General features: G+C 56.3%; 58 protein-coding genes, 1 tRNA gene and 2 pseudogenes (1 of these 61 running past the window's edge). 39 read left to right on the top strand and 22 right to left on the bottom strand.

Annotation, left to right across the window (positions count from 1 at the left end):
• The 14 genes from rpsN to G6L28_RS08450 all read left to right on the top strand — a co-directional run.
• Positions 1-239, top strand: the 3' portion of a protein-coding gene (gene rpsN, locus G6L28_RS08515) for a 30S ribosomal protein S14 (protein ID WP_027677416.1). The gene continues 67 nt to the left of window position 1, outside the view; only the last 239 of its 306 coding nucleotides appear in the window; its start codon lies beyond the left edge, outside the window; it ends in the stop codon at positions 237-239.
• 12 nt (positions 240-251) lie between these two features.
• On the top strand, positions 252-650 hold the full coding sequence (rpsH, locus tag G6L28_RS08510) for a 30S ribosomal protein S8 (protein ID WP_174063355.1): 399 nt from the start codon (positions 252-254) through the stop codon (positions 648-650).
• A gap of 43 nt (positions 651-693) precedes the next feature.
• Positions 694-1,227 carry a 50S ribosomal protein L6 gene (gene rplF / locus G6L28_RS08505; RefSeq protein WP_027677414.1) on the top strand — a complete coding sequence of 178 codons (534 nt, stop codon included), beginning with the start codon at positions 694-696 and terminating at the stop codon, positions 1,225-1,227.
• A 12-nt stretch (positions 1,228-1,239) separates the two neighbouring features.
• A complete protein-coding gene (gene rplR / locus G6L28_RS08500) occupies positions 1,240-1,602 on the top strand; it encodes a 50S ribosomal protein L18 (protein WP_027677413.1) in 363 nt (120 codons plus the stop codon).
• A gap of 119 nt (positions 1,603-1,721) precedes the next feature.
• The gene (gene rpsE, locus G6L28_RS08495) at positions 1,722-2,291 is read left to right on the top strand and encodes a 30S ribosomal protein S5 (protein ID WP_174063354.1); all 570 of its coding nucleotides are present in this window, start codon (positions 1,722-1,724) and stop codon (positions 2,289-2,291) included.
• Between the two features lie 11 nt (positions 2,292-2,302).
• The gene (gene rpmD / locus G6L28_RS08490) at positions 2,303-2,509 is read left to right on the top strand and encodes a 50S ribosomal protein L30 (RefSeq protein ID WP_027677411.1); all 207 of its coding nucleotides are present in this window, start codon (positions 2,303-2,305) and stop codon (positions 2,507-2,509) included.
• Positions 2,510-2,519: 10 nt separating this feature from the next.
• Positions 2,520-2,999 (top strand): 50S ribosomal protein L15, encoded by a 480-nt coding sequence (rplO, locus tag G6L28_RS08485; protein WP_174063353.1) that lies wholly within the window; start codon positions 2,520-2,522, stop codon positions 2,997-2,999.
• Positions 3,000-3,341: 342 nt separating this feature from the next.
• Complete coding sequence (secY, locus tag G6L28_RS08480) at positions 3,342-4,682, top strand: preprotein translocase subunit SecY (RefSeq protein ID WP_174063352.1); 1,341 nt, start codon at positions 3,342-3,344, stop codon at positions 4,680-4,682.
• Positions 4,679-5,293, top strand: a complete 615-nt coding sequence (locus G6L28_RS08475; protein ID WP_174063351.1) for an adenylate kinase — start codon at positions 4,679-4,681, stop codon at positions 5,291-5,293. The genes secY and G6L28_RS08475 overlap by 4 nt, the downstream gene beginning before the upstream one ends.
• Positions 5,294-5,516: 223 nt before the next feature.
• Positions 5,517-5,885, top strand: a complete 369-nt coding sequence (gene rpsM / locus G6L28_RS08470; RefSeq protein ID WP_174063350.1) for a 30S ribosomal protein S13 — start codon at positions 5,517-5,519, stop codon at positions 5,883-5,885.
• A gap of 134 nt (positions 5,886-6,019) precedes the next feature.
• Positions 6,020-6,409 (top strand): 30S ribosomal protein S11, encoded by a 390-nt coding sequence (gene rpsK / locus G6L28_RS08465; RefSeq protein ID WP_027677406.1) that lies wholly within the window; start codon positions 6,020-6,022, stop codon positions 6,407-6,409.
• 186 nt (positions 6,410-6,595) lie between these two features.
• Positions 6,596-7,606: a DNA-directed RNA polymerase subunit alpha gene (locus G6L28_RS08460; protein WP_003495228.1), complete on the top strand. Its 1,011-nt coding sequence runs from the start codon at positions 6,596-6,598 to the stop codon at positions 7,604-7,606.
• 133 nt (positions 7,607-7,739) lie between these two features.
• Positions 7,740-8,165 carry a 50S ribosomal protein L17 gene (gene rplQ, locus G6L28_RS08455; RefSeq protein ID WP_174063349.1) on the top strand — a complete coding sequence of 142 codons (426 nt, stop codon included), beginning with the start codon at positions 7,740-7,742 and terminating at the stop codon, positions 8,163-8,165.
• Positions 8,166-8,434: 269 nt separating this feature from the next.
• Positions 8,435-9,352 (top strand): hypothetical protein, encoded by a 918-nt coding sequence (locus tag G6L28_RS08450; RefSeq protein WP_174063348.1) that lies wholly within the window; start codon positions 8,435-8,437, stop codon positions 9,350-9,352.
• 47 nt (positions 9,353-9,399) lie between these two features.
• Here G6L28_RS08450 and G6L28_RS08445 read toward each other — a convergent pair whose 3' ends face one another.
• Positions 9,400-10,269: a DUF817 family protein gene (locus tag G6L28_RS08445; protein ID WP_174063347.1), complete on the bottom strand. Its 870-nt coding sequence runs from the start codon at positions 10,267-10,269 to the stop codon at positions 9,400-9,402.
• 68 nt (positions 10,270-10,337) lie between these two features.
• On the opposite strand from G6L28_RS08445, the gene G6L28_RS08440 reads away from it, so the two are divergent.
• The gene (locus G6L28_RS08440; RefSeq protein WP_425292664.1) at positions 10,338-10,754 is read left to right on the top strand and encodes a DUF2809 domain-containing protein; all 417 of its coding nucleotides are present in this window, start codon (positions 10,338-10,340) and stop codon (positions 10,752-10,754) included.
• Here the strand turns inward: G6L28_RS08440 and msrQ are convergent.
• Both msrQ and msrP read right to left on the bottom strand, forming a co-directional pair.
• Positions 10,720-11,391 (bottom strand): protein-methionine-sulfoxide reductase heme-binding subunit MsrQ, encoded by a 672-nt coding sequence (gene msrQ / locus G6L28_RS08435; RefSeq protein ID WP_174063346.1) that lies wholly within the window; start codon positions 11,389-11,391, stop codon positions 10,720-10,722. The genes G6L28_RS08440 and msrQ overlap by 35 nt on opposite strands.
• A 2-nt stretch (positions 11,392-11,393) precedes the next feature.
• The gene (gene msrP, locus G6L28_RS08430) at positions 11,394-12,335 is read right to left on the bottom strand and encodes a protein-methionine-sulfoxide reductase catalytic subunit MsrP (RefSeq protein ID WP_174063345.1); all 942 of its coding nucleotides are present in this window, start codon (positions 12,333-12,335) and stop codon (positions 11,394-11,396) included.
• A gap of 301 nt (positions 12,336-12,636) precedes the next feature.
• On the opposite strand from msrP, the gene ilvD reads away from it, so the two are divergent.
• Both ilvD and G6L28_RS22845 read left to right on the top strand, forming a co-directional pair.
• Positions 12,637-14,472, top strand: a complete 1,836-nt coding sequence (gene ilvD / locus G6L28_RS08425; RefSeq protein WP_174063344.1) for a dihydroxy-acid dehydratase — start codon at positions 12,637-12,639, stop codon at positions 14,470-14,472.
• Positions 14,473-14,560: 88 nt separating this feature from the next.
• Positions 14,561-14,968, top strand: a pseudogene (locus G6L28_RS22845) (VOC family protein).
• Here the strand turns inward: G6L28_RS22845 and G6L28_RS08420 are convergent.
• Positions 14,925-15,437 (bottom strand): GNAT family N-acetyltransferase, encoded by a 513-nt coding sequence (locus G6L28_RS08420; protein ID WP_272955839.1) that lies wholly within the window; start codon positions 15,435-15,437, stop codon positions 14,925-14,927. The pseudogene G6L28_RS22845 and the gene G6L28_RS08420 overlap by 44 nt on opposite strands.
• A 102-nt stretch (positions 15,438-15,539) precedes the next feature.
• On the opposite strand from G6L28_RS08420, the gene G6L28_RS08415 reads away from it, so the two are divergent.
• The gene (locus tag G6L28_RS08415; RefSeq protein WP_174063342.1) at positions 15,540-16,217 is read left to right on the top strand and encodes an SDR family oxidoreductase; all 678 of its coding nucleotides are present in this window, start codon (positions 15,540-15,542) and stop codon (positions 16,215-16,217) included.
• Positions 16,218-16,373: 156 nt separating this feature from the next.
• Complete coding sequence (locus tag G6L28_RS08410) at positions 16,374-17,375, top strand: serine hydrolase domain-containing protein (RefSeq protein WP_174063341.1); 1,002 nt, start codon at positions 16,374-16,376, stop codon at positions 17,373-17,375.
• Here G6L28_RS08410 and G6L28_RS08405 read toward each other — a convergent pair.
• Complete coding sequence (locus G6L28_RS08405; protein ID WP_174063340.1) at positions 17,372-17,725, bottom strand: lysozyme inhibitor LprI family protein; 354 nt, start codon at positions 17,723-17,725, stop codon at positions 17,372-17,374. The genes G6L28_RS08410 and G6L28_RS08405 overlap by 4 nt on opposite strands.
• 169 nt (positions 17,726-17,894) lie before the next feature.
• Between G6L28_RS08405 and G6L28_RS08400 the strand changes: the two genes are divergently transcribed.
• A complete protein-coding gene (locus G6L28_RS08400; RefSeq protein WP_174063339.1) occupies positions 17,895-19,301 on the top strand; it encodes a DegQ family serine endoprotease in 1,407 nt (468 codons plus the stop codon).
• On the top strand, positions 19,298-20,614 hold the full coding sequence (locus tag G6L28_RS08395) for a replication-associated recombination protein A (RefSeq protein ID WP_174063338.1): 1,317 nt from the start codon (positions 19,298-19,300) through the stop codon (positions 20,612-20,614). The genes G6L28_RS08400 and G6L28_RS08395 overlap by 4 nt, the downstream gene beginning before the upstream one ends.
• Here G6L28_RS08395 and G6L28_RS08390 read toward each other — a convergent pair whose 3' ends face one another.
• Positions 20,615-20,932, bottom strand: coding sequence for a DUF1883 domain-containing protein (locus G6L28_RS08390; protein WP_174063337.1), 318 nt, complete (start codon positions 20,930-20,932; stop codon positions 20,615-20,617). It abuts the gene before it with no gap.
• Positions 20,933-21,250: 318 nt separating this feature from the next.
• Between G6L28_RS08390 and G6L28_RS08385 the strand changes: the two genes are divergently transcribed.
• Positions 21,251-23,068, top strand: coding sequence for a methyl-accepting chemotaxis protein (locus tag G6L28_RS08385; RefSeq protein WP_174063336.1), 1,818 nt, complete (start codon positions 21,251-21,253; stop codon positions 23,066-23,068).
• A 58-nt stretch (positions 23,069-23,126) separates the two neighbouring features.
• On the opposite strand, the gene G6L28_RS08380 is transcribed toward G6L28_RS08385, so the two are convergent.
• Both G6L28_RS08380 and cobT read right to left on the bottom strand, forming a co-directional pair.
• The gene (locus tag G6L28_RS08380) at positions 23,127-23,546 is read right to left on the bottom strand and encodes a diacylglycerol kinase (RefSeq protein ID WP_174063335.1); all 420 of its coding nucleotides are present in this window, start codon (positions 23,544-23,546) and stop codon (positions 23,127-23,129) included.
• A 9-nt stretch (positions 23,547-23,555) separates the two neighbouring features.
• A complete protein-coding gene (cobT, locus tag G6L28_RS08375) occupies positions 23,556-24,578 on the bottom strand; it encodes a nicotinate-nucleotide--dimethylbenzimidazole phosphoribosyltransferase (RefSeq protein WP_174063334.1) in 1,023 nt (340 codons plus the stop codon).
• A 169-nt stretch (positions 24,579-24,747) separates the two neighbouring features.
• Between cobT and G6L28_RS08370 the strand changes: the two genes are divergently transcribed.
• Genes G6L28_RS08370 through G6L28_RS08360 form a run of 3 tightly spaced genes read left to right on the top strand, consistent with a single transcriptional unit; the run spans position 24,748 to position 26,442 of the window.
• Positions 24,748-25,530: an adenosylcobinamide-GDP ribazoletransferase gene (locus G6L28_RS08370; protein WP_174063333.1), complete on the top strand. Its 783-nt coding sequence runs from the start codon at positions 24,748-24,750 to the stop codon at positions 25,528-25,530.
• Positions 25,531-25,549: 19 nt separating this feature from the next.
• Positions 25,550-25,738, top strand: coding sequence for a DUF1289 domain-containing protein (locus G6L28_RS08365; protein WP_174063332.1), 189 nt, complete (start codon positions 25,550-25,552; stop codon positions 25,736-25,738).
• The gene (locus G6L28_RS08360; protein ID WP_174063331.1) at positions 25,735-26,442 is read left to right on the top strand and encodes a retropepsin-like aspartic protease family protein; all 708 of its coding nucleotides are present in this window, start codon (positions 25,735-25,737) and stop codon (positions 26,440-26,442) included. Before G6L28_RS08365 ends, G6L28_RS08360 begins: the two co-directional genes overlap by 4 nt.
• A 15-nt stretch (positions 26,443-26,457) precedes the next feature.
• Here G6L28_RS08360 and G6L28_RS08355 read toward each other — a convergent pair whose 3' ends face one another.
• The gene (locus tag G6L28_RS08355; protein WP_234902506.1) at positions 26,458-27,039 is read right to left on the bottom strand and encodes a transglutaminase-like cysteine peptidase; all 582 of its coding nucleotides are present in this window, start codon (positions 27,037-27,039) and stop codon (positions 26,458-26,460) included.
• 590 nt (positions 27,040-27,629) lie between these two features.
• On the opposite strand from G6L28_RS08355, the gene G6L28_RS08350 reads away from it, so the two are divergent.
• A complete protein-coding gene (locus tag G6L28_RS08350) occupies positions 27,630-28,283 on the top strand; it encodes a hypothetical protein (protein ID WP_174063329.1) in 654 nt (217 codons plus the stop codon).
• A 63-nt stretch (positions 28,284-28,346) separates the two neighbouring features.
• Here G6L28_RS08350 and G6L28_RS08345 read toward each other — a convergent pair whose 3' ends face one another.
• The 4 genes from G6L28_RS08345 to G6L28_RS08330 form a co-directional block, all read right to left on the bottom strand.
• The gene (locus G6L28_RS08345) at positions 28,347-29,108 is read right to left on the bottom strand and encodes an ABC transporter permease (protein WP_174063328.1); all 762 of its coding nucleotides are present in this window, start codon (positions 29,106-29,108) and stop codon (positions 28,347-28,349) included.
• Positions 29,105-30,043 (bottom strand): ABC transporter ATP-binding protein, encoded by a 939-nt coding sequence (locus tag G6L28_RS08340; protein ID WP_174063327.1) that lies wholly within the window; start codon positions 30,041-30,043, stop codon positions 29,105-29,107. Before G6L28_RS08340 ends, G6L28_RS08345 begins: the two co-directional genes overlap by 4 nt.
• 109 nt (positions 30,044-30,152) lie before the next feature.
• Positions 30,153-31,343, bottom strand: coding sequence for an extensin family protein (locus tag G6L28_RS08335; protein ID WP_174063398.1), 1,191 nt, complete (start codon positions 31,341-31,343; stop codon positions 30,153-30,155).
• Positions 31,344-31,537: 194 nt separating this feature from the next.
• Positions 31,538-33,073, bottom strand: a complete 1,536-nt coding sequence (locus G6L28_RS08330; protein ID WP_174063326.1) for a sensor histidine kinase — start codon at positions 33,071-33,073, stop codon at positions 31,538-31,540.
• Positions 33,074-33,181: 108 nt separating this feature from the next.
• On the opposite strand from G6L28_RS08330, the gene G6L28_RS08325 reads away from it, so the two are divergent.
• The 3 genes from G6L28_RS08325 to G6L28_RS08315 all read left to right on the top strand — a co-directional run bounded on the left by G6L28_RS08325 (position 33,182) and on the right by G6L28_RS08315 (position 34,971).
• On the top strand, positions 33,182-33,760 hold the full coding sequence (locus G6L28_RS08325; RefSeq protein ID WP_174063325.1) for a thermonuclease family protein: 579 nt from the start codon (positions 33,182-33,184) through the stop codon (positions 33,758-33,760).
• An 8-nt stretch (positions 33,761-33,768) separates the two neighbouring features.
• Complete coding sequence (locus tag G6L28_RS08320; protein ID WP_174063324.1) at positions 33,769-34,416, top strand: uracil-DNA glycosylase family protein; 648 nt, start codon at positions 33,769-33,771, stop codon at positions 34,414-34,416.
• A gap of 66 nt (positions 34,417-34,482) precedes the next feature.
• Positions 34,483-34,971, top strand: a complete 489-nt coding sequence (locus G6L28_RS08315) for an Lrp/AsnC family transcriptional regulator (protein ID WP_003507846.1) — start codon at positions 34,483-34,485, stop codon at positions 34,969-34,971.
• Positions 34,972-35,070: 99 nt separating this feature from the next.
• On the opposite strand, the gene G6L28_RS08310 is transcribed toward G6L28_RS08315, so the two are convergent.
• Entirely contained in the window at positions 35,071-37,311 is a 2,241-nt protein-coding gene (locus G6L28_RS08310; protein ID WP_174063323.1) for an OmpA family protein, read from the bottom strand.
• A gap of 335 nt (positions 37,312-37,646) precedes the next feature.
• Here G6L28_RS08310 and G6L28_RS08305 point away from each other — a divergent pair, with 335 nt between their 5' ends.
• The 5 genes from G6L28_RS08305 to G6L28_RS08285 all read left to right on the top strand — a co-directional run bounded on the left by G6L28_RS08305 (position 37,647) and on the right by G6L28_RS08285 (position 41,499).
• Positions 37,647-38,420 (top strand): ABC transporter substrate-binding protein, encoded by a 774-nt coding sequence (locus G6L28_RS08305; RefSeq protein ID WP_174063322.1) that lies wholly within the window; start codon positions 37,647-37,649, stop codon positions 38,418-38,420.
• A gap of 118 nt (positions 38,421-38,538) precedes the next feature.
• On the top strand, positions 38,539-39,342 hold the full coding sequence (locus G6L28_RS08300; RefSeq protein ID WP_174063321.1) for an ABC transporter permease: 804 nt from the start codon (positions 38,539-38,541) through the stop codon (positions 39,340-39,342).
• The gene (locus G6L28_RS08295; protein ID WP_174063320.1) at positions 39,339-40,169 is read left to right on the top strand and encodes an ABC transporter permease; all 831 of its coding nucleotides are present in this window, start codon (positions 39,339-39,341) and stop codon (positions 40,167-40,169) included. Before G6L28_RS08300 ends, G6L28_RS08295 begins: the two co-directional genes overlap by 4 nt.
• Before the next feature lie 163 nt (positions 40,170-40,332).
• Complete coding sequence (locus tag G6L28_RS08290) at positions 40,333-40,599, top strand: usg protein (RefSeq protein ID WP_174063319.1); 267 nt, start codon at positions 40,333-40,335, stop codon at positions 40,597-40,599.
• Positions 40,600-40,677: 78 nt separating this feature from the next.
• Positions 40,678-41,499, top strand: coding sequence for a class I SAM-dependent DNA methyltransferase (locus G6L28_RS08285; protein ID WP_174063318.1), 822 nt, complete (start codon positions 40,678-40,680; stop codon positions 41,497-41,499).
• Positions 41,500-41,562: 63 nt separating this feature from the next.
• Here G6L28_RS08285 and G6L28_RS08280 read toward each other — a convergent pair whose 3' ends face one another.
• Genes G6L28_RS08280 through G6L28_RS08270 form a run of 3 tightly spaced genes read right to left on the bottom strand, consistent with a single transcriptional unit; the run spans position 41,563 to position 43,622 of the window.
• Complete coding sequence (locus G6L28_RS08280) at positions 41,563-41,712, bottom strand: hypothetical protein (protein WP_174063317.1); 150 nt, start codon at positions 41,710-41,712, stop codon at positions 41,563-41,565.
• 18 nt (positions 41,713-41,730) lie between these two features.
• The gene (locus tag G6L28_RS08275; protein WP_174063316.1) at positions 41,731-42,654 is read right to left on the bottom strand and encodes a pseudouridine-5'-phosphate glycosidase; all 924 of its coding nucleotides are present in this window, start codon (positions 42,652-42,654) and stop codon (positions 41,731-41,733) included.
• Between the two features lie 29 nt (positions 42,655-42,683).
• Entirely contained in the window at positions 42,684-43,622 is a 939-nt protein-coding gene (locus G6L28_RS08270) for a PfkB family carbohydrate kinase (protein WP_174063315.1), read from the bottom strand.
• Positions 43,623-43,866: 244 nt separating this feature from the next.
• Here G6L28_RS08270 and recA point away from each other — a divergent pair, with 244 nt between their 5' ends.
• Together recA and alaS are read left to right on the top strand one after the other, a co-directional pair.
• Positions 43,867-44,955 carry a recombinase RecA gene (recA, locus tag G6L28_RS08265; RefSeq protein ID WP_174063314.1) on the top strand — a complete coding sequence of 363 codons (1,089 nt, stop codon included), beginning with the start codon at positions 43,867-43,869 and terminating at the stop codon, positions 44,953-44,955.
• A 188-nt stretch (positions 44,956-45,143) separates the two neighbouring features.
• Positions 45,144-47,807 (top strand): alanine--tRNA ligase, encoded by a 2,664-nt coding sequence (gene alaS / locus G6L28_RS08260; protein ID WP_174063313.1) that lies wholly within the window; start codon positions 45,144-45,146, stop codon positions 47,805-47,807.
• Positions 47,808-48,454: 647 nt separating this feature from the next.
• On the opposite strand, the gene tig is transcribed toward alaS, so the two are convergent.
• Together tig and G6L28_RS08250 are read right to left on the bottom strand one after the other, a co-directional pair.
• On the bottom strand, positions 48,455-49,927 hold the full coding sequence (gene tig, locus G6L28_RS08255; RefSeq protein WP_174063312.1) for a trigger factor: 1,473 nt from the start codon (positions 49,925-49,927) through the stop codon (positions 48,455-48,457).
• Positions 49,928-50,108: 181 nt separating this feature from the next.
• A tRNA-Leu gene (locus G6L28_RS08250) sits at positions 50,109-50,193 on the bottom strand.
• A gap of 157 nt (positions 50,194-50,350) precedes the next feature.
• Here G6L28_RS08250 and G6L28_RS08245 point away from each other — a divergent pair.
• Positions 50,351-50,671 carry a hypothetical protein gene (locus G6L28_RS08245; RefSeq protein ID WP_174063311.1) on the top strand — a complete coding sequence of 107 codons (321 nt, stop codon included), beginning with the start codon at positions 50,351-50,353 and terminating at the stop codon, positions 50,669-50,671.
• Between the two features lie 39 nt (positions 50,672-50,710).
• Positions 50,711-50,857: a DUF1127 domain-containing protein gene (locus G6L28_RS08240; RefSeq protein WP_174063310.1), complete on the top strand. Its 147-nt coding sequence runs from the start codon at positions 50,711-50,713 to the stop codon at positions 50,855-50,857.
• Between the two features lie 427 nt (positions 50,858-51,284).
• Here G6L28_RS08240 and G6L28_RS08235 read toward each other — a convergent pair whose 3' ends face one another.
• Positions 51,285-51,428 carry a DUF1127 domain-containing protein gene (locus G6L28_RS08235; RefSeq protein WP_174063309.1) on the bottom strand — a complete coding sequence of 48 codons (144 nt, stop codon included), beginning with the start codon at positions 51,426-51,428 and terminating at the stop codon, positions 51,285-51,287.
• 521 nt (positions 51,429-51,949) lie between these two features.
• Positions 51,950-53,164, bottom strand: a complete 1,215-nt coding sequence (locus G6L28_RS08230) for an NADP-dependent isocitrate dehydrogenase (RefSeq protein ID WP_174063308.1) — start codon at positions 53,162-53,164, stop codon at positions 51,950-51,952.
• 213 nt (positions 53,165-53,377) lie between these two features.
• Here G6L28_RS08230 and G6L28_RS08225 point away from each other — a divergent pair, with 213 nt between their 5' ends.
• Complete coding sequence (locus G6L28_RS08225) at positions 53,378-53,908, top strand: hypothetical protein (RefSeq protein WP_174063307.1); 531 nt, start codon at positions 53,378-53,380, stop codon at positions 53,906-53,908.
• Positions 53,909-53,948: 40 nt separating this feature from the next.
• Here the strand turns inward: G6L28_RS08225 and G6L28_RS23190 are convergent.
• Positions 53,949-54,071 (bottom strand): annotated as a pseudogene (locus tag G6L28_RS23190) (IS110 family transposase); the annotation flags it as partial.

The raw sequence follows: 54,071 nt of genomic DNA, 5'->3' as shown, positions 1-54,071 counted from the left end.
AGCGTGCCGCCCTTAAGGCCATCGTCATGAACCAGTCTCTTCCGATCGATGAGCGGTTCCAGGCAACTCTGAAGCTCGCTTCGCTGCCGCGTGACGGCTCGAAGACGCGCATCCGCAACCGCTGCGAAGTAACGGGCCGTCCGCGCGCGTTCTATCGTAAGCTCAAGATGTCGCGTATCGCGCTTCGTGAGCTGGGCAATTCCGGCAAGGTGCCGGGCGTTGTCAAGTCGAGCTGGTAAGGAGACGGGCACATGACAATGACTGATCCTTTGGGTGATATGCTCACCCGCATCCGCAATGGTGCTTCCCGTCGCAAGTCTTCGGTTAACACTCCTGCTTCCAGCCTGCGCGCACGCGTTCTCGACGTGCTGCAGTCTGAAGGCTACATTCGCGGTTATTCCAAGGTCGATTTCGAAAACGGCAAGTCCGAGTTCACAATCGAACTGAAGTACTACGAAGGTGCGTCGGTGATCCGTGAGATCGGCCGCGTATCCAAGCCGGGCCGCCGGGTTTATGTCTCGGTCAAGTCCATTCCGCAGGTCGCGAACGGCCTCGGCATCACGATCCTTTCGACTCCGAAGGGCGTTATGGCCGATCACCAGGCTCGCGAACAGAACGTTGGTGGCGAGGTTCTTTGCTCGGTCTTCTAAGACCCGAGCAAGGATCTCCTTAACGGACAGACAGGATAGAAATATGTCTCGTATCGGTAAAAAGCCCGTTCAGGTTCCTGCAGGTGTGACGGCCACTGTCGACGGCCAGAAGATTACTGCCAAGGGTCCTAAGGGTGAACTGTTCTTCGTTGCTAATGACGAAGTTCAGGTGAAGCTGGAAGATAACGCGGTTTCCGTGACGCCTTCCAACGACACGAAGGAAGCTCGTTCCAAGTGGGGCATGTCCCGCACGATGGTCGAGAACATCTTCAAGGGTGTCAAGGACGGCTACGAACGCAAGCTCGAAATCAACGGCGTTGGTTATCGTGCTGCCATGCAGGGCAAGAACTTGCAGTTGGCACTCGGTTTCAGCCACGACGTGGTTTACCAGACTCCGGAAGGCATCACCATTGCCGTTCCGAAGCCTACGGAAATCATCGTTTCGGGTATCAACAAGCAGCAGGTCGGTCAGGTTGCCGCGGAAATCCGCGAATACCGTGGTCCCGAGCCCTACAAGGGCAAAGGCGTCAAGTACGCTGAAGAACGGATCGTCCGCAAAGAAGGCAAGAAGAAATAAGGAACTCGCGAAATGGCTAGCAGGAAAGAAGCACTTGCACGTCGCGCGAACCGTGTACGCCGCCAACTCAAGTCGGTTGCAAACGGTCGCCCGCGCCTGTCGGTTCATCGCTCGTCGAAGAACATCTACGCTCAGGTCATCGATGACGTTGCTGGTAAGACGCTTGCGTCTGCCTCCACGCTCGAAGCTGATCTGCGCTCGTCGCTGAAAACCGGCGCTGACGTAGCGGCTGCTGCCGTCATCGGCAAGCTGGTTGCAGAGCGCGCCGGCAAGGCTGGCGTCAAGGATGTCGTATTCGACCGCGGCGCATTCATCTATCACGGCCGCGTTAAGGCCCTGGCAGATGCCGCCCGTGAAGGCGGTCTGAACTTCTAATCTTTTTCCGCCCAGGCCTGCCTGGGCGGATTTTCACCGGTCCACAGGACTTCAGCAATGAAGCCGGTGGGCCTTCTCTCGTTTGCCGTTCTACCCGCAAAAGAAAAAGGACAAGGACAATGGCACAGGAAAAAAGAGGTTCTCGCGACGATCGCCAGAACCGTGAAGAGCGCGATAGCGAATTCGTCGACAAGCTGGTCGCGATTAACCGCGTTGCTAAGGTTGTTAAGGGTGGCCGTCGCTTCGGCTTCGCCGCTCTCGTCGTCGTTGGCGACCAGAAGGGCCGCGTTGGCTTCGGTCACGGCAAGGCTCGTGAAGTGCCTGAGGCTATCCGCAAGGCAACAGAAGCTGCCAAGCGCGACCTGATCTTCGTTCCGCTGCGCGATGGCCGCACGCTGCACCACGACGTCAACGGTCGTCACGGCGCTGGCAAGGTTCTGCTGCGCTCTGCAAAGGCTGGTACCGGTATCATCGCTGGTGGTCCGATGCGCGCTGTTTTCGAAACGCTCGGCGTTCATGACGTTGTTGCCAAGTCGACCGGTTCCTCGAACCCGTACAACATGGTTCGCGCTACGTTCGACGCTCTGAAGCATCAGGTTCATCCGAAGGACATCGCTGCACAGCGTGGTCTGAAGTATGCAACCCTTCAGTCTCGTCGCGTCGCTTCCGGCGCTGCTTCTGAAGAGTAAGGATCTGGATCATGGCCAAGAAGACTACTGAAGCCAAGCAGACTGTAACGGTCGAACAGATCGGCAGCCCAAATCGCCGCCCAGCTATTCAGCGCCAGACGCTGATCGGCCTGGGTCTCAACAAGATGCACCGTCAGCGTACACTGGAGGATACTCCATCTGTTCGCGGCATGATCCGTGCGGTCCAGCATCTCGTTCGCGTCGTAGACGAGAAGTGAGGAACCTATCATGAAACTCAATGAAATCAGAGACAACGAAGGCGCCACCAAGGACCGTATCCGCGTAGGTCGCGGTATTGGCTCCGGCAAAGGCAAGACCGGTGGTCGCGGCGTCAAGGGTCAGAAGGCTCGTTCCGGCGTTGCCATCAACGGCTTTGAAGGCGGTCAGATGCCAATCTACCGTCGCCTTCCAAAGCGCGGCTTCAACAACATCTTCGCTTCCGAATATGTGACCGTTTCTGTCGGCCGCGTTCAGGCTGCGATCGATGCTGGCAAGCTGGACGCAAAGGCAACGGTTGATGCCGCTGCTCTCAAGGCAGCTGGCGTCATCCGTCGTCCGAAGGACGGCGTTCGTATTCTGGCCGATGGCGAGCTGAAGGCAAAGGTTGCTTTCGAGGTCGCTGGTGCTTCTAAGCCTGCTCTCGAAAAAATCGAGAAGGCCGGTGGCTCCATCAAGCTTCTCGTTGTTGCACCGGAAGCTTCCGAGTAATATATAATGTCTTGAACGCCCGGGGTGTTTCACTCCGGGCGTTTCTCTTTACGCCACGTAAGTCTTTGAAAATCTAATCGATTTGACGGGTTTACGAAGCGACTCAATGCGATTTAGCATGTCTCGCGCTGAAAATGCCGCAGCTTGCAGCGCAGGAGAGAGCCTCACAGTCCTTGAACTCCCGCAGGGGAGGGGTTAGGACATACGAAAACAGGGTGAGGCATGATTGCGGCTATACAGTCGCTTTCCGTCCAAAGCCCGGTTTTTGAACCAGTATCTTATAGACCTTTGCCGGAAACGCCGGTTGCCGTGCTGTTGGACAAGGGTCATGCGGGGAATTTTATGGCTTCAGCAGCGGAACAACTGGCCTCAAACCTGAATTTTTCGACCTTCGCCAAGGCTGAAGATCTGAAGAAGCGTCTCTGGTTTACTCTTGCCGCACTTCTTGTTTATCGCCTCGGTACGCATATTCCGCTTCCAGGTCTTAATCCGGGAGCTTATGCGCAGGCATTTCAGGGGCAGGCCAACGGTATTCTTGGTCTCTTCAACATGTTTGCGGGTGGCGCGGTTGAGCGCATGGCGATTTTCGCGCTCGGCATCATGCCTTACATCTCCGCTTCGATCATCGTGCAGCTTATGACTTCAGTCGTGCCCTCGCTCGAAGCCTTGAAGAAGGAAGGCGAAGCAGGCCGCAAGATCATCAACCAGTACACGCGCTACGGCACGGTGCTGCTCGGCACGCTTCAGGCCTATGGCATTGCGGTTGGTCTTGAAAGCGGGGCAGGGCTCGTCGTCGACCCGGGCTGGTTCTTTAAGATTTCCACAGTCATTACGCTGCTTGGTGGCACGATGTTCCTCATGTGGCTCGGCGAACAGATCACGTCTCGCGGCATCGGTAACGGTATTTCGCTTATCATTTTCGCAGGCATCGCTGCTGGTTTGCCGCGCGCCCTTGCCGGTACTCTTGAACTCGGCCGCACCGGTGCGCTGTCAACGATGCTCATCCTGACTGTCGTCGTCGTTGCCATTGGCGTGATTGCGTTGATCGTATTTGTCGAGCGTGCTCAGCGTCGTCTGCTGATCCAGTATCCGAAGCGACAGGTGGGCAACCGCATGTTCCAGGGCGATACGTCGCATCTGCCATTGAAGCTGAATACGGCTGGCGTTATCCCGGCGATCTTCGCGTCGTCGCTGCTGCTGCTTCCTGCAACTGCGGCAGGCTTTACCAACAGCACCAATCTGCCGGCTTGGGCGACGTCCATCATTTCCTCGCTTCAGCACGGCCAGCCGCTCTTTATGCTGTTCTACGGCATGCTGATCGCATTCTTTGCCTTTTTCTATACGGCTATTGTCTTCAATCCGAAGGATACGGCCGATAACCTCAAGAAGCATGGCGGCTTTATTCCCGGCATTCGCCCTGGCGAGCGTACGGCTGAATACATCGACTACGTTCTGACCCGCATCACCCTTGTTGGCGCGATCTATCTCGTTTTCGTGTGTATCCTTCCTGAGACACTTATCGCGCGGACAGGCATCCCATTAGCCCTTGGTGGTACTTCGCTTTTGATCGTGGTCAGTGTAACGCTAGACACTGTTGCTCAAATCCAGGGCCACCTGATTGCGCAGCAGTATGAGGGGCTGATCAAGAAATCGAAATTGCGTGGAGGAAAGAGGGGACGATGAGACTGATATTTTTGGGGCCGCCAGGTGCAGGCAAGGGAACGCAGGCCAAGCGCTTGACAGACAAGTACGGCATTCCACAGCTTTCCACCGGCGATATGCTGCGTGCGGCTGTTGCCGCTGGAACGGAAATAGGCAAGCGCGCCAAGGCGGTGATGGATGCCGGTGGTCTCGTGTCCGATGATATCGTCAACCAGATCGTTTCCGAGCGCATCGAGCAGGCTGACTGTGCGAAGGGCTTCATCCTGGATGGATATCCGCGCACCGTACCGCAGGCCAAGGCGCTGGCCGAGAACTTGCAGCAGAAGGACATTCAGCTGGATGCAGTTATCGAGCTGAAGGTGGACGAGGATGCGCTGGTGCGCCGAATCGAGAACCGCGTTGCCGAAACCATTGCTGCTGGTGGCACCGTGCGTTCGGACGACAATCCGGAAGCCTTCCGCAAGCGTCTATCGGAGTACCGCGAAAAGACTGCGCCTCTATCGGAATATTACCAGCAGCAGGGCGAACTCGTTGTGCTGGATGGCATGGCGCATGTTGATGCAGTGACGGCTTCCATCATGGGCGTTCTGGAAAAAGACGCCGGCGTGGCTGCCTCTGCAGCCCGCGTATAAAGAATCTTGGCGGGGCCGGTTGCTTTTTCGAACTGATTCCGTTAAACACCGCGCCAACTCGCGACATCCCAAGCGACTGGCGCGGATTTTCCTCAGGGGAAGGAAGATCCGGGTTCGGTCGTTTTGACTTGTGACGAACAGGAATTTGAACTGGCGGCAGATCGTGTCGCTAAAATGGAAGCACCACTTGCCGGATGGCAACTGGAACGCAAGGAGAACAGACGTGGCACGTATCGCTGGCGTCAACATCCCGACGGCTAAGCGCGTTGTTATCGCTTTGACCTACATTCACGGGATCGGTCCGAAATTCGCGCAGGAAATCATGGACAAGGTCGGCCTTGCTGCCGACAAGCGCGTTCATCAGCTGACGGATGCTGAAATTCTTCAGATCCGCGAAACCATCGACCGCGACTACCGCGTCGAAGGTGATCTTCGTCGCGAAACCGCGATGAACATCAAGCGTCTGATGGATCTCGGCTGCTACCGCGGTCTGCGTCATCGTCGTGGCCTCCCGGTCCGCGGTCAGCGCACGCACACCAACGCTCGTACCCGCAAGGGTCCGGCGAAGGCTATCGCTGGTAAGAAGAAGTAATTTTCCGGTCTTCCGGAATGGAAGGGCTGGTGCAAGCCGCGCCAGCCTTTCTGAGTTTGGCGAAAAGCTTTTGAGCTGATCGCCGGTGTAGCCGCTGGTGTTACGGCGGTGAAGAGATCAATGAAAGGACTGTCATGGCCAAGGAAGCCACTCGCGTTAAACGTCGCGAACGTAAAAACATCACGTCTGGCGTTGCTCACGTCAACTCGACCTTCAACAACACGATGATCACCATCACCGACGCACAGGGCAACGCTATTGCCTGGTCGTCTGCCGGTGCAAAGGGCTTCAAGGGTTCGCGTAAGTCGACCCCGTTCGCTGCCCAGATCGCTGCTGAAGATTGCGCCAAGAAGGCTCAGGAACACGGCATGAAGTCGCTTGAGGTAGAGGTTTGCGGTCCAGGTTCTGGTCGTGAATCTGCACTTCGCGCTTTGCAGGCTGCTGGCTTCCTCATCACGTCCATTCGCGACGTGACGCCGATCCCGCACAACGGTTGCCGTCCGCGCAAGAAGCGTCGCGTTTAACGCGTTTCTGTCTGGAGTTCCGCCTTTCCTTCGGTCTGGCGGAATTTTCGTGTAATCGGCGTGTGGTTTGCTGGCGTGGCCGGTGGGCCAGCGCTTTCAAACCCTCCGATGAACCTTACGGTTCCTCTCGGTGATCATGCTCGGTCCGCCACGATTGGATGGTGGCGGCGAACGGAAGGTTTAAAGATGATTCAAAAGAATTGGCAGGAACTGATCAAGCCGAACAAGGTCGAGTTCACTTCCTCCAGCCGCACCAAGGCAACGCTTGTTGCTGAGCCGCTGGAGCGTGGTTTCGGTCTTACGCTCGGTAACGCGCTTCGTCGCGTGCTCCTGTCGTCTCTGCGTGGCGCGGCTGTAACCGCAGTGCAGATCGACGGCGTTCTGCATGAATTCTCCTCCATCCCCGGCGTTCGGGAAGATGTGACGGACATCGTGCTCAACATCAAGGAAATCGCCATCAAGATGGACGGCGATGATTCCAAGCGCATGGTCGTGCGCAAGCAGGGCCCTGGTGCCGTTACCGCTGGCGATATCCAGACGGTTGGCGACATCGAGATCCTGAACCCTGACCACGTTATCTGCACGCTCGACGATGGCGCTGAAATCCGCATGGAATTCACCGTCAACAACGGCAAGGGCTATGTGCCTGCGGAGCGTAACCGCGCGGAAGATGCCCCAATCGGCCTCATCCCTGTGGACAGCCTTTATTCTCCGGTCAAGAAAGTGTCCTACAAGGTGGAAAACACCCGTGAAGGCCAGGTTCTGGACTATGACAAGCTTATCATGACGATCGAGACCAACGGTTCGGTTTCCGGCGAAGACGCCGTTGCCTTTGCCGCTCGCATTCTGCAGGACCAGCTTGGTGTGTTCGTCAACTTCGACGAGCCGCAGAAGGAAGCAGAAGAAGAATCGGTTACGGAACTGGCGTTCAACCCGGCACTTCTCAAGAAGGTTGATGAACTCGAGCTGTCCGTTCGTTCGGCAAACTGCCTGAAGAACGACAACATCGTTTACATCGGCGACCTCATTCAGAAGACCGAGGCCGAAATGCTTCGCACGCCGAACTTTGGTCGCAAGTCGCTCAACGAAATCAAGGAAGTTCTCGCTTCCATGGGTCTGCACCTCGGCATGGAAGTGCCAGCATGGCCGCCAGAGAACATCGAAGATCTCGCTAAGCGTTATGAAGACCAGTACTAACAAAGAAAAGGCAGGCCCTTAAAGACTGCCTTTCCCCGTCAAACAGCAGGCTCCCTCCAAAAAGAGATGGTCGTCTGCATGTGCCAGGAAACGGCAGGCCCGCATAGGGGACCTGCGCTAAAGGAGAATAGCAATGCGCCACGGAAATTCAGGCCGCAAGCTCAATAGAACCGCCAGCCACCGCAAGGCAATGTTTGCCAACATGGCTGCTTCGCTCATCACCCATGAGCAGATCGTAACAACTCTGCCGAAGGCGAAGGAAATTCGCCCGATCGTAGAAAAGCTGGTGACCCTCGGCAAGCGCGGCGACCTGCACGCTCGTCGTCAGGCCATCTCGCAGATCAAGGATCAGGACGCTGTTCGTAAGCTGTTCGACGCGATCGCTGAACGTTACGCAACGCGTAACGGCGGCTACCTGCGTATCATGAAGGCTGGCTATCGTCAGGGCGACAACGCAGCTATGGCTGTTGTCGAGTTCGTTGAGCGTGACGTTGACGCCAAGGGTGCAGCCGACAAGGCTCGCGTTGCTGCTGAAGCAGAAGCTGCTGAAGCCGCATAATATTCGGCGCTGAAAAAGCGCCGTCGTTATTTGAAAGCCGGGTGAGTGATCACCCGGCTTTTTTGCGTTTATGGCTCATCACGTTTCAACGGATTGGAAGGGGGAGCTGTAATTTTCAACCGCATCACAATTATGCCTGTTTTGGTTGGGTAAATTCTCTTTCATTTTTATCTTCGTGAGTTGGTTTTTACAGGCGGTGGAGCGACAACACAGCCAGCAGTTCTGGCTTGAGTGTTGCGCGCGATATGCGTCATTCGAAAGGAACTGCAATGACACGTCCTGTTGGAGACAATGAAATTGCCGAGGCATTGAACGCTCCGCAAACGCCAGTTGAAATCTGGGGCGCTTGGAAACTCACACACGCTACGTCAACTCACAACCAAACCTATCAGGATCAGCAATTTTTGCGCATTGCGTGGGAGCAGTTGCGCTCAGAAGGCAGAGAAACGGCTGCGAGTGACAATCTTGCTCATTTTCTTTCCGGCCGCGGAACACCAAAGACGTATTCGTTGAACAAGCTTTTCAATGACGACAAAGGTTTCTCGAAGCGTTTCAACTATGTGGTGGGCAAGCAGATCTATAATGCCGAGAATGCTTATCGTCGGCTCAACCCATCTTCAGGTCAAACGTTAGAGGGATTTCTGAGGGCCAAACTGCGTGAATACGACGGCGATTTCCATAATATAAGCGATTTGCGGGCGGATTACGGGCCTCCTACGTTCAGGTACGATGGTCACGTTGATATTTTGCAACCGTATTTCGCCAATCAATCATGGAAAAACACGACGGGCGGGCTTACTGTTTTTTGGATTTATGCTGGCAGTACAAGGACCAGCGTTCACATCCAGCACCGGGTCATCGCTTGGTGCCTCAAGCAATATAAATGGCATCCCCACGAGCCCAGATTCAGCAGGCTCGCTCATATCGCCGGTGAGAACGCAAAGGCTCCAGAACCTGACATATCACCACGAACGAATGTTTATCTTGGTAGCCCGACAATCTACCAACCGCTGAAAGCTGAGAGCGGCGCGATCAGGCTTGGTTCGCATACCATTGGTCAATGGAGCGAAGAGGGTATGACGCGCACCACCACTTACAACCCGGCCAGGGAGTTCAAATTGGTATTCGAACCAGTGGAGCGGATTGTGCCTGTGTATGCGCCAGCAGGTGCGACGGGGGCTTGGTGATCCGTTAGAGATAACTCTTTACCGTCAAAGAGCGGTACGATGACGTTTTAATCCGGCACAAATATCTGTTTCTTAATGTGTTTTAGGTGAGCAACGATTGAAAACGTCATGATGACCAGTAGGGACCATGAACTCCATTTGCCGATGTGAACGGTAGACCAAGCGCCGAGCTGGTTTGGATAGCTCCAAATGCCGTAAAATGTGGAGATGTTCTCTGCAATCCAGACAAAGAAGCCGATCAGAATGAACGACAGCAAAAGCGGCATTTTGCGATCGCGATCATAAGGGCGATAGGTAACTGTTGCGCGGGCGTAAAGGCCGACGACGCATGCGGCGATGTACCAGCGGTAATCACCGATAAAGTGGTGGGTGAAAAAGTTGGCGTAAATGGCGATGCCGATCAATGTTGCCATCCAGTACGGCGGATGGTGGTGGATGCGGACATCTAGGAGGCGCCATGCCTGAATGACGTAGCTGCCGACCGCGGCGTACATGAAGCCGGAAAAAAGCGGTACGCCGAACAGCTTCGTATAGGCGAAATCCGGATAGGACCATGACTGGATGCTACCGGATGTCTTGAAGACTTCGAGCGCGAAGCCGACGATATGAAAGAGCAGGATTGCTTTGGCTTCATCAAGGGTTTCGAGCTTGCTCCAGATCATGAAGAACTGGATGCCGAGAGCGATGAACAGCAGAACATCATAGCGCGGAACGCCTAAAAGCCCGTCGCGCGGAACGATGAAGATGGATATGAAAAACAATCCCGCAAACATGCAGGCGCGAGCTTCTTTTATTCCGAAATAAAGAAACTCGATAATGAACCGTCTGAACCCGTTCAACTCTCCCCATGGCCTGACATCGCAGAGAAGATGATCGACCACCGCAAGGCGGCTGTTGGGGTAGGCGGTGTCGCTCACGAGGTAATCCTTCAGCACGTCAAAATAGAGTCGCTTGCATTTTTATAGCAAAACGAGAACAAAGCACCATGATGACGACGCTTCGAAAACATGATCTTTCACGGCATTTCTGGCATTTTCTTGCCGCCTGCTTCGTGATTTTCGCTGGCTTGTTGCTACGTGGATATGGATACAGGATCGGCCTACCTTTCATCGTCGTGAAGTACGGCGGCTCGATCCTCTGGGGCGCAATGGTGTACCTGTTGATTGCGGCAGCTTTGCCCCGCAATCGTTACCCTCTTGCCGTTCCCATCGCCTGTATGGTGGCGGTTGTCGTTGAATTGATCCGCCTTATTCATTTTCCTGCACTGGACGCATTTCGCGCAACGACCGCAGGCGCACTGCTGCTGGGGCGCGTTTTCTCGCTCTGCAATATAGCCTGTTATCTCACTGGCATAGGCCTCGCGGCGCTTATCGGCGGCCGCGTAAACCAGCGTTGGCGCTGACGCCAGCGGCCTTTCGTGCGCGTCGGCGCTCCATAAGTTTCGGGCGCAGAATGCGATAACCAAGCAGGATAATCATCACCGATATGTAGAAGGCAGGTTCCAGAGTGAGGCTTTTGCGCGCAAGCACGAAATGCAGCACGCCGACGATCAAGACCGGATAGGCGAGTTTATGCAGCGTATTCCAGCGCGAGCCGAGCTTTCGGATCGACCAGCGGTTAGACGTTACGGCAAGGGGAACCAGCATAACGAGGCCTGCCATGCCGAGCATGATATAAGGTCGCTTTAGAATATCGCTCAGGATCGAGCTCATGACCAGCCCACGATCCAGAACGAGATACACGGCGAAATGGGCAAGAACGTAATAGAAGGCGATCAGACCGAGCGCGCGGCGGTATGCGATGAGGTTGATGTTGAACAGATCGCGCATCGGCGTGATGACCAGACCGAGACAGAGGAAGCGCAGCGCCCATATGCCCAGAAGATGCTCGAAATCCTTGACGGGATTAAAGCCGAGGCCGCCAGTGGCTGCCAGATAAAAATACCAGACACCGGGTGCCAGCCCGATAACATACAGCGCCCATATCGCGGCGGGTTGGTAGCGTTTCGGCAGCGAAGGAAGGGAAGCGGCGAAGCTCATCTTCAATAATTCGCCTTAAGATCCATGCCGGTGTAAAGGCTCGCCACCTCGTCATAGCCATTGAACATCAGTGTGGGACGATTCTTGGTGCTGAAGAAGCCGCCTTCGCCGATACGCTGTTCTGTAGCCTGGCTCCAGCGCGGGTGGTCCACCTGCGGGTTGACGTTTGAGTAGAAGCCATATTCGCGCGCGTTTGAGTTCTTCCATGTGGTTGCCGGCTGCTTCTCGACAAGAGAAATGCGAACGATGGATTTGATACCCTTGAAGCCGTATTTCCACGGAACGACGAGCCGGATTGGTGCACCGTTCTGGTTCGGCAGTGTTTCTCCGTAGAGGCCGACAGCGAGGAGCGTCAACGGATGGCGTGCTTCATCCAGTCGCAAACCTTCGACATATGGCCATTCCAGCGGCTGAAAAAGCCCGGTTTGGCCCGGCATCTCTTCAGGGCGCACGATGGTCTCGAATTTTACATATTTCGCGCTGCCCTGCGGCTCAACCTTATCCAGAAGCGTTGCGAGCGGGAAGCCGATCCACGGGATGACCATCGACCAGCCTTCTACGCAGCGCATGCGATATGTGCGTTCCTCAAGCTGATACTTCATCAACTCTTCGATGCCGAATTCCTGCGGCTTTCCCACAAGTCCGTCCACCTTCACTGTCCAGGGCGTGGGTTTGAAATGGCCGGAATATTCCTTGGGGTCGGACTTGCCCGTGCCGAATTCGTAGAAATTGTTATAGCTGGTGACGGCTTCCAAGGGCGTCGGCTTGTCATCCAGCTTGTATGCGCTCGGCTTTGCCGAGAGTGGAGCGGCCATCGCTTCACTTCCTGCAAAACCGGCCACCGCAAGGCCAGCTGCCGTCCCGAGAAAATTTCTGCGGGACAGATAGACGCTGCGTGGAGTGATCTCGCTTGTTGCAATAAGGGGCGGGCGGTAGGCTGGCATCGAAACCTCCAAGGCCAAAAGCAGACGTTGAAGCTTATCCCAACGCGGTCGGCATATTATGATATGTTCCTGATTTACGGCAAACAACAGTCGTCAGTTCACGCAATCGCGTGAATGTGAAAGAAATATTCAGGGCTAGCTCCAATTCATTCGCCGTACCGTACCGAACCGTACTGTTTTGGTGTAAGGTGACCGTGACATGGGTTTCGGTTTGGAGTAGAAGACCTCCAAAATGCGGGCAGGGCGCAATAGCGTTCTGGGAGGAAAGCCCGCGGGTCGAGGATAACCGAGGAATAAGCAGATGCCTGTCTATCGCTCCAGAACGACAACACATGGCCGTAACATGGCTGGCGCTCGTGGCCTTTGGCGTGCCACCGGCATGAAGGACGGCGATTTTGGTAAACCGATCATCGCGGTCGTCAACTCGTTCACGCAGTTCGTGCCGGGTCACGTCCACCTTAAGGATCTCGGTCAGCTCGTGGCGCGCGAGATCGAGGCTGCGGGTGGTGTTGCCAAGGAATTCAACACTATCGCCGTCGATGACGGTATCGCCATGGGTCACGATGGCATGCTCTATTCGCTGCCTTCGCGAGAGATTATTTCCGACAGCGTCGAATATATGGTCAATGCGCACTGTGCCGATGCGATGGTCTGCATTTCCAACTGCGACAAGATCACGCCCGGCATGCTGAGCGCCGCGATGCGCCTTAATATTCCGGCTGTTTTCGTGTCCGGCGGGCCGATGGAAGCGGGCAAGGTCGTTTTGCACGGCAAGACCGTTGCGCTCGATCTGGTCGATGCGATGGTAGCGGCTGCAGATGAACGGGTGTCCGACGAGGACGTCAAGGTCATCGAGCGTTCCGCTTGCCCGACCTGCGGTTCCTGCTCCGGCATGTTCACGGCCAACTCGATGAACTGTCTGACCGAAGCGCTGGGTCTTTCGCTGCCTGGAAACGGCTCCACGCTGGCAACGCATTCAGACCGCAAGCGCCTGTTCGTTGAGGCCGGTCACCTGATCGTCGATCTGGCTCGCCGTTACTACGAGCAGGATGACGAGACCGTTCTGCCGCGTAACATTGCCAGCAAGGCTGCATTCGAAAATGCCATGTCGCTGGATATCGCCATGGGCGGGTCCACCAATACGGTTCTGCATATTCTGGCCGCTGCCCATGAGGGTGGCGTCGATTTCACCATGGAAGACATCGACCGTCTTTCCCGCAAGGTTCCGTGCCTTTCCAAGGTCGCGCCTGCCAAGCAGGACGTGCATATGGAAGACGTCCACCGCGCTGGCGGCATCATGCGTATCTTGGGTGAACTGGATCGCGGCGGTCTCATTAATCGCGATTGCCCGACCGTTCATGCTGCAACGCTTGGTGATGCTATCGACCGCTGGGATATCACCCGCACCAACTCTGAAACCGTGCGCGAATTCTTCAAGGCCGCGCCCGGCGGCGTGCCGACGCAGGTGGCGTTCAGCCAGTCTTCGCGTTGGGATGATTTGGATACCGATAGCGACAACGGCGTGATCCGCTCTGTTGAAAAGCCCTTCTCGAAGGACGGCGGTCTGGCTGTGCTTTACGGTAACATCGCGCTGGATGGCTGCATCGTGAAGACGGCTGGCGTGGACGAGTCGATCCTGAAGTTCAACGGAACGGCTGTCGTTTATGAGAGCCAGGACGCGGCGGTGAAGGGTATTCTTGGCAACGAGGTCAAGGAAGGCGACGTCGTCGTCATCCGTTACGAAGGCCCGAAGGGCGGCCCGGGCATGCAGGAAATGCTGTACCCGACCAGCTATCTGAAATCGAAGGGTCTCGGAAAGGCCTGCGCTCTGATTACCGACGGCCGCTTTTCGGGCGGCACGTCCGGCCTTTCCATCGGTCACGCGTCGCCGGAAGCGGCGCAGGGCGGTGCTATCGGCCTCGTGCGTCAGGGCGACCCGATTGAAATCGACATTCCTAACCGTACGATCAACCTCAAGGTCTCGGATGCCGAACTGGCTGCACGCCGCGCTGAACAGGACCAGCTTGGCTGGAAGCCTGCCGAGTTTCGCAAACGTAACGTGACGACGGCGCTCAAGGCCTATGCGGCGTTTGCTTCGAGTGCGGACAAGGGTGCTGTGCGTATCCTGCCTGAATAAGGCGTTGATGACGGCATGGAATAACGAAGCCGCGCGGAGTTCCGGGCGGCTTTTTTGTTTTGAAAATAAGTATTTGCAGGAGGAAATGATGAGATTGAATCAGGTCACGGTCACAATGCCGGATCTGGATAAGGGGTGGGATTTTTAGTGTGCACTCGGCCTTGAACCCATTGTCGATTCCCGTCCGGATTACGTCCGTTTCCTTTGTCCCGATGGCGACAGTACATTCTCCCTTCACCGAGGCGAAGTGACCGGCGGTGGCACGACCGTCTATTTCGAATGCGATGACGTGGATGCCAGATTTGAGCAACTCAGTGCTGACGGTATCGTATTTTCTCATCCGCCTCGCGATGAGAGGTGGTTATGGCGGCAGGCGGAATTGTTAGATCCTGCCGGTAATCGTCTGGTGTTATATTTTGCCGGCAGCAACCGGATTGATCCGCCCTGGAAGATCAAGACGACGCCCAATGCGGCCGATCCAGCCGGTAACGAATAAGTGGCACGATGGCGTTGCGCTGCTTGCAAAAGGCTTGTGATCGACCGATCTCACGGAAGCCCGACTTTTTCAGCAAATGACGAGAGGCCGAATTGGTCGCAATAGGGTTGGCGTGAAGCGTGCTGATATCCAACGTCGAAAATGCATGATCGATCACCATTCGACTCGCTTCTGTCGCATAGCCTTTCCCCCATGCCGATCGCGCAAGCCAGAACCCGAATTCACCTGCAAGGCCGATAAGGCCGATGATCTGACCGTTATCGATGGCCCAGACGGGCAGGTTTTTTCGGCGAATACGAAGGATCGATCTTCGGGCCTCGGCAAGGGTGAAGGGAGTGGAAGTGCGCAAAAGGTTGCGGGTTACAAGCGTATCGTTGGTGATACGCGCCAGGCGTTGGGCGTCGGTCATTTCAAAAGGCCGGAGAATGAGGCGTTGAGACTTCAATAGTTTGGGTCGCTGTCTGGGCATGGCTGCATCATGACTTTATGCGCCATCAGCACAATTGAAAAATTTGCGCAGGAACTCACAGCCAGTCGAGACGTTCGCGGTTTTCACAAGGGAGACAATGACATGAAGCGTGCAATCGTTACCGGTGGGGCCGGATTGATCGGAGCGGGCATTATCGAGGCGCTTTTGGACGATGGGTGGACGGTGGCTTCCTTTGATATCAAGGAGACCAAAACGAAAGCGCATCACATATTTTGCGATGTCGGCAACGAGACTTCGGTCGCTGCCGCTTTTGATCAGCTCGGATGGAACGGGCTGGAGCTTCTGGTCAACAATGCGGGCATTGCCGGCCCGGTGAACGGGGCGATCCATGAGCTGTCGCTGGCTGACTGGCGCAAGGTCACGGACAGTCATCTGACCGGCGCTTTTCTAATGACCCGGCCCGCCGTACCGCTGATGGGCGAGGGGGCAAGTATCGTTAACATGGTCTCTACCCGCGCTTTTATGTCCGAGCCGGAAACGGAAGCCTATGCCGCTTCCAAGGGCGGCCTCGTCGCGCTGACGCACGCCCTTGCCGTCAGTCTCGGGCCGAAGATCCGTGTCAACGCGATTGCGCCGGGGTGGATCACCAATGAGACCGATCTGAGGAAGAAGGATAACCTTCAGCATCCGGTCGGTCGCGTGGGCAGGCCGAATGACATTGCCGATGCCGTTCTTTACCTTGCTGGCGCAGGTTTCATGACTGGTCAGGTGATGGTGCTCGACGGTGGTATGACGAAGAAAATGATCTACGAGGAATAGATCATTCTTTGAGAAAAGGATTCAGGGGCTTTCGAAGTTGATTCAACGGATCGCGACAAGCGCTTGATCGGAGACTCTAATCTCTTATCCGTTGTTGCGGGTCACAACGTGGTGATGCCGCTTTTTCTCCCCGTGCAACTGCTTAAATAGATCAGCATGAAACGTCGCACCGCACTTGCCCTCATCGCTTCGCTGCCGCTAGTCCCTGTCGCTCGCGCGCAAACGCCAGTCATCGGCACGAGACTTGAACCCATCCTCAAAAACGCTGAATCGCTTGAAAGCCTGAAAGCCGTCATCGTCAGCATTGATGGCAAGGAGGCGGCTTCACATGCTTACAATGGTTCGTCGCTGAACGGCTCAACGAATATCAAGTCGGCCTCGAAATCTGTCATCTCCGCACTCGTCGGAATGGCGATTGATCGGAAGATTTTGGACGGTGCAGATCAACCGATTGGATCTCTATTGCGCGCGGAATTTCCGGATGACGCCGACCCTCGGTTGGAGCGCGTCACCATCGGCAATCTCCTGTCGATGCAATCTGGTCTTGCACGAATGTCCGGCCCGAATTACGGGCGCTGGGTTTCCAGCCGCAACTGGGTGCGTACGGCACTCGGCTCTGGCTTTGCCGGTGAGCCGGGCGGCGGTATGCTCTATTCGACCGGTTCCACGCATCTCCTGTCGGCAATTCTCACAAAGGCTTCCGGTCGCTCGACACTTGCGCTGGCGCGGGATTGGTTCGAGCCGCTAGAGGGTTTTGCTATCGGCGGATGGGAGCGCGATCCGCAGGGCATTTATCTCGGCGGAAACCAGATGGCGATGACAGCGCGATCACTGCTGGCTTTTGGAGAACTTTACAGGCGTGGCGGTGTGACGGCGAAGGGTGAACGTCTGATTTCGCAAAGCTGGATCGAGCAGTCATGGACACGGCGTACGAACTCCGTTTTCAACGGAGACGGTTACGGCTACTGCTGGTTCATCAAGAACATGGCTGGCGAGGAGGTCTTTCATGCTTGGGGTTACGGTGGGCAGATGCTCTATATCGTGCCTGCGAAGAAACTCTCGGTCGTCATGACCTCGCGCGAAGATGCGCCCTCGGCCCGCACGGGCTATCGCGATGAACTGCACGGATTGATGACTAGCATCATCTTCGCTGTTTAAAGCGTGCGGTTGATCTGCTGGAAGGCTTCGCCGAGTTTTATCATGCGCTCATCATAGGCCTTGTTGAGGCATGCAACATCTGCGGCGCAGGTCTGGCGTTGTTTCAGCCAATCGCTCTGCTCGGTTTTCAGGGTGTCGCGCGCGCCCATGGCCATCAGTTGCGTAACGATGTCGAAGGTCGTCGCCATGCGGACGTCCTTGTCGTTCAGCACACGGTTTTCACAAATCGCTTTTTCATCGGCGGCAAGGTCGGTCTTTTCGCAATCGAAACTGGCTGCTCCCACAGGCGAGCCGTGCGAGTATGAAGCAAGAACGATAAGAAAAGCGAGGGTGTGTTTTCTAAACTGCATTTTGGTCTCATTTCAGAATTTTCTCGCCTGATAAATTCTGAAACCACAAAACTTGTTCCATTGAAAGTAAAGCGGGGCCTTACAAAGATGCACGTCATGATATTGCCGCCGTTTGATTTATAGGCTCAGTCGTTATAACTCCATCATATTGATGAAGATGAGGAATCACATGCAGCGCATGTTGAAATATCTGGTCACCGGACTCTTTGCGGCGCTGCTTGTTGCGCCAGTCACCACGCAGGCCCAGGATGCGAAATCCGTGCCTTCCAGTCAGGCCCAAATGCAGCTTTCCTTCGCGCCGCTCGTCAAGCGCACGTCTGGCGCGGTCGTGAATGTCTACGCCGAACGTATCGTCCAGCGACGGGCATCTCCCTTCGCTGGCGATCCCTTCTTCGAACAGTTCTTCGGTCAACAACTGCCGAACCGCACCGAGAAACAATCCTCGCTCGGCTCCGGTGTTATCGTCACCGGCAGCGGTCTGGTGGTGACCAACAATCACGTCATCGACGGCGCCGACGATATCAAGGTTGCGCTGGCTGATGGTCGCGAGTTTTCCTCCAAGGTATTGTTGAAGGATGATCGCGTAGACCTTGCGGTGCTGCAGATCGATGCCAAAGAGGAATTTCCGGTGCTGCCACTGGGCAATTCCGATGCTATCGAAGTGGGCGATCTCGTCCTGGCCATCGGCAACCCGTTTGGTGTCGGACAGACCGTTACGAGCGGTATCGTGTCCGCTCTTGCCCGAAATCAGGTGACGCAGGGCGATTTCGGTTTCTTCATCCAGACGGACGCCTCAATCAACCCCGGCAACTCCGGCGGTGCGTTGACGAACATGGCTGGAGAACTGATCGGCATCAATACGGCGATTTTTTCGCGCGGTGGCGGCTCGAACGGTATCGGCTTTGCCATTCCCGCCAATCTCGTGAAGGTCTTCCTTGCCGCCGCCGAGAAGGGAGACAGCAGCTTTCAGCGGCCTTATGTCGGGGCGACCTTCGATCCTGTCACGTCTGAAGTCGCCGAGGCGCTCGGCCTGAAACGGGCGCGCGGTGCTCTGGTTGTCAGTGTGGTGAGGGGTGGACCGGCGGAAAAGGCTGGCATCGAACCCGGCCAGGTCGTGACGGCGGTCAACGGCATCGAGGTGGAGCACCCGGATGCACTTGGCTACCGCTTGACGACCGCAGGTATCGGCAAATCTGCCAAGATTACCTTGATCGAAAAGGGACAGGAAAAGACCGTTACCATTGCCCTCGATACCGCGCCTGAAACGGCACCTCGGGACGAGCGTCTGCTGGAAGGCCGTAATCCATTCGCAGGGGCAACGGTGGCAAATCTTTCGCCGAAACTGGCGGATGAATTGCGTATGCCTCCGAGCTCCACGGGCGTTGTCATAACGGAAGTCGCGCGTAATTCGCCTGCATCCCGCGTCGGCTTTCAGCCCAAGGACATCATCGTGTCGCTGAACGGATCCGATGTCGATACGACAGAGCATATGGAAACGGCCTTGAAAGACACTCCCGGCTTCTGGCGCGTGGAAATCATCCGCGACGGTCAACGTCTGCGGCAGTTCCTGCGATGAGCGGCGATCTCTTCGCTCCGCAAATTCCTGCGGAGGTCGCCAACCGGCGGCCTCTGGCAGACCGGTTGCGCCCGACGACGCTCTTGCAGGTCACCGGGCAACCGCATTTGACAGGCGAAGAGGGCGTGCTGCGCCGCATGATCGAAAGCGGCTCGCTTGGTTCCATGATTTTCTGGGGGCCACCGGGAACGGGCAAGACGACCGTCGCGCGTCTGCTCTCGGGGGAAGCCGGGCTGGCCTTCGAACAAATCTCGGCGATCTTTTCAGGCGTCGCCGATCTCAAGAAAGTCTTTGAGTCGGCGCGTACCCGCCGGATGAATGGGCGGCAGACGCTGCTGTTTGTGGACGAAATCCATCGCTTCAACCGCGCCCAGCAGGACAGCTTTCTGCCGGTGATGGAGGACGGCACGATTATTCTTGTCGGCGCGACGACTGAAAATCCATCCTTCGAACTCAACGCCGCTCTTCTTTCACGCGCCCGGGTTCTGACCTTCAAACCGCATGACGAAGAGAGCCTTTCGGAGCTGCTAAAACGGGCAGAAGAAACGGAAGGCAGGCCGCTGCCGCTGGATGAGGATGCGCGCGCGTCGCTGATCCGCATGGCGGATGGCGATGGTCGTGCGGTCTTGACGCTGGCGGAGGAGGTGTGGCGTGCCGCGAGAGAAGGCGAGATTTTCGACACCGAAGGCCTGACGCGCATCGTCCAGCGACGGGCTCCTGTCTATGACAAGGGCCAGGATGGCCATTACAATTTGATCTCGGCGCTGCATAAGTCCGTGCGCGGTTCGGACCCGGATGCTGCACTTTATTATCTGGCGCGTATGCTGGATGCGGGTGAAGATCCGCTTTACCTGGGGCGAAGGCTGGTGCGGATGGCGGTGGAGGATATCGGCCTGGCCGATCCGCAGGCGCTGGTCATCTGCAACGCGGCCAAAGATGCGTATGATTATCTTGGTTCACCGGAGGGAGAGCTGGCGCTGGCGCAGGCCTGCGTCTATCTCGCCACCGCGCCGAAGTCCAACGCGGTCTACACGGCTTACAAAAGCGCGATGCGGGCAGCAAAGGAAAATGGCTCGCTGCTGCCGCCGAAGCACATTCTGAACGCTCCAACAAAGCTCATGAAGGGCGAGGGGTATGGGGATGGCTACCGTTACGATCACGATGAGCCGGATGCGTTTTCAGGGCAGGATTATTTCCCGGAAAAGATGGGTCGCACCACCTTTTACGATCCGCCGGATCGCGGCTTCGAGCGCGATATACGCAAGCGGTTGGACTGGTGGGCGAAGCTGCGCCGGGAGCGAAACGGTCACTGATCAGGATGCTTTGCGCAAAGGCTGCGCTATGGCTGCCTTCGCGGGCAGCATCTTTACTGCCGATTCCGCCAGTCCGTTATGGCCTTCCTCATCCACGATGAGATGCCACAGGCCCGTTTCGGGTATCGCCAGACGGATCGGCGATTTCTTCGCCACGCCGCCGAGATATTTGAAATCCAGCATTTCCGTAAACCGCTGGAAGTTCCCCGCCGTCATCAAGCGCACATTGTTGACTGCATTCAAAGAGACCTCGATCACGGTGCCGCTGCGCAGTTGCTTCAGGTCGTAATGCGTAAAGCGGAAGGTCGGCTTCGCCATGGTGCGCCTCTTCACTGATTGAATATGGCCCATAACGATAAACCCGTATCATTAACGCTTGTTTATCGAAAACGGGTCTCGCCATCATCTCAAGCAACGATCCTTTTTATTCCAAAGATCGCCAGTTATGAAATTGACGTATTTCAACTCTGTGTGTCTTTACACTTTTCCTGATGTCTTAATTCCATCCCATGACTATAAAAAACACGTATTAGTTTATAACTTTAATTTTAGTTTCGACTAATTATAATTTATCCATAATAAAGCTTTTCATTTTATGCTGTCTTGGTGTCTTAACAAAATAAAGTGGTCACCGGGATGAAACATTTAACGATTTCAATGCGCCTTTATGCGCTCGTCGCTTTGTTTCTTGTGATAATGGCGGCTGCTCTTACGTCTAGTCTGTTTAACAGTTACCAGGGGATGGAGCGGGAACGTAAAACTGGACTTGAATCGATGACCCTCACGAGCATCGGTATTCTTGACCAATATTATCGTATGGAGCAAAACGGCACTCTGACGCGGGAGGCGGCGCAGCAGCAGGCCAAGGCAACCATTGCCGCCATGCGCTACGATAATGGCAACGGCTATTTCTGGATCAACGATATGGGTCCGAAGATGGTCATGCATCCGATCAAGCCTGAGCTGAACGGCAACGACCTCACCCAGAACAAAGACCCGAACGGCAAACATCTGTTCGTGGAGTTCGTCAATACGGTGAAAGCGAGCGGCAAGGGCTATGTCGATTACTACTGGCCGAAGCCCGGCTCGCCGGACCCTGTCGAGAAGTTCTCCTATGTCGCTGGTTTTGCTCCATGGGGTTGGGTGGTCGGCACAGGCGTCTATACAGATGACCTAAAGGCTGCATTCTGGAAGGCCGCTGCCTGGATGGCTGGTATTTGTCTCGTCAGTGCATTCGTGGTGCTTGCGGCTGGCACTTTCGTCGTGCGCAGCGTCACACTGCCCATCGTCGCTCTGAAGGGCAGCATGCGCAAGATCGCGGACGGCAATGGTCATGCGGACGTTCCCTTCACGGATCGCCGCAACGAAATCGGAGCGATGGCGCAGACGCTGCTCGTTCTGCGCAACTCGGTCAACGAGCGCAGCCAGTTGCAACAGCGTGAAGCCGAACAGCAGCATGCTTTCGAAGAAACCCGTCGCGGTAACGAAGAAGCGATGCGGTCGGCTTCCGACCGACAGGCCAATGCTATGGACCAGCTTGCCCATGCGCTTGAAGGTCTGGCAAGGGGCGACCTTACCGTTCAGGTTCGGGACATCGGAGCCGATTACGACAAGCTGCGCAATGACTTCAACAGCGCAATCGGCGCGTTGCACGATGTGATCGAGGGTATTGCCCGCACAAGCCATGTCGTCAACGATAGTGCATCCGATATCAGCGAGGCGACCGGAAATCTTTCCCGCCGCACTGAACAGCAGGCTGCCGCACTGGAAGAGACCGCTGCCGCGCTGGAGGAAATCACCGCTACCGTTCGCACGGCATCCGACCGAGCCAACGAGGCACGCCAGATGGTGACCGAAACGAAGGACAGCGCGGGCCGCTCTGGCGACATCGTTCGCAACGCCGTAGAGGCGATGAGCCGGATCGAGGAGTCGTCTGCTAAGATTGGCCAGATCATCGGTGTTATCGACGAGATTGCGTTCCAGACGAACCTGCTTGCTCTCAACGCAGGTGTCGAAGCCGCAAGGGCAGGGGAAGCTGGTCGTGGGTTTGCCGTCGTCGCACAGGAAGTTCGCGAGCTCGCTCAGCGATCAGCCAATGCGGCGAAGGAGATCAAGTCGCTGATCAACAGCTCTGCCGAACACGTGAATGGCGGCGTTTCGCTCGTTCGTTCGACCGGTACGGCGCTGGAAGAGATCGTTGCTCTCGTCAACCGCGTGGACGGCCATGTGAACGGCATCGCCACTGCGGCGCGTGAACAGGCAACGGGTCTTCAGGAGATCAACACCTCCGTCAATCACATGGACCAGATGACGCAGCAGAACGCGGCGATGGTCGAAGAAACCACAGCTGCGAGCCAGACGCTAGCGGAGGAAAGCAGGCAGCTGCGTTCGCTTCTGTCCCGCTTCAAGCTGGGTGGGGCCGCTGCACCTCAGGCACTATCACGCGCGGCGTAAACGGCATTCGAATGCTTTATCAGGGCGTCGCTTGCGGCGCCCTTTTTTGTTTCACCGTTCAGATTGGCGCTGCTGCGAAGAACAGCGTGGAAATCAGCGAATAGAGCACGAAGCCGCCATTCGCCAGAAGCAGACAGAAGACGGCGAAAGAGCCGAGATCTTTTGCATTCCGGGCGGCACTGGAAAATTCCGGTGAAACGCGATCGACAATTTCCTCGATGGCGGTGTTGAGCGCCTCGACGCAGAATAGCAGCAACATCAGCACGACGAAGATGAGGTAGTGGGCAAAGGGGACGCCGACGAGGCCAAGGATCATCAATCCTGCTCCGAACGCCAGAACCTCATGCCTGAAAGCCGCCTCTTTCCAAAGACGCTCGAACCCCTGCATCGAATAGCGTGCCGCAGCGAACAGATGCTTGAAGCCGGTTTCCTTGCGGAAGACTGGCTCCGGCGGCAGTCTGTTAGGAAGGTCGTCCATTGGCATCCCTCACTGTGCGGTGCCGATATCGACACCGGCCTGCGCGAAGGTTGCCATGCCGGAATGGCAGGCGGCAGCAGCCTTGACGATGCCTGCCGCAAGCGCAGCACCAGTGCCTTCGCCCAGCCGCATGCCGAGCGCGAGAAGAGGCGTTTTGCCGAGCTTTTCAACGGCAGCCATATGACCCGGTTCGCCGGAGACATGGCCGATGAGGCAATGGTCGAGTGCCGCAGGATTTGCAGCCTTTAGAAGCGCCGCGGCCGCGGTCGCAACGTAACCATCGATCAGCACCGGAATTTTCTCGACGCGGGCGGCAAGGATCGCGCCCGCCATGGCAGCGATTTCACGGCCACCGAGGCGACGCATGATTTCCAGCGGATCGGACAGATGGTCCTTGTGGAATTCGACCGCGGCTTTCACGGCTGCGATCTTGCGCGCCATGACCTCACCTTCAGAGCCGGTGCCGGGACCGGTCCAGTCTTCCGCAGAGCCGCCATACAGCGCCAGATTGATGGCGGCTGCAACGGTGGTGTTGCCGATGCCCATTTCTCCGATGCACAGGAGATCAGTGCCACCGGCAATCGCTTCCATGCCGAAAGCCATGGTCGCTGCGCAATCGCGCTCCGAAAGGGCATCTTCACAGGTGATGTCGCCGGTTGGGTAATCGAGCGCCAGATCGAAAATCTTCAAGCCGAGATCGTGCGCGACGCAAATCTGGTTGATTGCTGCGCCTCCAGCGGCAAAGTTTTCCACCATCTGCTGCGTGACCGAAGACGGGTAGGGCGTTACGCCATTGCGGGTGACGCCGTGGTTTCCAGCGAAGATCGCCACCAGCGGACGGTTGACCGCAGGTGCGCGACCGGACCACGCCGCCAGCCACATGGCGATTTCCTCGAGGCGTCCGAGCGAACCCTTCGGCTTTGTCAGTTGCGCGTTGCGCTCCTTCGCGGCAACCAGCGCGTAGGTGTCCGGGCCGGGCAGGTCGCGCAGCAGGGTGCGAAAATCGTCGAAGGGCAATCCGCTCATGCTCATGATATCGGTCTTTCTGGTGCAGCCGGACGCTTGTGTTTTCCGGCAAATCGGTCTTTGTTGCGCTTCTCATAATAGGGGATGCGCGGGGGAACAACCTCTAAAGCATATCGCAAGCCATGTGCCGTGGTTTTGCGTCGCTTAAAGCATTGCCGGGGCAACGGGAGAAACCATGAAGCAAGGCGATTTTCTGACGGATGTCATGCGCGCACTCGGCTTCCTCAGTCGCATTCCCGTAAATGATATCTTTTTCGAAAATCACGATAGCACTATGACCAGAACCGCTGGGGTATTCCCGGTTGCCGGTGTCATGATTACACTGCCATCAGCGCTCCTGATTTTCCTTCTGGGCCAATATGGTGCCGACCCGCTTCTATCCGCAACCATAGCTGTCGGCGCATCGATTGCCCTGACCGGCGCATTACACGAGGACGGACTGGCAGATACCGCCGACGGCTTCGGTGGTGGACGAAGCAAGGAGCGCGCTCTGGAGATCATGAAGGACAGCCGTATCGGCACCTATGGGGCGGTGGCACTCTGTTTTTCTTTTCTCATTCGTGCAGCAGCATTGGCCGTACTTATTCGCGAGCTTTCGCCTGTGGCAGCGGCTTGCTGCATGGTTGCCGTCGCTTGCTTGAGCCGTGGCGCCATGGTCTGGCATTGGCAGGCGCTTCCTGGTGCAAGAGAGGCCGGGGTTGCTGCATCCGCCGGTCAGCCCGGAGAAGCAGAACGCAACCGTGCGCTCATAATCGCAGCCGTGATGAGCCTGCTCCTGACACTTCCGGCTCTGCCCGTTTTGCCGGTGGTGATCGCGCTCGCTGCCCCCTTGCTGGCGACTTACATTTTCAATCGTCTTTGCCTTCGCAGGATCGAAGGGCATACCGGAGACACGATCGGCGCTACACAGCAGATCACGGAGATCGTGATGTTTGTCGCACTTGCTCTCATAGCGTGAACCACAGATATAGAGAGACATGGAAACACCCTGCATTCACGTCTGCCTGCTTGATGACGATACCGGCCTCTGCGTCGGTTGCCATAGATCCATACAGGAGATCATGGGTTGGGCTGCCTATAGCGATGCCGAGCGGCAAAAAATCATGCTCGACCTCCCAGGCCGCATGAATGCCCAATGTCACCATTCGGAGAATGTCTCGGCATGAGCAAGCTGACTTTCGTGCTTCTGTTCCTCGGCATCGGCCTCGTATTGCTTGTCATCAACCACGATAGCGGCCAGACCTTCGGCATCAGTAACGAGCAATTCGGGCAAGCACTATATCTGCTACCAATAGCAGGGCTGCTGTCCGTCGGCATACTGGCAGGCAACCGCGGCGGCTTTGCAACGGTCTTACGGCAGATGGCGATCTGGCTAGTCATTATATTGGGTCTGGTTTCAGCCTATCTCTACCGCTACGACTTTCAGCAATTTGGTGACCGCCTCATCGCGGGTTTGATGCCCGGGCGCGCGGTTGTCGTCACCACGCAAGGGGGCGAGCAGGAAGTCGTGCTCAGCAAATCGATGAGCGGGCACTTCGAGACCAACGCCATGATCAACGGTGCGGAAGTGCATATGCTGGTCGATACGGGTGCAAGTTCGGTGGTGCTCTCGCATGCGGATGCGGAAACCGTGGGCATAAGCCCGGATAATCTAAGCTACACGGTGTCGGTGATGACCGCCAACGGGCGCACATCGGCGGCACCGGTCCGGCTTTCGGAAATCGCAATCGGACCTATCGTCCGGCGCAATATTTCGGCTCTGGTCACGCAGGATGGTCAACTGGATCAGAGCCTGCTCGGTATGACCTTCATTTCGACGCTGGGGTCGATGCAAATGCAAACTGACGAGCTGAGATTGCGCGACCGATAAGGCCGCGCAACGACGTCAGATTTCGTTGAACTGTTTTGCGCGAGGGCCAGCCAGAACGACTTCCCATGCGGCCTTGTTCTCGTATTTCTGTCGAGCAAGATAGGTGTAGCCCGTGGTTTCCCAGGATCTGATGGAGTTGGTCAGATTGTCGAGCACATATTCGCCATCGGCTATCTTAACCAGCAAAACCGCGTGGTTGTTTCCGGCTCGATCCAGCACGACGGAGATGGACATTCTGTTCGCGGGGAACCCGGCATCCAGAAGCGCTTTGGTCTTGGCGATGGCGTAATCTTCGCAATCACCTCGCCCGTCCTTCGGAAGCGCCCAGTAGCTGGCCCGGCCGTAAACGACACGATCTTCCACAGGGCGAATGGAGGAATTCATTTTCCGATTGACGTTCTTGATAAGAGCAAGAGCGTTTTCATCGGAAATCTTCGATCCTCCTTTAGAGGAACAGAGCCAACCGTAGCGCTGGCAGGCGGAGGAAAAACCTTCCGGTGAAGCAATGGAACGCGTGGCGGGCAATTCGCCAGCAAAAGAAAAAGCGCCAAACGACGCCGCGCCCAGAAGAGCGAATGCCAAAACAGATAGTTTCATGAATACGTCAGTTCCTTCAAGGTAGCCTGAAAGCATATCTTGCTTCAGGTCGAGTTCACCCTGCCCACTTCATTCATTTACAATACGGCATCCAAAACAGGTGACCCGACGAACCGTCGTACTCGAACTAAAAAGCACCTTTAAAATACGCCAACGCTCACCTAATGGCATGATTAGCCCAAAATTTCAAAAAAAAATTAACGTAGCCCCTTGGGATGTGTGCCAAATCGGGAAAATTTGCGAATGCAACAAATATCCGGCGGGCAAAAATCGACACCTTGAATGTGACGAAAAGCAACTAAAATTAGAAAATAATGCTCGTAAATGGATAATGCTTTCGAATAGTATCCACGCGAATCTAGCTATTAATAATTATAGTCAAGTCTATAGTACGAAATAATCACAGTATATAAGTATATTGTGGATAACTTTCCCTTAATGTAGCCTCCAAAATGCGGTCATGAACTGCCAATAAGGGAGGAAATCCAATGAGCAGTAAGATAACAACTGTGTTTTCGTGTATTGCAATCTTGCTCTCCAGCACCGCGCTGGCATCAGCACAAACCACGCGTCCCGAACGATGCGAGCGAATGAGGCCTGGGACTCTGGAGTGGACACTTCTCTGCCGGCCGACTGCGACAATAGCGTCTTTCGATGAAAACCGCGGTGGAGACAACGACAGAGGGGACAATCCGAACCCTGGTAATCCTGGCGGAGGCACCAATCCCGGCGGCGGTGGTAATCCTGGCGGCGGAAACAACGGCGGTGGCGGTGGCCACGGCGGTGGCGGTCATGGTGGCGGCGGCCATGGCGGCGGAGGCCATGGCGGCGGAGGTCATGGTGGTGGCGGTCACGGTGGCGGCGGTCACGGTGGCGGCGGTCACGGCGGTGGCGGCCATGGTGGCGGCGGACACGGCGGTGGAGGCCACGGCGGCGGCGGTCACGGTGGTGGAGGCCACGGCGGCGGCGGTCACGGCGGTGGCGGCCATGAAGGCGGCGGCCACGGTGGTGGAGGCCACGGCGGCGGAGGCCACGGCGGTGGAGGCCACGGCGGTGGCGGCCATGAAGGCGGCGGCTACGGTGGCGGAGGTCACAGCGGTGGCGGCCATGGTGGTGGCGGCCATGGCGGTGGAGGCCATGGTGGTGGCCATGGCGGGGGCGGCCATGGTGGTGGTCACGGCGGCGGCTACGGTGGTGGCGACGACGATGGTGGCGGACGCGGTAATGATAACAGCGACGATTAAAATCGTCTCAACAGAGAAAAACTGGCAGCCTCACAGCTGCCAGTTTTTTGCCGTCGTGAAACGTCAGTTTCTTAGTTTGTAGCCAGTTTTGAACATCCAGCCGACGACACCCAGACAAGCGGCAAGGAAGAGCGAAATCATTACGAGGCTGATCAAGGGGTTGACGTCTGCTATCTCATAAAAGCTCCAGCGGAAGCCGCTGATCAAATAGAGGACTGGGTTGAAGTGGCTGACCGTTTGCCAGAAGGGCGGCAGCATGTTGATCGAATAAAAGCTGCCCCCAAGAAAGGTAAGCGGCGGAACGACAAGCATGGGAATGAGATTCAACTGCTCGAAATTGCTCGCCCAAATGCCGATGATGAACCCAAACAGACTGAAACTGACTGCCGTCAGCACGAAGAACAGTATCATCATGAATGGATGGGCAATCGAAACATCGACGAAGAACGATGCCGTGATCAGAATGATCGTGCCGATCATCAACCCCTTCGTCGCAGCCGCGCCGACATAGCCGGCAAGGATTTCCGTCATGGAGACAGGTGCGGACAGGATCTCGTAGATCGTTCCGGTGAACTTCGGAAAATAGATGCCAAATGACCCATTGCCGATGCACTGCGTGAGGAGTGTAAGCATGATAAGGCCGGGCGTGATGAAGGCACCGTAAGATACGCCTTCCACCTCCTGAATGCGCGAGCCGATCGCGGTGCCGAACACGATGAAGTAGAGCGAGGTTGAAATCACAGGAGAAACAACGCTCTGCAGCAGCGTGCGGCGCGTGCGTGCCATTTCGAAAAGGTAGATGGACTTTATGGCTTCGAAGTTCATTTCTGTCCTCCTACCAGCGCGACGAAGATATCTTCCAGCGAGCTCTGGCGTGTCGAAATATCCTTGAAATGCATACCGGCCGCCGAAAGGGCTGAAAGCAGATCGGCAATGCTGTTATGTTCGCCGTTGCCGTCATATTCGTACGTCACCCTGTATCTGTCTTCTGACAGTTCCAGATTGAAAGGCGCGAGGCTTTCCGGCAGAGCCTGTACGGGCTCGGTCAGTTCGAGTGAAAGCTGCTTTCGACCAAGCTTTTGCATCAGCGCTGTTTTTTCTTCCACCAAGAGAAGTTCGCCGCTGTTGATGACGCCGACGCGGTCGGCGATCTCTTCGGCCTCTTCGATGTAATGGGTCGTCAGAATGATGGTGACGCCGGTTTCACGCAGCTCCTCCACCACTTTCCACATGTCGCGACGCAGTGCGACGTCCACGCCCGCCGTGGGCTCATCCAGAAACAGCACCTTCGGCTCATGCGCCAAAGCCTTGGCGATCAGCACGCGACGTTTCATGCCGCCGGAAAGCTCGCGCAGCATGTTGTCTTTCTTGTTCCAGAGCGACAGCGATTTCAGGATGCGCTCGATCAGGGCAGGATTCTTCTTCTGTCCGTGAAGCCCGCGAGAAAAGGATACCGTATTCCAGACGGTTTCGAACTGGTCGGTCGTTAATTCCTGCGGAACAAGCCCGATCAGCGCCCGCGTCTCACGGAAGTTCTTGACCACATCATTGCCGCCAACCAGCACGGTACCGCCGCTGGGATTGACCAGACCACAAATGATGGAGATCAGCGTGGTTTTGCCAGCACCGTTTGGGCCGAGAAGCGCAAGTATCTCTCCCTCCTCGATATCGAGGCTTACGCCCTTCAGGGCCTGAAAACCGTTGGCGTAGGACTTCGTCAAATCTCGAATAGAAACAATGGATTTCCTGGAAGAATTCATAGGGGATCTTTCAACACGAGCCAGTTCGAAAGCATATAACGCATGGCGCGCGAAAGTGTGCATGGAGATTAGAGATAATATCCAAGAAATCACGCTCGCCTATGAGAGTTCAATTGCAGTGGCGATAGCCTGACTTGCGGGTTCGCAGATCGAAATGGAAATGGTTCCAGTGGTTCGGGTCGCTGCCCGGCCCAAGAACCGTTGAGAAATATTTGCAGCTATCGCTGCGGACCGCCTTCAGCAATCCCTTTTCGCGGAAGGCAAAGAAGCTCTTCTTGCGAACGTCGATTTCCTTGCCGTTCTTAAGTGTGATCGTACCGATATCGATGGCGTTGCCACGCGCATGTTCCGACCAGGGATTGCTGGAACGGGAATTCATCTTGCGGCAGGAATAGCCGCCCATCGGCGTGATCCTCTCCACGCCCGATAGGTAGCGAAAGCGCGAGGACGGGACGAGCTCGAACTTTACCCACTTGGCGAAGGCGAGCGTCACCTGGCAGTTGAGCTTCACCGCAGGACGTACTGATACTCCACTTGCCAGCCCGCTCAGTTCAATAGGGTAATCGATGCCGCAGGTCGGGCCATCAGCGATCCGGGCCACATCGCGAAACGCGACGCCCAGCCTGCGAAGCTCTGTGCGGCAAGCTATTTCCGATTGCGGCATCATGCCCGGAGGTTGCGACATCCGGTTTTCCTGCATCGGGTTTTGCGGCATCAGCATGGCAACGTCCTGAACGGGCGCGCGGCGTGATTGACCTGGCTCCGGTGGCGGAATGAGGCGTGACTGACCTTGTTGAGCGGGAAGACCTGGCGATGAGCGCTGGCTGCCCATAGCCGAGGCAGGAGGGGCATCGGCGGAAATGTCGATATCCTGCTCTTCTGCCAGACTGCGACCCGGCGAAACGCCGAGGCCTTCATCCATGTTGACGCCGGAATCTCCTTCCGCCATCGCTTCCGACATCTCACTTGACGTTGCCTGCCCGCCGCTCAGACGTGCCTGCTGTGCATCGAGCGTCGAATATTGCTGACCCGATGCGCCGTTCAGCAATGGATCGCGGGAAGGGGCGCTGTAGGATGGCATGGGTTGCGACAGCGCCACGCTCTCATCCGGCTGGGAAAACTGAACTGCTGCTGGCGGAGCGGCGTTGTAATTCCGCTGGTTGGATGAATGAATGGAGCTGACGCGCGTTTGGCCGTCGACTTCGGCGGGAGGTACAAGCCCCTCCGCCGAACACGACACGATCACCGTGGACATCATCAGCAACGTCACCAAGCGACGCGGAAGGGAAACATACGCCATACCTGAACCTGCACCTTCAGCGGCCGCGATCTGCGGCAATCCTCAGGAATCCTAAATAAATTTGGTGAACAAATTCTTGCTAGGGGTGCTAGCTTGTTTCAGTTTCGGCGTTTTTCGATACGACACCGCCGTTGAAGATGAAGGCCGGTGTCGGCAGCGGGCGCACGATGCTCGCTGCTGGATAGGGATATGCGTTACGCGAAAGATCGTTTGCGAGGCTGAACCACCTGCACGTCTTCAACAGCGGGAATGCTCTGCAATACCCGCTTGGCAGGCAGGATCGCGATGACCTCGGTGCCCTCGCGCAGCTTTGATTTGAGCAGGAACTGACCGTCATGCTTGGCGAGAATCGCTTGTACGATGGGAAGGCCGAGACCTGTGCCCTGTTCGGCGCTTTTGATGGCGATGGAACCCTGACCGAAGGCGGAAAGGACGACCGGGATTTCCTCCTCCGGAATACCTGGGCCGTTGTCCTTGATCGACACATATTGTCCACCGCGAGCCGTCCAGCCTGCCTTTATGGAAATTTCGCCCCCCTGTGGCGTGAATTTCACGGCGTTCGACAGAAGGTTCAAAATGACCTGACGTATTGCCTTCTCATCGGCCCACACATGCGGAAGGCTTCCTTCGAACTGCTGCCGGATGCCGATGTTCTTGGCCCGTGCGCGCAACTGGATCATCCCTACGCAGTCTTCTGCAATTTCCAGAACCGACACCGCCTCTTCATGAAGCTCGTATCGACCGGCCTCGATGCGGGACAGGTCGAGAATTTCATTGATGAGATCCAGAAGGTGCTGGCCGGAGCGGTGAATATCGCCGGAGTATTCCTTGTATAACGGATTGTTCAGCGGTCCGAGAACCTCGGAGGCCATGACCTCGGAGAAGCCGAGAATGGCGTTGAGCGGGGTTCGCAATTCGTGAGACATGGAGGCGAGAAAGCGGGATTTGGCCATGTTGGCTTCTTCCGCACGCCTTCGTGCCTCGTCCGACATGGACTTTGCGACTTCAAGCTCCGCGATAAGGTCGTCCTTCTCGGACTGGAACGACAAAAGCTTGATGCTGGAAAGATGTAGCCGCTTGGTGACATGCTGGCAAAACAGCATGGCCATGGCAAACATCAGCGCCAGACCGATATCCATGGGGTCGCGGGAAATCGCCGCCATGACGCTGAGCGCCATGAGCACCGGCAGAAATGTCATCAACGTCGCTTTTCGCAACATGAAGTTCGACATTGCCGTGATCGAAAGCGCGATCAACAGGGTCGCGCCCTTGTAGAACATCAACAGGGCGTGGTCGTTTGTCGGCATCTGCTGCACGGCGAAGATCGCCCAGATCAAACCGACGATGATCTGCGCCGCCAGAAACGTATTGTGCCAGCGGGGCGCGCTGGCCGCAGTCATCTCCTGGCGTGATGCCTTTCGTGCAAAAAAAATCGTGAGAGCATGGGCGCTGAGCGCGAGGATCGTCCAGCCGACGATCTGGACGTCGCGGCTGATGTAGACGCCGACAACCGTCGCCAGAGTGATGAAAAGGGGCATGATCGTCGCCCCCTGCAGCGTCTCCGCCACATGCATTTGCAGCATGTCCCGCTCAAAAGCGCTCGTTGCCACGGGTCCGTACTGCAGCCGTTCGCGTGTCGACTTGACGGTATCGAACACAGCTTTGTTGCGCCGCGTGCGAGACCGGTCGACGATATTCTTGTCGGCAGTGATACTGGCGCTCTTACTCATATACACAACGAAACCAATACGGGACGCTTGCAGCCTAACGGCAAAATATTAAGAAGATGCTGCCGTGAAAGGATTTGTTTGCCATTTCTGAAAAGGGTTTGTTCTTACATGAGACGAAAGTCAGGCAGGCCGTTTCGGCTGTTGAAGGATGGCGTGATCGCACTGGCCATCGTCGTAGCCGGGGCGCTGATCACGGCGAAGCTGGACGGCTTCGGCGAGCAGCGCTTTACCGGCCGGTTCGCTGCGGTCGATGGTGACACGATTTCGCACGACGGTCAGCGATTTCGCCTTATCGGTATCGATGCACCGGAACTGCGCCAGACCTGTTTCAGAGGTGAGGATGTTTGGCCCTGCGGTGATGCGGCCAGAGATCGTCTAAAAAGCCTGCTGCAATCCGCATCGGTAGAATGCAGAGGAAACAGCAAGGACAAATATGGTCGCCTGCTGGTGCGGTGCTCGGCAAACGGACAGGATGTGGCAGGCGGCATGGTCGCTGCCGGACTGGCAGTTGCCACGGAATATTTCCTGTTTTCAAGGGAGCAGACGGAAGCCAAAACGAAGGGAGCCGGAATTTGGAGCGGCGACTTTCAGCAGCCGAGGGATTGGCGGCGGGAGCACAAGGCGGCTGACATGGATACGCCATTTGCCGGCATGCTTCAGTTGTTCCGCCATCTGGTGGGGTGGTAGAAATAATCATGACGGAAAATGTGCTCCAGAACGGAAACCAGCTTGAGCAGCTGAGACGGGATATTGCCCGATGTCGGCTTTGCCGGGATGCTCCGCAAATGGGCGAGAAACATCGCCTGCCACATGAGCCACGTCCCGTTGCGGTTATTTCTGCCAAGGCTAAAATCCTGATTGCCGGGCAGGCCCCGGGGCTTCGCGTTCACGAAAGCGGCTTACCGTTCAATGATGCTTCTGGCGATCGCTTGAGGGATTGGCTGAATGTAGACCGCAAGACATTCTATGACGCCGACTGCTTCGCCATTGTGCCGATGGGTTTCTGCTTTCCCGGTTACGATGAGAAGGGAAGCGATCTTCCTCCCCGTTCGGAATGCGCACCACACTGGCGAGAAGCCGTTATAAATGCCATGCCGCAGATCGAGCTGGTTCTAGCGGTGGGCCAATATGCGCAGGCCTGGCATTTGCGGGAGAAGAGGCTGAAGACGATGACGGAGACCGTTCGGAACTGGCGGAGTTATCGATACGTCAACACCGGTCTTCCGGTTCTGCCGCTACCGCATCCCAGTTGGCGCAACAGCGCGTGGCTGAAGAAAAATCCGTGGTTTGATGGGGAAGTTTTGCCCGTACTTCGCAGCGATGTGGAAAGACTCCTCATCTGAAACAAATTTCTTTTTTTCTCTTTTTTTTAGTGTAAACAGAGGAAAATAATTCTGGAGGAGAGTTGATTGGACCGCCTGGACCGTAAAATACTGCGCATATTGCAAGAAGACTCCACCCTTGCTGTTGCCGACCTTGCAAAGAAGGTGGGCCTTTCGACAACGCCATGCTGGCGTCGGATTCAGAAAATGGAAGAGGACGGTGTTATCCGCCGTCGCGTCGCCCTGCTCGATCCGGTTAAGGTGAACACGAAAGTCACCGTTTTCGTGTCCATACGCACGGCGTCGCATTCCATCGAATGGCTGAAGCGCTTCTCCGAAGTCGTTTCTGAATTCCCTGAAGTCGTTGAATTCTACCGCATGAGCGGCGATGTCGATTATCTGCTGCGCGTCGTTGTGCCGGATATTGCGGCCTATGACGCTTTCTACAAGCGCATGATTGCGAAGATCGAAATCCGCGATGTCTCCTCGGCCTTTGCCATGGAGCAAATCAAGTACACGACCGAACTACCGCTGGATTACATGCTGCTGGACAATCCGAAGTCCGGCGAAGAGTGATCAGGGGCGGGGCTTCTGCCTTGTTCCAGCGCTGAGCACCAATTGAAAAAGGCCCGAAAGCAGCGTCGCTTTCGGGCCTTTTTGTTTCCTATGCGGACGTCAGTTCTGCGCTACCGGACGAACCAGCGGTGTGATGCGGCGTATGGTTACGCGGCGATTTTCCTGACTCGGGCCCAGTGTCTGGACCTTCAGATAGCGTTCGCCATAACCCTGCGTCGTGAGGTTTTCCGGCGGAATGCCGTAAACTTCGGTCAGCACGCTGGCAACGGAGGACGCGCGCTCGTCGGACAGAACGAGGTTGCTTTCATCCGAACCGACAGCATCTGTATGACCTTCGATGAGGAAGGTTTCTGCCGGATTGTTTTGCAGGACCTTGTTGATGGCGTCCGCGACCTTGCGCAGCGACTGCGCCTGGCTCATCGGAATTTCCGCACTGCCTGTCGCGAAGGTGATCGTATCGAGGTCGATACGGCGCACCATATCGCGGACGCGGGCTGAGTAGCGAACCTCATCCATCGTGTAGACCCGCTGGACTGGCTCCACCGGCGGCTGTTCGAGGAAGCGGTAGTAGTCGCGGTCCTCGTCCGAAGACGTATCGATGATGTATTCGTTGACGGGAATACGCAGACGCAGCGGCGGCAGGTCGAGACCCGGATCGCGATAAACATATTCACGGTCCGGCTGGTCGACGAGTTCCGGTGCGTAGAACAGCACATATTCACGACCACGCGCATCGATACGCGAACGCTGGATCACGTCACCGTAGCGGTTACGGATGGTGACGACCTGCGTGCGATCCGGGCGCTCGATGGTTTCGCGGTAACGGTCACCCGGCAGGCGCTCGTAATAGGGCTTCGCACCATCGCTGATGAAGCGGTCATCGTCGTTGCCGCGAACGACGACGCGGTCGCCGAACTGCAGGAAGACGCGGTCGCCCATGTCGCGGTCACGCGGCATGTCGCGCGGACGCCATTCACGAACACCGTCTGGACGATCGAAATCGGGACGGCGATCGATGCGCTCACCCTGAACATTGGTGATGTTCTGAATGTTGATCGTCGTGTTTCCCCCATCACGGCGGGCGGCAGCCTGCGCTTCGGCGTCGGAGGTCGGAACCTTGAAGTCCTGAACCTGCTCGCGTTCGCGACGGCGCTGTTCGCGAAGCTGCTCGTTGCCGCTGCGATAGGCTTCCTTGTCGCTATCGAGAACCGCTGCACCCTTGTCTACGGGCAAAACAACGGTATCAGCAGACTTGGATGGGTCCTGCGCAATGGCGCGGGCCTTATCAAGCTGCTCCTTCGTCATCGGTTTCGCTTCAGTCTGCGGCGTTACCACCTGAGCAGGAACGGCTTCGCCAGCCGGAGCCTGACCGGTTGTTGCGCCGTCTGCTGCTGCGGGCGGAGCGCCCGGCACTGGTGCAGGCGCAGGCTCGCCGTTCTGTCCGCGCGGTGGGCGCGGCTGTTCGGAAGGCTGCTGGCCCGGGGCGGGGTTCGGCTGTTCAGCGGGGGCAGGGGCGCGTCCAGGGGTTGGCGGCTCTGCGGGCACAGGGGCCTTGCCTGCCTCAGGTTCTGGTGCAGCCGGCTTCGTTTCCGGAACAGCCGGCTTTTCAGGCGTCGCTTCGCCCGCAGCGGGCTGGGTTTCCTGGTTTCGGCGCGGGCGTTCGCCCTGGCGCTGTTGCTGCTCGGCTCCGTCGGCGGCAGGCTGTTGATCGCGCTGGCGACGAGGACGTTCCTGTTGTTGCTCTGGCTGTGCTTCGCCAGTTGTCGCGTCGGGCTGGGCATCGCGGCGGGGACGCTGCTGGCTCTCGCCATCCTGCGGCTGTTGTTCACGCTGGCGGCGCGGACGTTCCTGCTGCTGCTCCGGCTGTGCCTCTGCGGGCGCTGCATCTGGCTGCGCATTGCGGCGTGGGCGAGGGGCGGGCTCTTCCTGCTGGCGTTGCTGGGTTTCCGCTTCCGGCTGAGGCTGCTCACGCTGCTGCTCGCGGCGTGGGCGTTCCTGCTGCTGTTCCGGATGTGCTTCGCGGCGCGGACGCTCCTGCTGTGGCTCGGGGGCTGCTTCAGGCTGGGCTTCACGGCGGGGGCGTGGTGCCTCTTCCTGTTGCTGGCGCTGCTGCTCTTCGCCCGACTGTTCACGGCGCTTGCGTGGAAGCTCCTCCGGATTTGGCTGTTCCGCCTGCGCAAGGATTATCGTTCCCTCGCCGGGCACGAAACTTGCCTGCTGGGCAGGGCGCTCGGACAGATGAGCCTGCGAAATATTGGCTGCCACAACCGGGTCTACTGCAATCGCTATCGACATCAGGGGGAAAACCACCCCGGTCAGCAGTTTATTTTTATTAAGCATGGCGCTTCCTCTTTGCCGTCAATTATTGTCATCGCCTGTCCCGCGGCACTCGGGACTGCTCCGCGCACAATGGCGCTTAACAACGCGTGAACCATTATCTTGTTCCCGATCATGAACAGGCTTGGCTGTACTGGAAATGAACAGAAAGAGGCGATTTCGTGGACGAATTGCGGTATGGGACGGGAAGGAAAACATTCATGTTGCATTTTTTAGACAAGGATAAGACTATCCCTCAATCGCAGTCATAACCCATTGGGATTATAGACGTGCGACACACATGTCCGTTCGGAAAATATAAACAAGCCGACCGGAATTGGCTAACAGAGAGGATCGCAATGCTCACTCCCACCCGCTTCATTGCTGCTGCATCGTTTGCTGCGCTGTCGCTTTTCTCCGGCGCTTCCATGGCGCAGGACAAACTGACGATCGGCACTGAAGGCGCTTACCCGCCCTTCAACGTTTTGCAGGCCGACGGCACGCTGACCGGTTTCGATATCGATATCGCAAAAGCGCTGTGCGAAGAAATGAAGACCGAATGCACATTCGTCACAAACGACTGGGATGGCATCATCCCCGCACTTCAGGCGAAGAAATTTGATGCCATCGTTGCATCCATGTCGATCACGCCGGAGCGTCTCGAGAAGGTCGATTTCTCAAAGAAGTATTACAACACGCCGCCAGCAATCGCCGTGCCGAAGGATTCTCCCGTCAAGACCGTGGAAGAGCTGAAGGGCAAGACCATCGGCGCGCAGGGCTCCACTACCCATGCAAACTATGCGGAAAAGCATCTGGCCGATTCCGAGCTGAAGCTTTACCCAACGGCCGACGAGTATAAACTCGATATAACCAACGGGCGTATCGATGGCGTCATCGACGACATCGTCGTTCTTTCAGAGTGGGTAAAGTCGGACGCAGGCGCATGCTGCAAGATCCTCTCCGCGATGCCTGTTGACGAGGAAATCAACGGTCAGGGCGCGGGCATTGCCGTGCGCAAGGGCGATACCGCGTTGGCCGACAAGTTCACGGCTGCAATCGCTGCCATCCGCGCCAATGGCAAGTACAAGGAAATCAACGACAAGTATTTCGATTTCGACGTTTACGGCCAATAAGAAACACTTGTTCTGTTGAAATCTGATGGCGGAAGGGTTGCCCTTCCGCCATTTTTGTTTGAGAACAAAATAATAAAAGAAAACGCAACTCGCGGCAAAGACCGCAGGGGAAATTGGCATGAGCGGAGCATTTTCCGCCATAGGTTCGTTCTGGACCTATCTGACGTATCTGTTCGACCCATTTTGTGGGCCGGTCGGCATCTTCTCCCTCTTCGGAAATGGTACGCTTGTTGCCTGCGGCGATGCCGGTTGGGGTGACGAGATTGCCTTTGGCGTGAAGGTGACGATTTCGGTCGCTCTGGCAACGCTGCCCATCGGTCTCACCATCGGCTTTCTCATTGCGCTTGCCGCGCAGTCTCAGGAAAAGTCTCTGCGTCTGGCGGCTGGTATCTACACCACCATCTTTCGTGGACTGCCGGAGCTGCTGACCCTCTTCATCGTCTATTACGGCATGCAGATGCTGCTCCAGTCTGTCGGCAGCTACATTGGATGGTCCGGTCCCATCGAGATCAACGCCTTCGTTGCGGGCATGATCGCACTCGCCGTGGTATTCTCGTCCTATGCCTCGGAAGTGCTGCTTTCTGCCTTCCGCGCCATTCCAAAGGGGCAGTATGAGGCAGGTCACGCTCTCGGTCTTTCCCGACCCCGAACGATGGTCTTCATCATCATCCCGCAATTGATACGCATTGCCTTGCCCGGAATGACCAATCTCTGGGTCATCCTTTTAAAGGATACTTCTTATGTGTCGATCATCGGACTTGCCGATATCGTACGCCAGACCGGCATTGCCGCCCGTGTTAGCAAGGAAGCTTTCTTCTTCTACGGCATTGCCTGCCTGCTTTACCTCGTACTCGCGCTTCTATCATCGATAGGCATCGGCTTCATCGACCGTTGGGCGAAACGCTCCGAGGTGCGCAGATGAGCCAAATCGATCAGTTGATACCGGCGCGCCCGGCACCGCCAGCGCCTCCGCAGGGCATTTCCATCGCCAGGATCATTGGCGTCGCCATTGTCGGTCTTTGGCTGGTGCTTGCGATTTCTCTCCTTCTCTCCCTCGTCCTCGATTGGGATTGGGACAAGTTTGACCGCTATGGTCCACGCTACCTCGATGGACTGCTTACGACGATCTCGCTCGTTGGCCTGTCCATCTTGCTGGGTGCGTTACTGTCGCTTCCCATTGCGTTCGCGCGGATGTCCAAGAACCGCATTCTCGGCGCGATTTCATATGCTTATGTCTATGCCTTTCGCAGCACGCCGCTTCTCGCACAGCTTTTCCTTATCTATTACGGCCTGGGCGGTTTCCGTCCACAGTTGGAAACGGTTGGTCTTTGGTGGTTCTTCCGCGAGGCATGGTATTGCGGGCTTCTATCCCTTACGCTGAACACCGCAGCGTATCAGGCGGAAATTCTGCGCGGCGCAATCGAGAGCGTGCCGAAGGGGCAGCATGAGGGAGCGGCTTCGCTCGGGCTTTCCAAGCCGGTCACGTTCTGGAAAATCACGCTGCCTCAGGCGCTCATCGTGGCGCTGCGACCTTATGGCAACGAAATCATTCTCATGATCAAGGGTTCCGCAGTTGTGTCCATCGTCACCGTTTACGATCTTATGGGCCAGACACGCTACGCGTTCTCTCGTACCTTCGACTATCAGACCTATCTATGGGCAGCGATTTTCTATCTCACGATCGTGGAAACCCTGCGTCATGTCTGGGGCTGGATGGAAGCACGTCTCACCCGACATCTGAAGCGATGAGGATCGCTGGCAGCACTCTTACGAAGGTGTTGCTAACATTATGATTTCAAATGGTTTTTTAGGCGAATGTTATTGCTTGGTAAGGTTCGCTTAACCATGTCATGTTCCCATGGTCTGGTTACCTCCACGGTATTGAAGACCAACAAGAACGGGAGCAGCCGCCATGAACAAGGACATGGAAATGATGCTGAAAGGCTATGGCATGACCACAGCCGAAATCTTCTATCACATGCCCGATCACCCCGTCGTTCTCCAGAGCTATGTCTGGCAGAACTATGATCTTGCGCCGGATTTTCCGGAGATGAAGGGTTTCCTGAAATTCTGGCAGGAGACACTTGATGGACCGCTTCACTCGGTTCGCTACGTTCATCGGAAGCTTATTTCCGCACAGGAATGGCGCTCGCTGAAGGGCGAATTCATTCTTCACTGACGCCATTAACGGATTGCGCCATCGGGCATTGCAGCTTACAGCAGGCATCGATTTTGATGCTATAGCCGGATGTGCGTGATGACCAAGAACCAGAAGATCGATGAAGAGGCGCTCGCCGAGGCCTATAATCGAGCGCTTGCGCTGGAAAAGGCGGGCGATATCGATGCCGCCGTCAAGGCCTATGAAGAGGTTTTGGCAATCGACCCGGAAGATCATGGCGGTGCTGCTGTGCGTATCGCCGCCATGGGACGGGGCGAAACGCCTGCAAAGGCACCGGACGCCTATGTCGAAACCCTCTTCGACCAGCACGCGGAAGCATTCGAGGATATTCTGGTCGAGCAGCTTGGCTATGCCGTCCCGATGATGGTTCGCCAGCGTCTCCAGACGCTAGAGCTCGGTCCGTTCAAGCGAATGCTCGATCTTGGTTGCGGCACCGGCCTGACCGGTGAAGCTCTGCGCGACATGGTGGAAGACATTACCGGCATCGACATTTCCGAAAACATGGTCGAACTGACGCATGAGAAGGATGTCTACGAGACGCTCTATGTCGCGGAAGTCGAGGATTTTCTCGAGGACAATGATGACGAGTCCTTCGATCTCATCACGGCAACAGATGTCCTGCCTTATCTCGGGGCGCTGGAGCCATTATTCTTCGGTGCCGCTGAAAATATGGACAAAGGCGGCCTGCTGATCTTCTCTTCGGAGACGCTGCCGGAGGAGACCATGGCTGGCCGCCCTTATATCGTTGGGCCGCATCAGCGCTTTGCACATTCCGAAACCTATGTGCGTGAACGTCTTGCCGCCACCGGTTTCGAACTGGTCGACATCACCGATATCAATGTTCGCATGCAGGACGGCAAGCCGACGCCGGGACATCTCATCATTGCGCGCCTGAAGTGATGATCTTGAGGCGCGGCGATTCAGATTTCCGCCGCGCTTCTCTTTTTCATTCGATCCCGGCTTTTACACGAAGCTGAAAACGATAAAGCACGCCACCCCGGCAACGATCGGGAAAACAATCCTCCCAAGCGGCCTCTTCAACACCGCCCCTGCTACGAAATCGAGTACCAGAAGTACGGCGAAGACAATAAAGGCTGCGACAAGGGGTGACATCTGTGTGTCCCTTTTCTATCAGGTCAGCGCAACTGCAATTTCCGCCGCCAGCCTTGCATTGTTGCGAACAAGTGCGATGTTCGTTTCAAGGCTTCGACCGTCTGTGATCTCGAAGATTTTCGCAAGCAGATATGGCGTAACGGCCTTGCCGGCAATTTCATCTTCCTGCGCGTGAGAGAGTGCCCGGCTGATGTAAATCTCCATCTCCTCGCGGGAGATTTCGCTTTCCTCGGGCACAGGGTTTGCGACCAGCATGCCGCCGTCGATACCGAATTGTTCGCGGGTGGTCTGGAAATTTGCAATGGCCGCAGGGCTGTTGAGCGATAGCGGGCTTGCAAGGCCTGAAGAGCGCGACCAGAAAGCGGGAAACTCGGTCGAACCGAAGGTCACCACCGGCACGCCCTGAGTTTCCAGCACTTCCAGCGTCTTCGGAACATCGAGGATTGCCTTGGCGCCCGCGCAAACAACGATGACGCCCGTGCGAGCCAGCTCTGTCAGATCAGCGGAAATATCGAAGCTTTCCTCAGCGCCGCGATGAACGCCACCAATGCCGCCGGTGGCAAAAACCTTGATACCCGCGTGCTCGGCCGCAATCATGGTTGCAGCGACCGTCGTCGCTCCGGTGCGTCGCTCCGCTATCGCAAAAGCGATATCGGCGCGGGAGACCTTCATGGCATCCTTCGTCTGCGCCAGGGCTTCCAGCTGTTCTTTCTCAAGGCCGATATGCAATGTGCCATGGATGACCGCAATCGTCGCCGGAATGGCACCTTGATCACGAATGATCTGCTCCACGCTCTCCGCCATCTGGATATTGCCGGGGTAAGGCATGCCGTGGGTTATGATGGTCGATTCCAGTGCAACGATAGGCGCGCCGCGTTGCTTTGCTGCGGCAACTTCTGTGGAATAGGCGATGGGTAGAAGCGGTGGGATGATTTTGCTCATTTGTCTTTCCATATTTCTTGAGAAATGTCTCACAACATTTCCGCAGGCGGCACAAGTGCGAGCGCCTCATTGAGTGTGTCCGGGCAAAGGTGAGGGGAGGTCGCGGATGATGACTGAACGGTAATCGCCGCCGCTGCCGCGCCATATCTCAATGCTTCACCGATGGTTTTACCGCTGGTAACTGCCATGAGGTAGCCAGAGGCCATGGCATCTCCTGCACCGGTGACATCCTTTACCGTTTCAATTTTGGGCGGTCTCAGCACCGCCATTTCCCGTTCTGAAAATGCAATCGCCTGTTCTGCTCCGCTGGTGACGATCCCGCCGCGTAGTCCCAGCGCTCTGAGAACATCCGGCCAGTCGCGCGCATTGTCTACATCGTTTCCCGTCAATGCGCGTGCCTCGGCCTCGTTCATGAATAGCATGTCGATGTTGGTAAGCGCAGCTTTCAGTCTTACGATCTTTGCCGGTGAAATGCCGATGGCCGCAAGCGTCTTTCCGCAGGCCCGTGCCGCTATGCCAATCGCCTGCAAGGTGTCTTCCGGCAGGTTTGCATCGCAAAGAATGATGTCTGTCGCCATAATGGCATCTCGAACAGCACGAACGCGCAGCCTGCGCGGCGTGAAAAGACGGTAAAGCTCCATGTCCGCGATTGCGATCACCAGATTGCCGTCCCGCTCCAAAATGGCGGTATAACTCGGTGTTCGCCGGTCCAGAAACGTGAAAGGTGTGTCTTCGACTCCCGCTTCCTTGGCGGCCAGGGACACGGTCTCGCCAGCGGCATCACCGCCACGAGGTGCAATAAGGCGGACGTTCAGGCCAAGGCGGGAAAGATTGCGTGCCGCGTTGAAGCCACCGCCGCCTGCCTCTTCCATCCAGGAACCGGGATTGCTGGCGCCCAGGACAGTTTCCGTCCCGATCGTGCCGCGCCGGTCTATGTGGGCGCCCCCCAGGATGAGTATTTTCTTCACGTTTTCCTCCCTTTTCGGAGCGCGAACAATCCATTCCGATTCGGCCAAACGTAGCGCGCAATTGGCCTTGGATGCATCTCCGCTGAGAGTTATCCAGAGAAAAAACAAAAGCAGAACGAACGGCTTATCATTATTTGTTTTCAATAGCCTGGAGAGGCGTTGTGAAATGAGAACAAATAGAGTACATACTCTTTCAACACTGCTTCGTTGCCTGTGCGGCTTCAATAACCTAAAGGTGGTTCAGATGGCACAAAATTCTTTGCGTCTTGTTGAGGATAATTCGGTGGATAAAAGCAAGGCACTGGAAGCGGCGCTCTCCCAGATCGAACGTTCGTTCGGCAAGGGATCGATCATGAAGCTCGGTTCCAATGAAAATATTGTTGAAGTCGAAACGGTTTCCACAGGCTCTCTCAGTCTGGATATCGCGCTCGGTATCGGTGGTCTGCCGAAGGGACGCATCATCGAGGTTTACGGGCCTGAAAGCTCTGGTAAGACGACGCTTGCGCTGCAGACCATCGCAGAAGCGCAGAAAAAGGGCGGCATCTGCGCATTTGTGGACGCTGAACATGCGCTCGATCCGGTTTATGCCCGCAAGCTTGGCGTGGACCTTCAGAACCTTCTTATTTCGCAGCCCGATACGGGCGAGCAGGCGCTTGAAATTACCGATACGCTGGTGCGCTCCGGTGCCGTGGACGTTCTCGTCGTGGACTCCGTTGCTGCCCTGACCCCTCGCGCCGAAATCGAAGGCGACATGGGTGACAGCCTGCCGGGTCTTCAGGCGCGTTTGATGAGCCAAGCGCTGCGTAAGCTGACCGCTTCGATTTCCAAATCGAAGACGATGGTGATCTTCATCAACCAGATCCGTATGAAGATCGGCGTCATGTTCGGTTCTCCGGAAACCACGACGGGCGGCAACGCTCTCAAGTTCTACGCTTCGGTTCGTCTCGACATTCGACGCATCGGCGCGGTCAAGGACCGTGAAGAGGTGGTCGGCAACCAGACGCGCGTCAAGGTCGTGAAAAACAAGATGGCGCCTCCTTTCAAGCAGGTTGAATTCGACATCATGTATGGTGAGGGCGTTTCGAAGACCGGTGAGTTGGTCGACCTTGGCGTCAAGGCGGGTATCGTCGAAAAGTCAGGCGCATGGTTCTCATATAATAGTCAGCGCTTGGGGCAGGGGCGTGAAAACGCAAAGATTTTCCTGAGGGACAATCCCGCGGTAGCGGATGAGATCGAGATGGCGCTTCGCCAAAACGCCGGACTTATTGCTGACAAGTTCCTTCAGAATGGTGGACCTGAGGCGGATGCGGACGGGGTTGACCCGGAAGCATAACAGTTTTGCCGAAGTCTGTTTCGGCAACTTGTGTCGACTTCATAAGCTTAAGGCCGCATGATCTTTTTCATGCGGCCTTATTTGTGTTGTAACGTGGTGCTGTTTGGCTGGACAGGCTGGATCGTGGACGATAAAAGCCAGTGATTTTTATGCTATAGCCGCGCGCGCGTGGCCATGAAGGACTTCGTATGAGCGGTGTGAATGAGATCCGGTCGACCTTCCTCGACTACTTCAAGAAGAACGGCCACGAGATCGTGCCCTCCAGCCCGCTGGTGCCACGCAACGATCCGACATTGATGTTCACCAATGCTGGCATGGTTCAGTTCAAGAACGTCTTTACCGGTCTTGAAAGCCGTCCATATTCCACCGCCGCAACATCGCAGAAGTGCGTTCGTGCGGGTGGCAAGCACAATGACCTTGATAATGTCGGTTACACGGCTCGTCACCACACCTTTTTTGAAATGCTGGGTAACTTCTCCTTCGGTGACTACTTCAAGGAAGAGGCGATCACCCATGCCTGGAACCTGATTACGGGTGAGTTCGGGATCGACAAGAACCGTCTTCTCGTCACGGTTTACCACACCGACGACGAGGCTTTTGATCTCTGGAAGAAGATTGCCGGTTTTTCCGACGACCGCATCATCCGCATTCCGACGAGTGATAACTTCTGGGCGATGGGTGATACCGGTCCTTGTGGCCCTTGCTCCGAAATCTTCTACGATCACGGCGACCATATCTGGGGCGGCCCTCCCGGCTCTGCCGATGAAGACGGCGACCGTTTCATCGAGATCTGGAACCTCGTCTTCATGCAGTATGAGCAGGTGACGAAGGAAGAACGCATCGATCTGCCGCGTCCGTCCATCGATACCGGCATGGGACTGGAGCGTATTTCCGCGTTGCTCCAGGGCAAGCACGACAATTACGACACCGATCTTTTCCGTGCATTGATCGAGGCCTCGGTCGAGGCGACCGGCGTTCCCGCCGAGGGCGACAAGCGTGCAAGCCATCGCGTGATTGCCGATCACCTTCGCTCTTCCGCATTCCTCATTGCCGATGGCGTGCTGCCATCGAATGAAGGCCGCGGATATGTCCTGCGCCGCATCATGCGTCGCGCTATGCGTCATGCCGAATTGCTGGGTTCGCGTGAGCCGCTGATCTGGAAGCTGCTGCCTGCTCTCGTTCAGCAGATGGGCCGCGCCTATCCCGAACTCGTCCGTGCCGAAGCGCTGATTTCCGAAACGCTGAAGTTGGAAGAAACCCGCTTCCGCAAGACGCTCGAGCGCGGCCTCTCGCTGCTCTCCGATGCAACCTCGACCCTCCACAAGGGCGATATGCTGGACGGCGAAACCGCATTCAAGCTTTACGACACCTATGGCTTCCCGCTAGACCTGACGCAGGATGCGCTTCGCGCCCGCGAAATCGGCGTGGACATTTCCGGCTTCACCGATGCGATGGAGCGCCAAAAGGCGGAAGCCCGTTCGCATTGGGCAGGCTCGGGTGACAAGGCTACCGAAACCGTCTGGTTCGAACTGAAAGAGAAGCTCGGTGCCACCGAATTTCTTGGCTACGATACGGAAACCGCCGAAGGCGTCATCTTGGCCATTGTGAAGGATGGCAAGTCCGTAGAGGCTGCTGCTGAGGGCGAGAGCGTGCAGCTTGTCGTCAACCAGACGCCGTTCTACGGTGAATCCGGTGGCCAGATGGGCGATACCGGCATCATCTCTTCGGACAATTCCGCGTTTACGGTTTCCGATACGCAGAAGAAGGGCGAGGGCCTTTTCGTGCATGTCGGCATGGTGTCCAAGGGCGGCCTCAAGCTCGGTGATGAAGTTCAGTTGACCGTCGATCACGATCGCCGCTCGCGTCTTCGCGCAAACCATTCCGCAACACATCTGCTACACGAGGCATTGCGCGAGGTACTTGGAACCCACGTTGCCCAGAAGGGCTCGCTGGTCGCTCCAGAGCGTCTGCGTTTCGACGTTTCGCATCCAAAACCGATGACGGCTGAAGAGTTGAAGATCGTTGAGGATATGGCGAATGAGATCATTCTTCAGAATTCGCCGGTCGTCACCCGACTGATGAGTGTGGACGATGCCATTGCCGAAGGCGCAATGGCCCTGTTTGGCGAGAAATACGGTGACGAGGTACGCGTCGTTTCCATGGGCACGGGTATCCATGGTGCCAAGGCCAACCGTTCATACTCTGTCGAGCTCTGCGGCGGCACCCATGTTGCCTCTACGGGGCAGATCGGTCTCGTGCGTGTTCTCGGCGAAAGCGCGGTGGGCGCGGGCGTGCGCCGCGTTGAGGCAGTTACGGGGCAGGGTGCATTCGCCTATCTCGCTGAGCAGGATGAGCGCGTGAAGACGCTTGCATCTTCGTTGAGAGTCCAGCCTGCGGAAGTGCTTTCGCGCGTCGAAACCTTGCTGGATGAACGTAAGAAGCTTGAGCGTGAACTGGCGGATGCGAAACGCAAACTGGCCATGGGCGGTGGTTCTGCTGAAGGCACGAGCGGCGACGTCAGGGAAATCGGCGGCGTGAAGTTCATGGCGAAGGCGATGGCTGGTATCGACGCCAAGGAACTCAAGGGCCTTGCGGATGATGCCAAGACGAGCCTCGGCTCAGGCGTCGTTCTGCTGATTGCAGTATCCGAAGATGGCAAGGCCAGCGCTGTTGCAGGTGTTACCGAAGACCTGACCTCTCGCTACAGCGCCGTCGATTTGGTCCGTACCGCATCTGCCGCACTCGGCGGCAAGGGCGGTGGCGGTCGGCCCGACATGGCTCAGGCAGGCGGCCCGGATGGTGCCAAGGCAAATGAGGCAATCGAAGCGGTCGCGGCAACTCTGGCTGGCTGATTGCCCTTTTTTTGGAGGCTGCTTTCTGCCTTCCGCATACGACATCATGGGGACGCCATCGCGTCCCCATTTTGTTTTCGGATATCAGTTCTGACGTCACGCGTCTTTTGCCTTCCGGCGTCGGGAGACGAACCGCTGGGCTTACCCTGCCGGTACTTTCCGGTTTGGTCCGAAGCTGTGTGGTGTAATTCTTGAGACTGCCTTGCCCGGGTCCGATGCTGTTTGTCGGCTTTGCTGTGAACTGGACATGATTTTCGTGACGGTGGACGTCGACGCCGCTTGGCGTTCATCGACTGTTGTCATATCAGCCTCAAAGGCCAGAAGTCGCTTTGAGATCGCAGCGGAAAGCACTGGTTCAAAGTCGGCATTCAGCCAGCTCAAGTCACTGTGACAAAACCCTCGACTGGCAGAGACATGTCAGCCTTATGCCGGAGGAAGCGGGTCATGACGGAGCCCTGCTAAGCAACGTTAGAATTTCTGCGCGGAAAAGAAATGCGAGAGGGCTCCAGAAAACAAAGGTGCCCAGGTGCCAAGGCGACTAAAGATGGCTCTACATTTCAACAATAAGAAAACGAAAAGCCCGCCGAAATTCGACGGGCTTTTCAAATTCTACGGTCAAGCCACACACGGCGGCATTGAGGCTGATCTTATTCAGCGTCGCCTTCGGCGGCCTTCTTCTTGGCCGGAGCCTTCTTTTTAGGAGCGGCTTCTTCGCCTTCAGCGGTATCTGACTTGGCAGCAGCCTTCTTCTTGGACGTAGACTTCTTCGGGGTTTCGCCTTCTTCAGCGTCGTCAGCCAGAAGCTCTTCCTTGGAAACCGTCTTGTCCGTGACGGAGATTTCCGTCAGCAGCTTGTCGATGACCTTTTCTTCGAAGATAGGTGCGCGAAGCGAAGCGGAAGCGCCGGGAGTGTTGCGGAAGAAATCGAGGATTTCCTTCTGCTGGCCCGGAAACTGCTGCAGCTGCTCGAACAGCGCGCGCTGCATTTCTTCTTCGGTAACCTCTACACCAGCCTTCTCGCCGATTTCGGAGAGAACGAGGCCAAGACGAACGCGGCGTTCAGCCAGCTTGCGATATTCTTCGCGTGCTTCTTCTTCCGTGGTGTCTTCGTCAGCGAAGGTCTTGCCGGACTGTGCGAGATCGGTGTTGATCTGACGCCAGATGTTTTCGAACTCGGCATCAACGAGGCCAGCAGGCGTGTCGAACTTGTAGAGTTCGTCGAGCTGGTCGAGGATCTGACGCTTTACCTTCTGGCGCGTCACGTTGCCGTACTGACCTTCGATCTGGCTGCGAACGATTTCCTTCAGCTTTTCAGCCGATTCGAGACCGAGCTTCGTTGCCAGTTCGTCGTTGATCTCAACGGCTGCAGCAGCGGCGACTTCCTTGACAGTGATGTCGAAGGTTGCTTCCTTGCCTGCAAGTTCAGCAGCTGGATACTCGGTCGGGAACGTTACGGTGATCTGCTTTTCGTCGCCAGCCTTGACGCCGACGAGCTGGTCTTCGAAGCCAGGAATGAAACGGCCAGAACCGATTACCAGTTCAGCATCTTCGGCAGCGCCGCCATCGAAGGCTACGCCGTCGACCTTGCCGAGGTAGTTCATGGTGACGCGGTCGCCGTCAGCGGCCTTGCCCTTCTTGGTTTCGTAAGTACGGGCGCTTTCAGCGATCTTGAGGATCTGCTCGTTGATCTCGTCTTCAGAGACTTCAACGACTTCGCGCGTAACCTTGATGCCGTCGTTCGACTTCAGCTCGATCGCGGGAATGATCTCGTAGGAAAGGTTGAATTCGAAATCAGCTTCCGCAGCGAGAATCTTGTCGGCTTCTTTTTCGTCTTCCGTCATGGAGATGGAAGGCTGGGTCGCAGACTTTTCACCACGGCTGGAAAGGATTTCGGAAGGCTTTTCGCGAACGAGTTCGTTTACGAGATCGGCCATGATGGACTTGCCATAGACCTTCTTGAGGTGTGCGGCAGGGACCTTGCCTGGACGAAAGCCGTTGATGCGGACCTTGTCCTTGGCGTCTGCGAGGCGCTCATCCAGACGGGCCTTCATGTCAGCAGCCGGAATGACGACCTTGATTTCGCGCTTCAGCCCTTCAGCGAGCGTTTCGATAACCTGCATTTTCCATACCTTCACATCATGGCGGCGGTGCTCAGACAGCCGTTGGTTTCGAATGAGCACAGCGCCTGAACCTAAATTCACCGGCCGTAGCTATAATATCTGCATGCATGGGCGAAAAAATGCCCCAGCCTTGAGAAGCGGCGAAGCAACAAACTTCGTGCCATCTTCCCGGCGATTCAGATGGTGCGGGTAGAGGGACTCGAACCCCCACAACTCTCGTCGCCAGAACCTAAATCTGGTGCGTCTACCAATTCCGCCATACCCGCGCTCTAAATCCTGCATAAACAACATCTGGCCCAAAAGGCCTTCCGGAGCGCGGCGTCTCTATATCACCCGTTTTCGAGAGCGCAAAGGAAAAATGACGGAATGGAAGCCCTATTTCCAACGGTTATTATCACCGCCGCCCGATTTTTATGAGAAGGGATGGCAGAAAGCATCGTGTCATTGATGATCGACTGCGGCGAACAGCCAGAATCAATGGCGGATTTACAGAGTCGCGCGATGAGAAACTGGCCAATCCCGAAAATCGAGTTCGTAAAACCTCACATTTACCCTGACGCGCGGCGGGCCGTTACAAAGCTTCGCGAAATGCCCATTTTGATGGCAAATTATGCAGATATTAACGTTTGGTGCCGCGATCCACGCCTAGGAATGCGTCAGGCGCATAGGTGGCATACTTCATTGTCTATTTTTGTTCCCGCTAAACCGATTATATTTAGCTTCAGAAAACGAATTCAGAGCTGATCCCAAGCGGCTCTGACAGATGGAACGAAGGAAACGACCATGAACATTGCACGCTCGCTGAACAACTGGCGCAAGTATCGTCAGACCGTAACTGAACTTGGCCGCATGAGCGACCGCGAACTGACAGACCTCGGCATCGGCCGCAGCGATATCCGCCGCGTCGCACGTACCGCAGTCGGCATCTAATATCTGCTTACGCGGTCGCTGGACCGCGTGATTGAGGATATCCTCCCAAAAGGCCCTGAGCTAACGCTCCGGGCCTTTCTTTTTGCGATCTTTCTAGTTTCCATTACATGGGCGTTATCGTGAAAACGAAATCCCGCATAAAAGCAGTGGCGCGCAGCCTTGTATTCGCTGCCGTGAAGTGTAGCCCGACCACGCGTTGTCGCACGCCCTCAGCGGACCTGATTTCCAGCAAAGCTACGAAGCGTTTGCTGATCGCTGCATTTTTAAAACGTCGTCAACCGAACCATTCAGACAAAAGAAAAACCCGCCGAAATTTCGACGGGTTTACTATCGGTACAATAGTGCGGGTCTGTCGCACGTTGTGCCTATCGCTCGGTCGCTCGACGCTTGGGAGGTCGATCAGGTCGAGTGACGGTTACGCTACTGATTAGCGGAACGAACGGGCAGCAACGTTACGAATGTCGTAACGGGTCAGGCCGATATCGTTCAATGCCTGGTTGGAGAGGCTGCCAAGCTCGTTGAGTGTGCGGTGGTAGCTGATCCAGTTCTTTGCGATGCGAAGCGGGTTCATGGTCGTTTCCTCAATATTTGATGGTTTGATCTTCAAAATCTGTTTGCCGGACTGCAGGTCACCTGCGTATTCGGCTGGTGAGAGTTATATAGCTCCACAGAGCGTTGAATTGGAGTGCAGATTTTGAGCGACTGCCATGCATTTGTGCAGAGTGTCGACTAATTTTGCAGCTTTAACTCTAATGTGCGCAGATTTTAAGCTGCGGGCAAACGCCTGAAAAATCGGTCAAAACGGGTATCGCATCAAGATGTGCGGAGTATGGGTTGGATGACGTGCGTTGAGGTCTGCGGACCAAAGTTGAAGATTTTCGTAGGGCAGAGCTCGCCGATCTCTTCGATCATCGAGTGCGCGATATGTCTCCGGGAGACATGAGGCGGATATATAAGTCAGTTCGCTTACCGCTCTGTCATCCCTGCGAGTCCTTTGCGCCCGCGAGATGACGTCATCGAGACGCTGTTATCGCTCAAAAGAAAAACCCGGCGCGAAAGCCGGGTTTTCCAATCACTAGTCGTAAAATCAGATCAGGCAGCCATTGCGACTTTAAGGTTTTCGTCGATCTTGTCGAGGAAAGCCGTGGTGGAGAGCCATGGCTGATCCGGGCCGATGAGGAGAGCGAGGTCCTTGGTCATGAAGCCGGCTTCAACTGTTTCGACGCAGACGGTTTCCAGCGTGGAAGCGAACTTTGCCAGTTCCGCATTGTCGTCCAGCTTGGCGCGGTGTGCGAGGCCACGGCTCCATGCGAAGATCGACGCGATGGAGTTGGTCGAGGTTTCCTGGCCCTTCTGGTGCTGGCGGTAGTGGCGTGTCACCGTGCCGTGTGCCGCTTCAGCTTCAACCGTGCGGCCATCCGGAGACAGAAGAACGGATGTCATCAAGCCGAGCGAACCAAACCCTTGCGCAACAGTGTCGGACTGAACGTCGCCGTCGTAGTTCTTGCACGCCCAGACGTAACCGCCGGACCACTTGAGAGCGGAGGCAACCATGTCGTCGATCAGGCGGTGTTCGTAGGTGATGCCGATTTCGTCGAACTTCGCCTTGAATTCCGTCTGGTAGACTTCTTCGAACAGATCCTTGAAGCGGCCGTCATAGGCCTTGAGGATGGTGTTCTTGGTGGACAGGTAAACCGGCCACTTGCGCATCAGGCCATAGTTCATGGAAGCGCGTGCGAATTCGCGGATGGATTCGTCGAGGTTGTACATCGCCATTGCCACGCCAGCGCTCGGCGCGTCGAATACGTCCTTCTCGATAACCTGGCCGTCTTCACCGACGAACTTGATCGAGAGCTTGCCCTTGCCGGGGAACTTGAAATCGGTTGCCTTGTACTGGTCACCGAAAGCGTGACGGCCGACAACGATCGGCTTCGTCCAGCCTGGAACGAGGCGTGGAACGTTCTTGCAGATGATCGGCTCGCGGAAGATGACTCCGCCGAGAATGTTGCGGATCGTGCCGTTCGGGCTCTTCCACATCTGCTTGAGGTTGAATTCCTTGACGCGGTCTTCGTCCGGCGTAATCGTCGCGCACTTGATGCCGACGCCGTGCTTCTTGATGGCGTGAGCAGCATCGACCGTGACCTGGTCGTTGGTAGCGTCGCGGTTTTCAACCGAAAGATCGTAGTACTCGATGTCGAGATCGAGGTAAGGCAGGATCAGCTTGTCCTTGATGAGCTGCCAGATGATACGGGTCATTTCGTCGCCGTCGAGATCGACGACCGGATTGGCTACCTTGATCTTTGTCATGAATTCCTCACCTTCGAGAACGATTGCGCCGGGAGCGCGCTATGCGGAAAATATCCACGGGCGCTATAGCATCGCAAGCGTTGAACGCAAAGCCATGCCCACGCTTTTTTGGTGTTGCTAAAACAACCCTGGGCGCATTGCTAAAACGGGATTGCGAATTACAGTCTGGCGAATCGCTTACGCAGGGTAAGCCGCCAGTTTTGGGACATCACCATGCAGAAAATTCTGCTCGCCACCGCCGCCATTCTTTTCTCCTGCAACGCCTTTGCTGCCGAACCGACAGAGCCGGTGAAGAAGATCATGGATATCACGGTCAAGAACTGGTCGGGCGAGGCGGATGACTGGAAATACATTTTCGACGAAGATTTGCTGACGACGCTGTTCAGCAAGGAGTTTGCCGAGAAATATCGTGAAGCGTCCAAGAAGCCTGCCTATGAGGCGGACGCCGGAGAGAAGGGCGACCCCTTCGGTTACGACGTGGTGACGAATTCGCAGGATGGCTGCCCGTTGCAGGATGTGAACATCACCGCCGCTCCCGCCAAGGATGGCGTTACGCCCGTGGCCGTCAAGTTCAAGCTCTGGGCCTGCATGGATGAAGCCGACATGAAGGCGACGGTGGATGAGGTCGGTTTCGATGTGATCGATGAGAATGGTAAGCCGGTCATCAATGACATCCATCGCGTTGGCGACGAAGGCCGGGATTCTCTGCTTCAGGAAATGGCGAATATCATCAAGGGTGAGTAGGCGCTCCCGAAGAGTAAAGGGTGCGTATCTCCCGACGTCATCAACTCTGTTGAGCTAAATCCTCTCTGAGCCTTGCGTTGATGGTTATGATGATTTTGCGCATGGTTGCTGCGATTGCGACGATGGGTGGTTTTCCGTTTTCGATGAGGCGTTTGTAGAAAGG

Source organism: Agrobacterium larrymoorei (genome assembly GCF_013322225.1).
Taxonomy (GTDB): Bacteria; Pseudomonadota; Alphaproteobacteria; order Rhizobiales; family Rhizobiaceae; genus Agrobacterium; species Agrobacterium larrymoorei_A.
The sequence above is the reverse complement of the archived record's forward strand: the minus strand, read 5'-3'. Positions and strand labels throughout refer to the sequence as shown.

What these genes read in the sequence shown, in the direction of transcription:
- rpsH (WP_174063355.1), top strand. Translation starts at nt 252, where the DNA reads ATGACAATGACTGATCCTTTGGGTGATATGCTCACCCGCATCCGCAAT.
- rplF (WP_027677414.1), top strand. Translation starts at nt 694, where the DNA reads ATGTCTCGTATCGGTAAAAAGCCCGTTCAGGTTCCTGCAGGTGTGACG.
- rplR (WP_027677413.1), top strand. Translation starts at nt 1,240, where the DNA reads ATGGCTAGCAGGAAAGAAGCACTTGCACGTCGCGCGAACCGTGTACGC.
- rpsE (WP_174063354.1), top strand. Translation starts at nt 1,722, where the DNA reads ATGGCACAGGAAAAAAGAGGTTCTCGCGACGATCGCCAGAACCGTGAA.
- rpmD (WP_027677411.1), top strand. Translation starts at nt 2,303, where the DNA reads ATGGCCAAGAAGACTACTGAAGCCAAGCAGACTGTAACGGTCGAACAG.
- rplO (WP_174063353.1), top strand. Translation starts at nt 2,520, where the DNA reads ATGAAACTCAATGAAATCAGAGACAACGAAGGCGCCACCAAGGACCGT.
- secY (WP_174063352.1), top strand. Translation starts at nt 3,342, where the DNA reads ATGGCTTCAGCAGCGGAACAACTGGCCTCAAACCTGAATTTTTCGACC.
- G6L28_RS08475 (WP_174063351.1), top strand. Translation starts at nt 4,679, where the DNA reads ATGAGACTGATATTTTTGGGGCCGCCAGGTGCAGGCAAGGGAACGCAG.
- rpsK (WP_027677406.1), top strand. Translation starts at nt 6,020, where the DNA reads ATGGCCAAGGAAGCCACTCGCGTTAAACGTCGCGAACGTAAAAACATC.
- G6L28_RS08460 (WP_003495228.1), top strand. Translation starts at nt 6,596, where the DNA reads ATGATTCAAAAGAATTGGCAGGAACTGATCAAGCCGAACAAGGTCGAG.
- rplQ (WP_174063349.1), top strand. Translation starts at nt 7,740, where the DNA reads ATGCGCCACGGAAATTCAGGCCGCAAGCTCAATAGAACCGCCAGCCAC.
- G6L28_RS08450 (WP_174063348.1), top strand. Translation starts at nt 8,435, where the DNA reads ATGACACGTCCTGTTGGAGACAATGAAATTGCCGAGGCATTGAACGCT.
- G6L28_RS08440 (WP_425292664.1), top strand. Translation starts at nt 10,338, where the DNA reads ATGATGACGACGCTTCGAAAACATGATCTTTCACGGCATTTCTGGCAT.
- msrQ (WP_174063346.1), bottom strand. Translation starts at nt 11,391, where the DNA reads ATGAGCTTCGCCGCTTCCCTTCCTTCGCTGCCGAAACGCTACCAACCC.
- msrP (WP_174063345.1), bottom strand. Translation starts at nt 12,335, where the DNA reads ATGCCAGCCTACCGCCCGCCCCTTATTGCAACAAGCGAGATCACTCCA.
- ilvD (WP_174063344.1), top strand. Translation starts at nt 12,637, where the DNA reads ATGCCTGTCTATCGCTCCAGAACGACAACACATGGCCGTAACATGGCT.
- G6L28_RS08420 (WP_272955839.1), bottom strand. Translation starts at nt 15,437, where the DNA reads ATGCCCAGACAGCGACCCAAACTATTGAAGTCTCAACGCCTCATTCTC.
- G6L28_RS08415 (WP_174063342.1), top strand. Translation starts at nt 15,540, where the DNA reads ATGAAGCGTGCAATCGTTACCGGTGGGGCCGGATTGATCGGAGCGGGC.
- G6L28_RS08410 (WP_174063341.1), top strand. Translation starts at nt 16,374, where the DNA reads ATGAAACGTCGCACCGCACTTGCCCTCATCGCTTCGCTGCCGCTAGTC.
- G6L28_RS08405 (WP_174063340.1), bottom strand. Translation starts at nt 17,725, where the DNA reads ATGCAGTTTAGAAAACACACCCTCGCTTTTCTTATCGTTCTTGCTTCA.
- G6L28_RS08400 (WP_174063339.1), top strand. Translation starts at nt 17,895, where the DNA reads ATGCAGCGCATGTTGAAATATCTGGTCACCGGACTCTTTGCGGCGCTG.
- G6L28_RS08395 (WP_174063338.1), top strand. Translation starts at nt 19,298, where the DNA reads ATGAGCGGCGATCTCTTCGCTCCGCAAATTCCTGCGGAGGTCGCCAAC.
- G6L28_RS08390 (WP_174063337.1), bottom strand. Translation starts at nt 20,932, where the DNA reads ATGGCGAAGCCGACCTTCCGCTTTACGCATTACGACCTGAAGCAACTG.
- G6L28_RS08385 (WP_174063336.1), top strand. Translation starts at nt 21,251, where the DNA reads ATGAAACATTTAACGATTTCAATGCGCCTTTATGCGCTCGTCGCTTTG.
- G6L28_RS08380 (WP_174063335.1), bottom strand. Translation starts at nt 23,546, where the DNA reads ATGGACGACCTTCCTAACAGACTGCCGCCGGAGCCAGTCTTCCGCAAG.
- cobT (WP_174063334.1), bottom strand. Translation starts at nt 24,578, where the DNA reads ATGAGCATGAGCGGATTGCCCTTCGACGATTTTCGCACCCTGCTGCGC.
- G6L28_RS08370 (WP_174063333.1), top strand. Translation starts at nt 24,748, where the DNA reads ATGAAGCAAGGCGATTTTCTGACGGATGTCATGCGCGCACTCGGCTTC.
- G6L28_RS08365 (WP_174063332.1), top strand. Translation starts at nt 25,550, where the DNA reads ATGGAAACACCCTGCATTCACGTCTGCCTGCTTGATGACGATACCGGC.
- G6L28_RS08360 (WP_174063331.1), top strand. Translation starts at nt 25,735, where the DNA reads ATGAGCAAGCTGACTTTCGTGCTTCTGTTCCTCGGCATCGGCCTCGTA.
- G6L28_RS08355 (WP_234902506.1), bottom strand. Translation starts at nt 27,039, where the DNA reads ATGAAACTATCTGTTTTGGCATTCGCTCTTCTGGGCGCGGCGTCGTTT.
- G6L28_RS08350 (WP_174063329.1), top strand. Translation starts at nt 27,630, where the DNA reads ATGAGGCCTGGGACTCTGGAGTGGACACTTCTCTGCCGGCCGACTGCG.
- G6L28_RS08345 (WP_174063328.1), bottom strand. Translation starts at nt 29,108, where the DNA reads ATGAACTTCGAAGCCATAAAGTCCATCTACCTTTTCGAAATGGCACGC.
- G6L28_RS08340 (WP_174063327.1), bottom strand. Translation starts at nt 30,043, where the DNA reads ATGAATTCTTCCAGGAAATCCATTGTTTCTATTCGAGATTTGACGAAG.
- G6L28_RS08335 (WP_174063398.1), bottom strand. Translation starts at nt 31,343, where the DNA reads ATGGCGTATGTTTCCCTTCCGCGTCGCTTGGTGACGTTGCTGATGATG.
- G6L28_RS08330 (WP_174063326.1), bottom strand. Translation starts at nt 33,073, where the DNA reads ATGAGTAAGAGCGCCAGTATCACTGCCGACAAGAATATCGTCGACCGG.
- G6L28_RS08325 (WP_174063325.1), top strand. Translation starts at nt 33,182, where the DNA reads ATGAGACGAAAGTCAGGCAGGCCGTTTCGGCTGTTGAAGGATGGCGTG.
- G6L28_RS08320 (WP_174063324.1), top strand. Translation starts at nt 33,769, where the DNA reads ATGACGGAAAATGTGCTCCAGAACGGAAACCAGCTTGAGCAGCTGAGA.
- G6L28_RS08310 (WP_174063323.1), bottom strand. Translation starts at nt 37,311, where the DNA reads ATGCTTAATAAAAATAAACTGCTGACCGGGGTGGTTTTCCCCCTGATG.
- G6L28_RS08305 (WP_174063322.1), top strand. Translation starts at nt 37,647, where the DNA reads ATGCTCACTCCCACCCGCTTCATTGCTGCTGCATCGTTTGCTGCGCTG.
- G6L28_RS08300 (WP_174063321.1), top strand. Translation starts at nt 38,539, where the DNA reads ATGAGCGGAGCATTTTCCGCCATAGGTTCGTTCTGGACCTATCTGACG.
- G6L28_RS08295 (WP_174063320.1), top strand. Translation starts at nt 39,339, where the DNA reads ATGAGCCAAATCGATCAGTTGATACCGGCGCGCCCGGCACCGCCAGCG.
- G6L28_RS08290 (WP_174063319.1), top strand. Translation starts at nt 40,333, where the DNA reads ATGAACAAGGACATGGAAATGATGCTGAAAGGCTATGGCATGACCACA.
- G6L28_RS08285 (WP_174063318.1), top strand. Translation starts at nt 40,678, where the DNA reads ATGACCAAGAACCAGAAGATCGATGAAGAGGCGCTCGCCGAGGCCTAT.
- G6L28_RS08280 (WP_174063317.1), bottom strand. Translation starts at nt 41,712, where the DNA reads ATGTCACCCCTTGTCGCAGCCTTTATTGTCTTCGCCGTACTTCTGGTA.
- G6L28_RS08275 (WP_174063316.1), bottom strand. Translation starts at nt 42,654, where the DNA reads ATGAGCAAAATCATCCCACCGCTTCTACCCATCGCCTATTCCACAGAA.
- recA (WP_174063314.1), top strand. Translation starts at nt 43,867, where the DNA reads ATGGCACAAAATTCTTTGCGTCTTGTTGAGGATAATTCGGTGGATAAA.
- alaS (WP_174063313.1), top strand. Translation starts at nt 45,144, where the DNA reads ATGAGCGGTGTGAATGAGATCCGGTCGACCTTCCTCGACTACTTCAAG.
- tig (WP_174063312.1), bottom strand. Translation starts at nt 49,927, where the DNA reads ATGCAGGTTATCGAAACGCTCGCTGAAGGGCTGAAGCGCGAAATCAAG.
- G6L28_RS08245 (WP_174063311.1), top strand. Translation starts at nt 50,351, where the DNA reads ATGGCAGAAAGCATCGTGTCATTGATGATCGACTGCGGCGAACAGCCA.
- G6L28_RS08240 (WP_174063310.1), top strand. Translation starts at nt 50,711, where the DNA reads ATGAACATTGCACGCTCGCTGAACAACTGGCGCAAGTATCGTCAGACC.
- G6L28_RS08235 (WP_174063309.1), bottom strand. Translation starts at nt 51,428, where the DNA reads ATGAACCCGCTTCGCATCGCAAAGAACTGGATCAGCTACCACCGCACA.
- G6L28_RS08230 (WP_174063308.1), bottom strand. Translation starts at nt 53,164, where the DNA reads ATGACAAAGATCAAGGTAGCCAATCCGGTCGTCGATCTCGACGGCGAC.
- G6L28_RS08225 (WP_174063307.1), top strand. Translation starts at nt 53,378, where the DNA reads ATGCAGAAAATTCTGCTCGCCACCGCCGCCATTCTTTTCTCCTGCAAC.